Source organism: Frigoribacterium sp. ACAM 257, from assembly GCF_007954365.1.
Lineage (GTDB): Bacteria > Actinomycetota > Actinomycetes > Actinomycetales > Microbacteriaceae > Frigoribacterium.
Map to the genome: position 1 here is coordinate 57,252 of NZ_VOLO01000002.1, position 55,903 is coordinate 113,154.

General features: G+C 73.3%; 54 protein-coding genes and 4 tRNA genes (2 of these 58 only partly in view). 30 read left to right on the forward strand and 28 right to left on the reverse strand.

Going from position 1 to position 55,903, the window contains the following annotated elements; genetic code table 11:
- The 3 genes in view from ES689_RS06580 to ES689_RS06590 are tightly spaced (at most 7 nt apart) and all read right to left on the reverse strand, a layout consistent with a single transcriptional unit that may run on beyond the window.
- Positions 1 to 809, reverse strand: partial view of a PP2C family serine/threonine-protein phosphatase gene (locus tag ES689_RS06580; protein ID WP_146902127.1) — the 5' portion only. It extends 436 nt beyond the left edge of the window; only the first 809 of its 1,245 coding nucleotides appear in the window; the start codon lies at positions 807 to 809; its stop codon lies beyond the left edge, outside the window.
- Between the two features lie 7 nt (positions 810 to 816).
- Positions 817 to 1,359 (reverse strand): FHA domain-containing protein, encoded by a 543-nt coding sequence (locus tag ES689_RS06585; protein ID WP_146903528.1) that lies wholly within the window; start codon positions 1,357 to 1,359, stop codon positions 817 to 819.
- Positions 1,353 to 2,066 (reverse strand): DUF3662 and FHA domain-containing protein, encoded by a 714-nt coding sequence (locus ES689_RS06590; protein ID WP_146902130.1) that lies wholly within the window; start codon positions 2,064 to 2,066, stop codon positions 1,353 to 1,355. Before ES689_RS06590 ends, ES689_RS06585 begins: the two co-directional genes overlap by 7 nt.
- 122 nt (positions 2,067 to 2,188) lie before the next feature.
- Here ES689_RS06590 and ES689_RS06595 point away from each other — a divergent pair.
- Positions 2,189 to 2,272 (forward strand) — tRNA-Leu (locus tag ES689_RS06595).
- Positions 2,273 to 2,462: 190 nt separating this feature from the next.
- Here ES689_RS06595 and ES689_RS06600 read toward each other — a convergent pair.
- Positions 2,463 to 3,146, reverse strand: coding sequence for an SOS response-associated peptidase (locus ES689_RS06600; protein ID WP_146902133.1), 684 nt, complete (start codon positions 3,144 to 3,146; stop codon positions 2,463 to 2,465).
- 164 nt (positions 3,147 to 3,310) lie between these two features.
- On the opposite strand from ES689_RS06600, the gene ES689_RS06605 reads away from it, so the two are divergent.
- Positions 3,311 to 3,847, forward strand: coding sequence for a universal stress protein (locus ES689_RS06605; protein WP_191330263.1), 537 nt, complete (start codon positions 3,311 to 3,313; stop codon positions 3,845 to 3,847).
- 36 nt (positions 3,848 to 3,883) lie between these two features.
- Here ES689_RS06605 and ES689_RS06610 read toward each other — a convergent pair whose 3' ends face one another.
- Complete coding sequence (locus tag ES689_RS06610; protein ID WP_146902139.1) at positions 3,884 to 4,798, reverse strand: cation diffusion facilitator family transporter; 915 nt, start codon at positions 4,796 to 4,798, stop codon at positions 3,884 to 3,886.
- 174 nt (positions 4,799 to 4,972) lie between these two features.
- Between ES689_RS06610 and ES689_RS06615 the strand changes: the two genes are divergently transcribed.
- On the forward strand, positions 4,973 to 5,860 hold the full coding sequence (locus tag ES689_RS06615; protein ID WP_146902142.1) for an SDR family oxidoreductase: 888 nt from the start codon (positions 4,973 to 4,975) through the stop codon (positions 5,858 to 5,860).
- Between the two features lie 15 nt (positions 5,861 to 5,875).
- Here ES689_RS06615 and ES689_RS06620 read toward each other — a convergent pair whose 3' ends face one another.
- From ES689_RS06620 to nucS, 3 genes are read right to left on the reverse strand one after another with little or no spacing between them, the layout of a single operon-like run.
- A complete protein-coding gene (locus tag ES689_RS06620; RefSeq protein WP_146902145.1) occupies positions 5,876 to 7,153 on the reverse strand; it encodes a CynX/NimT family MFS transporter in 1,278 nt (425 codons plus the stop codon).
- Entirely contained in the window at positions 7,150 to 7,839 is a 690-nt protein-coding gene (locus ES689_RS06625) for an HAD hydrolase-like protein (protein WP_146902148.1), read from the reverse strand. Before ES689_RS06625 ends, ES689_RS06620 begins: the two co-directional genes overlap by 4 nt.
- Positions 7,840 to 7,898: 59 nt before the next feature.
- A complete protein-coding gene (gene nucS, locus ES689_RS06630; protein WP_146902151.1) occupies positions 7,899 to 8,594 on the reverse strand; it encodes an endonuclease NucS in 696 nt (231 codons plus the stop codon).
- A 129-nt stretch (positions 8,595 to 8,723) separates the two neighbouring features.
- On the opposite strand from nucS, the gene ES689_RS06635 reads away from it, so the two are divergent.
- A complete protein-coding gene (locus ES689_RS06635; protein WP_146902154.1) occupies positions 8,724 to 9,473 on the forward strand; it encodes a GntR family transcriptional regulator in 750 nt (249 codons plus the stop codon).
- A 178-nt stretch (positions 9,474 to 9,651) separates the two neighbouring features.
- Complete coding sequence (locus tag ES689_RS06640) at positions 9,652 to 10,719, forward strand: LacI family DNA-binding transcriptional regulator (protein ID WP_146902157.1); 1,068 nt, start codon at positions 9,652 to 9,654, stop codon at positions 10,717 to 10,719.
- 33 nt (positions 10,720 to 10,752) lie between these two features.
- Here ES689_RS06640 and ES689_RS06645 read toward each other — a convergent pair whose 3' ends face one another.
- Both ES689_RS06645 and ES689_RS06650 read right to left on the reverse strand, forming a co-directional pair.
- Positions 10,753 to 12,078 (reverse strand): MATE family efflux transporter, encoded by a 1,326-nt coding sequence (locus ES689_RS06645; RefSeq protein ID WP_223269451.1) that lies wholly within the window; start codon positions 12,076 to 12,078, stop codon positions 10,753 to 10,755.
- 2 nt (positions 12,079 to 12,080) lie between these two features.
- The gene (locus ES689_RS06650; RefSeq protein WP_146902160.1) at positions 12,081 to 13,346 is read right to left on the reverse strand and encodes a uracil-xanthine permease family protein; all 1,266 of its coding nucleotides are present in this window, start codon (positions 13,344 to 13,346) and stop codon (positions 12,081 to 12,083) included.
- A 128-nt stretch (positions 13,347 to 13,474) separates the two neighbouring features.
- Between ES689_RS06650 and ES689_RS06655 the strand changes: the two genes are divergently transcribed.
- Positions 13,475 to 15,439 (forward strand): M13 family metallopeptidase, encoded by a 1,965-nt coding sequence (locus ES689_RS06655; protein ID WP_146902163.1) that lies wholly within the window; start codon positions 13,475 to 13,477, stop codon positions 15,437 to 15,439.
- A gap of 2 nt (positions 15,440 to 15,441) precedes the next feature.
- On the forward strand, positions 15,442 to 16,377 hold the full coding sequence (locus tag ES689_RS06660) for a serine hydrolase (protein WP_146902166.1): 936 nt from the start codon (positions 15,442 to 15,444) through the stop codon (positions 16,375 to 16,377).
- Positions 16,378 to 16,626: 249 nt separating this feature from the next.
- On the opposite strand, the gene ES689_RS06670 is transcribed toward ES689_RS06660, so the two are convergent.
- Both ES689_RS06670 and ES689_RS06675 read right to left on the reverse strand, forming a co-directional pair.
- Positions 16,627 to 17,034 carry an NUDIX domain-containing protein gene (locus ES689_RS06670; RefSeq protein WP_146902172.1) on the reverse strand — a complete coding sequence of 136 codons (408 nt, stop codon included), beginning with the start codon at positions 17,032 to 17,034 and terminating at the stop codon, positions 16,627 to 16,629.
- A gap of 267 nt (positions 17,035 to 17,301) precedes the next feature.
- Positions 17,302 to 18,594 (reverse strand): glutamyl-tRNA reductase, encoded by a 1,293-nt coding sequence (locus tag ES689_RS06675; protein WP_146902175.1) that lies wholly within the window; start codon positions 18,592 to 18,594, stop codon positions 17,302 to 17,304.
- Between the two features lie 177 nt (positions 18,595 to 18,771).
- Here ES689_RS06675 and ES689_RS06680 point away from each other — a divergent pair, with 177 nt between their 5' ends.
- The 12 genes from ES689_RS06680 to hemL all read left to right on the forward strand — a co-directional run bounded on the left by ES689_RS06680 (position 18,772) and on the right by hemL (position 29,773).
- Positions 18,772 to 19,827, forward strand: a complete 1,056-nt coding sequence (locus ES689_RS06680; protein WP_146902178.1) for an NADP-dependent oxidoreductase — start codon at positions 18,772 to 18,774, stop codon at positions 19,825 to 19,827.
- A gap of 60 nt (positions 19,828 to 19,887) precedes the next feature.
- Positions 19,888 to 20,952 carry a uroporphyrinogen decarboxylase gene (gene hemE / locus ES689_RS06685; protein WP_146902181.1) on the forward strand — a complete coding sequence of 355 codons (1,065 nt, stop codon included), beginning with the start codon at positions 19,888 to 19,890 and terminating at the stop codon, positions 20,950 to 20,952.
- 13 nt (positions 20,953 to 20,965) lie between these two features.
- Positions 20,966 to 22,327: an NAD(P)/FAD-dependent oxidoreductase gene (locus ES689_RS06690; RefSeq protein ID WP_223269452.1), complete on the forward strand. Its 1,362-nt coding sequence runs from the start codon at positions 20,966 to 20,968 to the stop codon at positions 22,325 to 22,327.
- Positions 22,328 to 22,444: 117 nt separating this feature from the next.
- Positions 22,445 to 22,696, forward strand: coding sequence for a hypothetical protein (locus ES689_RS06695; protein ID WP_123547434.1), 252 nt, complete (start codon positions 22,445 to 22,447; stop codon positions 22,694 to 22,696).
- The gene (locus ES689_RS06700; protein WP_223269453.1) at positions 22,693 to 23,142 is read left to right on the forward strand and encodes a phage holin family protein; all 450 of its coding nucleotides are present in this window, start codon (positions 22,693 to 22,695) and stop codon (positions 23,140 to 23,142) included. Before ES689_RS06695 ends, ES689_RS06700 begins: the two co-directional genes overlap by 4 nt.
- A 71-nt stretch (positions 23,143 to 23,213) precedes the next feature.
- Positions 23,214 to 23,480 (forward strand): DUF3618 domain-containing protein, encoded by a 267-nt coding sequence (locus ES689_RS06705; protein ID WP_191330265.1) that lies wholly within the window; start codon positions 23,214 to 23,216, stop codon positions 23,478 to 23,480.
- A 140-nt stretch (positions 23,481 to 23,620) separates the two neighbouring features.
- A complete protein-coding gene (gene hemQ / locus ES689_RS06710) occupies positions 23,621 to 24,343 on the forward strand; it encodes a hydrogen peroxide-dependent heme synthase (RefSeq protein WP_146902187.1) in 723 nt (240 codons plus the stop codon).
- Positions 24,340 to 25,563 (forward strand): ferrochelatase, encoded by a 1,224-nt coding sequence (locus tag ES689_RS06715; protein ID WP_123547437.1) that lies wholly within the window; start codon positions 24,340 to 24,342, stop codon positions 25,561 to 25,563. Before hemQ ends, ES689_RS06715 begins: the two co-directional genes overlap by 4 nt.
- A gap of 4 nt (positions 25,564 to 25,567) precedes the next feature.
- Complete coding sequence (gene hemC, locus ES689_RS06720) at positions 25,568 to 26,551, forward strand: hydroxymethylbilane synthase (RefSeq protein ID WP_146902190.1); 984 nt, start codon at positions 25,568 to 25,570, stop codon at positions 26,549 to 26,551.
- The gene (locus tag ES689_RS06725; RefSeq protein ID WP_146902193.1) at positions 26,548 to 27,345 is read left to right on the forward strand and encodes a uroporphyrinogen-III synthase; all 798 of its coding nucleotides are present in this window, start codon (positions 26,548 to 26,550) and stop codon (positions 27,343 to 27,345) included. The genes hemC and ES689_RS06725 overlap by 4 nt, the downstream gene beginning before the upstream one ends.
- Before the next feature lie 92 nt (positions 27,346 to 27,437).
- The gene (hemB, locus tag ES689_RS06730) at positions 27,438 to 28,427 is read left to right on the forward strand and encodes a porphobilinogen synthase (RefSeq protein WP_133739101.1); all 990 of its coding nucleotides are present in this window, start codon (positions 27,438 to 27,440) and stop codon (positions 28,425 to 28,427) included.
- A complete protein-coding gene (hemL, locus tag ES689_RS06735) occupies positions 28,427 to 29,773 on the forward strand; it encodes a glutamate-1-semialdehyde 2,1-aminomutase (protein WP_146902196.1) in 1,347 nt (448 codons plus the stop codon). The genes hemB and hemL overlap by 1 nt, the downstream gene beginning before the upstream one ends.
- Positions 29,774 to 29,939: 166 nt before the next feature.
- On the opposite strand, the gene ES689_RS06740 is transcribed toward hemL, so the two are convergent.
- From ES689_RS06740 to ES689_RS06765, 6 genes are all read right to left on the reverse strand, one after another.
- A complete protein-coding gene (locus tag ES689_RS06740; RefSeq protein WP_223269454.1) occupies positions 29,940 to 30,716 on the reverse strand; it encodes an ABC transporter ATP-binding protein in 777 nt (258 codons plus the stop codon).
- Positions 30,717 to 30,841: 125 nt separating this feature from the next.
- Entirely contained in the window at positions 30,842 to 31,531 is a 690-nt protein-coding gene (locus tag ES689_RS15840; RefSeq protein WP_223269455.1) for a GntR family transcriptional regulator, read from the reverse strand.
- Between the two features lie 219 nt (positions 31,532 to 31,750).
- A complete protein-coding gene (locus ES689_RS06750) occupies positions 31,751 to 32,722 on the reverse strand; it encodes an MDR family oxidoreductase (protein ID WP_146902202.1) in 972 nt (323 codons plus the stop codon).
- 68 nt (positions 32,723 to 32,790) lie between these two features.
- Entirely contained in the window at positions 32,791 to 34,212 is a 1,422-nt protein-coding gene (locus ES689_RS06755; RefSeq protein ID WP_146902204.1) for an SPFH domain-containing protein, read from the reverse strand.
- Positions 34,213 to 34,273: 61 nt separating this feature from the next.
- Positions 34,274 to 34,765 carry an NfeD family protein gene (locus tag ES689_RS06760; protein ID WP_146902207.1) on the reverse strand — a complete coding sequence of 164 codons (492 nt, stop codon included), beginning with the start codon at positions 34,763 to 34,765 and terminating at the stop codon, positions 34,274 to 34,276.
- A 99-nt stretch (positions 34,766 to 34,864) separates the two neighbouring features.
- Positions 34,865 to 35,890 (reverse strand): 6-phosphofructokinase, encoded by a 1,026-nt coding sequence (locus ES689_RS06765; protein ID WP_146902210.1) that lies wholly within the window; start codon positions 35,888 to 35,890, stop codon positions 34,865 to 34,867.
- An 86-nt stretch (positions 35,891 to 35,976) separates the two neighbouring features.
- On the opposite strand from ES689_RS06765, the gene ES689_RS06770 reads away from it, so the two are divergent.
- Positions 35,977 to 36,600, forward strand: coding sequence for a hypothetical protein (locus ES689_RS06770; protein WP_146902213.1), 624 nt, complete (start codon positions 35,977 to 35,979; stop codon positions 36,598 to 36,600).
- Between the two features lie 62 nt (positions 36,601 to 36,662).
- On the opposite strand, the gene ES689_RS06775 is transcribed toward ES689_RS06770, so the two are convergent.
- Positions 36,663 to 37,148: a pyridoxamine 5'-phosphate oxidase family protein gene (locus tag ES689_RS06775; protein ID WP_146902216.1), complete on the reverse strand. Its 486-nt coding sequence runs from the start codon at positions 37,146 to 37,148 to the stop codon at positions 36,663 to 36,665.
- Positions 37,145 to 38,065 carry a rhodanese-related sulfurtransferase gene (locus ES689_RS06780; RefSeq protein ID WP_146902219.1) on the reverse strand — a complete coding sequence of 307 codons (921 nt, stop codon included), beginning with the start codon at positions 38,063 to 38,065 and terminating at the stop codon, positions 37,145 to 37,147. The genes ES689_RS06775 and ES689_RS06780 overlap by 4 nt, the downstream gene beginning before the upstream one ends.
- Before the next feature lie 84 nt (positions 38,066 to 38,149).
- Here ES689_RS06780 and ES689_RS06785 point away from each other — a divergent pair, with 84 nt between their 5' ends.
- Entirely contained in the window at positions 38,150 to 38,866 is a 717-nt protein-coding gene (locus tag ES689_RS06785; protein WP_191330268.1) for a GntR family transcriptional regulator, read from the forward strand.
- Positions 38,854 to 39,678 carry a GntR family transcriptional regulator gene (locus ES689_RS06790; RefSeq protein ID WP_223269456.1) on the forward strand — a complete coding sequence of 275 codons (825 nt, stop codon included), beginning with the start codon at positions 38,854 to 38,856 and terminating at the stop codon, positions 39,676 to 39,678. Before ES689_RS06785 ends, ES689_RS06790 begins: the two co-directional genes overlap by 13 nt.
- 114 nt (positions 39,679 to 39,792) lie before the next feature.
- On the opposite strand, the gene ES689_RS06795 is transcribed toward ES689_RS06790, so the two are convergent.
- Complete coding sequence (locus ES689_RS06795; protein WP_146902225.1) at positions 39,793 to 40,488, reverse strand: GntR family transcriptional regulator; 696 nt, start codon at positions 40,486 to 40,488, stop codon at positions 39,793 to 39,795.
- Between the two features lie 84 nt (positions 40,489 to 40,572).
- On the opposite strand from ES689_RS06795, the gene ES689_RS06800 reads away from it, so the two are divergent.
- On the forward strand, positions 40,573 to 41,517 hold the full coding sequence (locus tag ES689_RS06800; protein WP_146903543.1) for a DNA-3-methyladenine glycosylase: 945 nt from the start codon (positions 40,573 to 40,575) through the stop codon (positions 41,515 to 41,517).
- 26 nt (positions 41,518 to 41,543) lie between these two features.
- Here ES689_RS06800 and ES689_RS06805 read toward each other — a convergent pair whose 3' ends face one another.
- Positions 41,544 to 42,068, reverse strand: a complete 525-nt coding sequence (locus tag ES689_RS06805) for a MarR family winged helix-turn-helix transcriptional regulator (protein ID WP_146902228.1) — start codon at positions 42,066 to 42,068, stop codon at positions 41,544 to 41,546.
- Between the two features lie 41 nt (positions 42,069 to 42,109).
- Here ES689_RS06805 and ES689_RS06810 point away from each other — a divergent pair, with 41 nt between their 5' ends.
- Positions 42,110 to 45,745: a proline dehydrogenase family protein gene (locus ES689_RS06810; protein WP_146902231.1), complete on the forward strand. Its 3,636-nt coding sequence runs from the start codon at positions 42,110 to 42,112 to the stop codon at positions 45,743 to 45,745.
- 335 nt (positions 45,746 to 46,080) lie between these two features.
- Here the strand turns inward: ES689_RS06810 and ES689_RS06815 are convergent, their stop codons facing one another.
- Positions 46,081 to 46,518: an Lrp/AsnC family transcriptional regulator gene (locus tag ES689_RS06815; RefSeq protein WP_146902234.1), complete on the reverse strand. Its 438-nt coding sequence runs from the start codon at positions 46,516 to 46,518 to the stop codon at positions 46,081 to 46,083.
- Between the two features lie 188 nt (positions 46,519 to 46,706).
- Between ES689_RS06815 and ddaH the strand changes: the two genes are divergently transcribed.
- A complete protein-coding gene (gene ddaH, locus ES689_RS06820; protein WP_223269509.1) occupies positions 46,707 to 47,498 on the forward strand; it encodes a dimethylargininase in 792 nt (263 codons plus the stop codon).
- The gene (rocD, locus tag ES689_RS06825) at positions 47,495 to 48,772 is read left to right on the forward strand and encodes an ornithine--oxo-acid transaminase (protein WP_146902241.1); all 1,278 of its coding nucleotides are present in this window, start codon (positions 47,495 to 47,497) and stop codon (positions 48,770 to 48,772) included. Before ddaH ends, rocD begins: the two co-directional genes overlap by 4 nt.
- Before the next feature lie 25 nt (positions 48,773 to 48,797).
- Here the strand turns inward: rocD and ES689_RS06830 are convergent, their stop codons facing one another.
- The 4 genes from ES689_RS06830 to ES689_RS06845 all read right to left on the reverse strand — a co-directional run bounded on the left by ES689_RS06830 (position 48,798) and on the right by ES689_RS06845 (position 50,960).
- Complete coding sequence (locus ES689_RS06830) at positions 48,798 to 50,321, reverse strand: glycosyltransferase family 39 protein (RefSeq protein WP_146902244.1); 1,524 nt, start codon at positions 50,319 to 50,321, stop codon at positions 48,798 to 48,800.
- Positions 50,322 to 50,556: 235 nt separating this feature from the next.
- Positions 50,557 to 50,629: transfer RNA gene (locus tag ES689_RS06835), tRNA-Phe, on the reverse strand.
- A gap of 64 nt (positions 50,630 to 50,693) precedes the next feature.
- Positions 50,694 to 50,770: transfer RNA gene (locus ES689_RS06840), tRNA-Asp, on the reverse strand.
- A gap of 117 nt (positions 50,771 to 50,887) precedes the next feature.
- Positions 50,888 to 50,960 (reverse strand) — tRNA-Glu (locus tag ES689_RS06845).
- Positions 50,961 to 51,224: 264 nt separating this feature from the next.
- Between ES689_RS06845 and ES689_RS06850 the strand changes: the two genes are divergently transcribed.
- Entirely contained in the window at positions 51,225 to 52,517 is a 1,293-nt protein-coding gene (locus tag ES689_RS06850) for a M23 family metallopeptidase (protein ID WP_146902247.1), read from the forward strand.
- 243 nt (positions 52,518 to 52,760) lie between these two features.
- On the opposite strand, the gene ppa is transcribed toward ES689_RS06850, so the two are convergent.
- Positions 52,761 to 53,252, reverse strand: a complete 492-nt coding sequence (gene ppa / locus ES689_RS06855) for an inorganic diphosphatase (RefSeq protein ID WP_056057947.1) — start codon at positions 53,250 to 53,252, stop codon at positions 52,761 to 52,763.
- Between the two features lie 69 nt (positions 53,253 to 53,321).
- Here ppa and tilS point away from each other — a divergent pair, with 69 nt between their 5' ends.
- The 3 genes from tilS to ftsH all read left to right on the forward strand — a co-directional run.
- Positions 53,322 to 54,314: a tRNA lysidine(34) synthetase TilS gene (gene tilS / locus ES689_RS06860; protein WP_146902250.1), complete on the forward strand. Its 993-nt coding sequence runs from the start codon at positions 53,322 to 53,324 to the stop codon at positions 54,312 to 54,314.
- Between the two features lie 44 nt (positions 54,315 to 54,358).
- The gene (hpt, locus tag ES689_RS06865; protein WP_123547461.1) at positions 54,359 to 54,910 is read left to right on the forward strand and encodes a hypoxanthine phosphoribosyltransferase; all 552 of its coding nucleotides are present in this window, start codon (positions 54,359 to 54,361) and stop codon (positions 54,908 to 54,910) included.
- 425 nt (positions 54,911 to 55,335) lie between these two features.
- Positions 55,336 to 55,903 carry the beginning of an ATP-dependent zinc metalloprotease FtsH gene (gene ftsH, locus ES689_RS06870; RefSeq protein ID WP_146902253.1) on the forward strand. 1,427 nt of this gene lie beyond the right edge of the window, so only the first 568 of its 1,995 coding nucleotides appear in the window; its start codon is at positions 55,336 to 55,338; its stop codon lies beyond the right edge, outside the window.

Here is a 55,903-nt window from a genome sequence, read left to right on the forward strand (position 1 = left end):
AGCGACTTGCGCCCCGTCTCGCCCTCGAAGGTGAGCGGCGCCGAGGCCGAGCCGACCGTGACCGGGGGCTCGACGGCGGAGTCGCCCGTGTCGTCGACGTCGACGACCACGACGGTCACGTTGTCGGGGGCTCCGTGGTCGAGGGTCTCCTTGACGAGGCGGCGCGTGGTCTGGTCCGCGTCGAGGCCTGCGGCGAGTGCCTTCTTGATCCGGTCCTCGGCGAGGTAGCTGCTGAGCCCGTCGGAGCAGATCAGCCAGCGGTCGCCCGGCTGGGTGCCGATGATGGCCGTGTCGATCTCGGGGGCGGCGTCGACGTCGCCCAGGACGCGCATCAGGACGCTCCTGCGGGGGTGGACCGCCGCCTCCTCGGCCGTGATCCGGCCGCTGTCGACGAGGCGCTGGACGAAGGTGTGGTCGGCGGTGATCTGGCTCAGCTCCCCGTCGCGCCACAGGTAGATGCGCGAGTCGCCGATGTGGGCGATCGTCATGCTGTCGCCGACCCGGAGCAGCGCGCTCACGGTCGTTCCCATGCCCGTGAGCTCCTGGTGCTCGAACACCGTCTCGGCGAGCAGCTGGTTCGCCGCGATCAGCGACGACTGGAGCGCGAACTCGGCGTCGCCCGGCGACGTGTACTGCTTGTCGGTCTCGCGGATGCGGCGGATGGCGATCGCCGAGGCGACGTCGCCGCCGGCGTGGCCGCCCATGCCGTCGGCGACCACGAACAGCTGCTGACCGGCGTAGCCGCTGTCCTGGTTGTTGGACCGGATCTTGCCCACGTTGGACAGGGCGGCACTCTTGGGCGTCGTCATGGGGCGGTTACCGTCGCAGCTCGAAGCTCGTCTGCCCGATCGTCACCGTGGCGCCCGTGGGCACCGGAGTGGGGACGGTGACCCGCTCGTCCGCGAGGAACGTCCCGTTCGTGGAGTCCAGGTCCTGCACGACCCAGCGTCCGTTCCAGAGCATGAGGCGGGCGTGGTGCGTCGAGGTGTAGTCGTCGCGGATGACCAGGTTGCTCTCCTGTGAGCGCCCGATGGTGAGGGGCCCGTCGCCGAGCGGCATCTCGAGGCCGGCCTTCGCGCCCTTCGTGATGACGAGGCGCGTCGCGGCGCCGTCGCCGGCGCCCGAGGGGGCGGCGGGCGGGCGCTGCTGCGCAGGGACGGGCGTCGCCACGGGCCGGGGCGCAGGAGGCGCGGCAGCCGCCGACGAGGCTCGTCCCGGCTGCTGGTCGGTCGGCATCTTGCGCGCCCGCTGCCCGAAGAGATCGGAGCGCAGGGCGAAGACGACGGCGAAGACGAAGAGCCACAGCACGGCCAGGAAGGCGAAGCGCAGGGCGAAGAGCGTCAGCTCACTGGTCACCAGGATCCCCCTCGGACGTCGGGCCCGGCGAAGGGGTCGGGCGTCGCAGACTGGGGGAGCACCCGGAACACGATACGCGTACGGCCGATCTCGATGACCGAGTCCGGCTGCAGCGCCGCCTTCGAGAGGGGCGCGCCGTTCAGCTTCGAGCCGTTCGTCGAGCCCAGGTCGCGGGCCTGTGCGCGCTGGCCGTCCCACAAGATCTCGACGTGCCTGCGGCTGGTGCCCGTGTCCTGCACGGTGATGTCGGCGTCGCTGCCGCGGCCGATCACGGTGCGCTGACCGGTGATCGCGTGGCGCGTGCCGTCGACGTCGACGAAGGGGCGCCACTTCACGTCGCCCTGCACGTTCCGCGAGTCGACGGCCAGGATGCCGAGGCTCAGCGCCTCGTCCGCTCGGAGCTGGACGCGGAGGGGACCCGCGAACTGGTACCCCTGAGCCGTCGCGTGCCGTTGCGTGAGCTGGGTCAGCTCGTCGATCAGCGCCCGCCCCACGGAGGCCATCGCCTCGTGGTCGGTCGGGGACAGCCGGACCAGGAGCTCGTTCGGCACGAGGATGCGGTCACGGGAGACCACCGCGGCCTTCGTGTCGAGCTCGCGGCGCAGCGCGCTCGTGATCTCGAGGGGCTGCACGCTCGATCGGAACGTCTTGGCGAACGCGCCGTTCACGGCGCGCTCCAGCCCGCGTTCGAAGTTGTCGAGCAGTCCCATGGGTCTCCAGGTTCGGGGGTCGCTGGTCGCCCGATCTTAGCCGGACGGCGTGCAGGGCCCCCGCAGGTGCTCTGACGAGGTGCTCTGACGAGGTGCTGGGACATGATAATGTTCTCGAGTTCGCGCGAGTGGCGGAATTGGCAGACGCGCTGGCTTCAGGTGCCAGTGCTCGAAAGGGCGTGGGGGTTCAAGTCCCCCCTCGCGCACGAACGAAAATGGCTCACCCCTACGGGTGAGCCATTTCCTTTGTGTTCGTCTGGCTGCGCCGCCGCCCCTGCGGCGCAGCGTCGAAAGGCCCTCCTCTGGAGGGCCTTTTTCATTCGCGGCGTCTTCTGTCGCGCCGCCGCCCCTGCGGCGCGACGTCGCGAAGATGGCTCGCCCCTGCGGTGCCGCGGGTCAGACGACCGGGGCGATCAGGTGGGGGCCGGTGTTCCGCACCGAGCCGACGTCGCGCGTGACCTCGTGGTGCACGAGGTCGTGGGCCACCTCGAAGGAGGTGCGGTCGAGCAGCGCGAGCAGCTCGCCCGTGTCGAGGTGGTCGCCCAGCCAGTCGTCGTAGGCGTCAGGCGTGAGGCAGGACGGCATCCGGTCGTGGACCTCGCCGGGCGCGACGTGCGCGTCGCGGGTGATGATCGACATCGAGAGCACCCAGCGGGCCGGGTCGTCCTCCTCCTTCGCAGGGTCTGGCCACGCGCTCATCACGCCCGCCATCGCGAGGCCGGCGTCCGGCTGGTGCACGAAGTGCGGCTGCTTGCCGGTCTCGGTGACGACCCACTCGTAGTAGCCCAGCGCCGGGACGACGCAGCGTGCCTGCGCGAACGGCCGGCGGAACATGCCGCTCGTCGCCACCGTCTCGACGCGCGCGTTGATCGGCTGCGGCCTCTTCTTCAGGTCGGGGTACCACGACGGGGTCAGCCCCCAGCGTGCCTGCGCGAGCTCTCGCTCGCCGTGGCGAGTCCGCACCACGGGGACGGTCGTCGTCGGGGCGACGTTGAAGTCGTCCGGCAGGGGACCGAGGCCGGCGAGCAGGTCGGGCATCAGGTCGGACGTCGCCTTCGCGATGACGTAGCGGCCGCACATGGGCCCAGTCTGCTCCCGTCGGGGCGGGGGCGGAAGGGGCTCGGACCGAGGTCGAACACTCGGGTCGCCCGGGTCGCCAGACGGTTCCCCTCGGGGCCTCGTCCATGGTTCACTGTGGCCACGCGCGGCGGCGCCGCCGCTCGGGAGCAGGAGAGGTGGTCGCCGTGGCTCGCTCAGGAGAGGTCGCCGACGCGGCGGAGGAGCTGCGCGGCTGGGTGGTCGTGGGCGTCGTCCCCGGCACCGCCGAGACCGTCGTCGCCAGGGCGGCGGAGTTCGCGCGCCGGTTCGGCACCGGGCTCGCCTGCGTGGCCGTCGAGCCCGACCGGATGGCCTTCGCCGAGAGCATCGACGGCACCGTTCTCTCGTACCCGATAGCCCCGGAGGACTGGGCAGACGAGATCGCGTTCGAGCCCGAGCTGCGCGAGCGCCTGCTCACGGTGCTCGTGGACCACGCCGGGCCGGTCGCCTTCGTGGCCCTCACCGGCGACCCGGCGACCGGCCTCTCGTCGTTCGCCGGCACCGTCGACGCGCCGATGATCGTGGTGGGCAGCCGGGAGCCGGGGCTCCGCGGGAGCCTCCGCGAGTTCTTCGCCGGCTCCGTGGCGCTGCACCTCAGCCACCGCCAGGCGCGCCCTGTGGTCGTGGTGCCGCTCGCACCCGTGTCGCGCGCACAGGCGCTGCCGTGGGAGGACGAGCTGTAGGGCGCCTCCTCGTCTCGTCGTCGGGTCGCCGGACGCTCAGTCGTGGGTGGCGCGCTCGTGCTCGGCGTGGTCGGCCGGCTCGAGCTGGAACGTGGCGTGCTCGACCTCGAAGTGCGAGGCGAGGCACTTGTCGAGGGCGTCGAGGGTCTCGTCGACGCGCATGTCGCAGAAGACGTCGCGCTCGACGACGACGTGCGCCGAGAACACGGTCGCCCCGCTGGTGATCTGCCAGGCGTGCACGTCGTGGGCGGACACCACCCCGGCCGTCTCGGTGATGTGCGCGCGCACGGCCGCGAGGTCGATGTCGCCCGGCGCCGAGCCGAACAGCACGCGCACGGCCTCGCGCAGCAGCGACCACGCCCGGGGGACGATCATGGCCGCGATGATCAGCGAGCCGACCGAGTCGGCCTGGTCGAAGCCCGTGGTCAGCACGACGATCGACGCGACGACGACCGCGGCGGACCCGAGCAGGTCGCCGAGCACCTCGAGGTAGGCACCGCGCATGTTGATCGAGTGGGAGGCGCCGCCGCGCAGCACGAGCAGCGCCACGACGTTGGTCGCCCCGCCGACGAGGCCGACGACGAGCATCGGCACGCCGAGCACCTCGAGGTGGCTCGGGTCGAGCAGCCGGGACACGGCGGCGACGGCCACCGAGAGCGAGACGGCGACGAGCACCAGCCCGTTGATCAGCGCCGCGAAGACCTCGGCCCGCCGGTAGCCGTACGTCTGACGGCCGCTCGCGGGGCGCGCGGCGACGATGGTCGCCAGCAGGGCGATGACGAGGCCGGCGAGGTCGGAGGCCATGTGCCCGGAGTCGGCCAGGAGGGCGAGGGAGCCGGAGAGGGCCGCCCCGACGAGCTGCGCGACGAGGCCGAGGGCGACGACGCCGATCGCGAGGCGCAGACGGCGACCGTCGGCGGCCATGTGGCCGTGCGCGTGGTCGTGGCCCATGCGTCGCTCCTCACGTCACCCGGTCGGCCCGCCGGGTGCTGGCCGTCGTCGACCCTACCGGCGGCGACCGACGCCCGACAGGTGCGCGGGCCAGTCGATGACGAGGATCGTTCCCGACTGGGCGCGGCCGCTCCGGAGGGGAACAGAGGAGGCGCCCCGGTCGTTGGCAGCGTCATGACCGACACCGTCTCCGCCTCCGTCCGCCGCACCTCCTCGTCGGGGCCGCTCGTCGGCGTGACCGGCGCGACCGGGGCCGTCGGCGGCCGCGTCGCCGCCGCGCTCGCCGAGGCAGGCGTCCGGCAGCGCCTGCTCGTCCGCGACGCCGCCAGGGCGCCGCAGCTCGCGGGCGCCGAGGTGGCGGAGGCGACGTACGGGGACCACGGGGCCTCCGTGGCGGCGCTGCGCGGCGTCGACGTGCTCTTCATGGTGTCGGCTGCGGAGGCACCCGACCGCAGGGCCCAGCACCTCGACTTCGTGGCGGCCGCCGCGGAGGCGGGCGTGGGACACGTCGTCTACACGTCGTTCCAGGGCGCGGCTCCCGACGCCGTCTTCACCCTCGCCCGCGACCACTGGGCCACCGAGGAGGCGCTGCGCGCGTCGGGCATGCAGGTCACCCTGCTCCGTGACTCCTTCTACCTCGACGTGCTGCCCGAGTTCGCGGACGAGCAGGGCGTGCTGCGCGGGCCCGCCGGGTCGGGGCGCGTGGCCGCGGTCGCGCGCGCGGACGTGGCGGACGTGGTGACGGCCGTCCTGACGGACCCGTCGGCGCACGCCGGAGCGACCTACGAGCTGACCGGCTCGGAGGCGGTCTCGCTCGACGACGCGGCCACGCGCCTGGCCGCCGTGCTCGGCCGTCCGTTCTCGTTCGTCGACGAGACCCTCGACGAGGCGTACGCGTCACGGCAGCGCTGGCAGCCCGAGCCGTGGCAGGCCGACGCGTGGGTCAGCACCTACACGTCGATCGCGTCGGGCGAGGTGTCCGGCGTCACGACCGCCGTGCGCGACCTCACCGGCCACGACCCGCTGACCATCGAGACCCTGTTCGGGCCTCGCGGCGCCTGACCTTCTGCCGCCGGCTCAGCTCACGCGACGCGCGGACAAGACGCCGCTGACGCCGAGCACGAGCACCGACACGAAGATGCCCACCATGGGCAGCTCCCACCCGCCGGAGGCGTCGTGCAGCCCGCCGATCGCCAGCGGGCCGAGCGAGGCGATGGCGTAGCCGCCGCCCTGCACGAGGGCGGAGAGCCGGCGAGCGTCGTCGCCGTTCGAGGCCATCCGGACGATCACGATGAAGATGATCGTGATGCCGCCGCCCTGGGCCGCGCCGCCGAAGATCGACCAGACCAGCCAGTGCTCGGGCGCGAAGAACAGGCCGAGCGGCATCGCCGTCCAGAGCACACCGATCAGCGCGATCACCGCCGAGGGACGCCAGCGGAGAGCGAGCAGGGGCACGCCGAGAGCTCCGACGACCGCCATGATCTGGAACACCGACGAGCTCGCGCCGGCGGCCTCGCGGGTCAGGCCGATCTCGTCGCCGAGCAGCGTGGGCATCCACGCGGTGAGCCCGTAGTAGGCGAAGGCCTGGCCGGCGAAGGCGAGCGTGAGGCCCCAGGTGGTCCAGCGCCGCAGCAGCGGCCGTCGCCGCGCCTCCGCGTCGGCCTCGTGGGCTGCGGTCTCGACCACGTCGATGCCGCCGGTGATGACGTCGGCCGTGGAGGCGCCTCCTGCGTCGACCGCACCGGCTGCGGTGCGTGACCCCACGCCGAGCGCGACCCGCGGACCGACGGCGACGGCCCACACGGCCACCGCCAGCACGGCGAGCAGCCCCCAGCCGACCAGCGCGGCAGGCCAGCCGACGACCGAGGCGATCGGGGCGGTCGCCAGCGACGTGATCATCGACCCGACGTTGAGCGCCGACGTGTAGATGCCCGTGACGAAGCCCGCTCGCTCGGGCGTGTAGTCGCGCCGGATGATGACCGGCAGCACGACGTTGCCGACGGTGATGGCGATGCCGATCACGATCGTGCCGACGTAGAGCCAGGACGAGGTGCCGAGGGCGCGCAGCACGGTGCCGAGCAGGACCCCGGCGAGGCCGATGCTGACGGCGCGCTCGGCGCCGACCTTGACGATCAGGCTCGACGCGAGCGGGCTCGCCAGGGCGAAGCAGAGCACCGGGATGCTGGTCAGCAGACCCGCGACGACGGCGGTGAGGCCCAGGTCGCTGCTCATCTGGCCGAGCACGGGCGCCGTGGCGACGATCGGCCCGCGCAGGTTGAGCGCGATGAGGACGATCGCGAGGGTGAGCAGCCAGGCGGCGGGCGAGCGGACCGCGGCCGAGCCGGCCTGCCTCACGCCGCGCCGCGCAGGGGCGCCGTGACGAGATCGACGCCGAGCAGGTCGGCCACCTCGCGCACGGTCGACGCGACGGCGACGGCGCCGACGTGCTCGGCGGGCTCGCCGTAGCCCCAGGTAACGAGGATGGTCGGCACGTCGTGCTCGGCCGCGCCCTCGACGTCGTGGTGGCGGTCGCCGATGAGCACCGGGCGCGACACGTCGGCGCCGCGCTCGCGCAGGCGGCGGAGGGCCTCGGCGACGACGTCGGCCTTCGTGTTGCGCACCTCGTCGTCGGACGCCCCGGTGATCAGGTCGAGGTACTGCACGAGGTCGTGTGCCTCGAGGATCTTGGTGGCCGGCGTCTCGGGCTTCGAGGTCGCGGTCGACGTGGGCAGCCCGGCTGCCTGCACGCTGGCCAGCAGGTCGCGGACCCCGGGGAAGATCTCGCCCTCGAGCGCGCCGTTCGCGAGGTAGTGGGCGCGGTAGGTGCGCATGGCCTCGGCCAGGCGATCGCCGGTGAGGCCGAGGCGCACCTCGAAGCTCTGCGGCAGGGGCGGGCCGACCCACGCCATCAGCTCGGACTGCTCCGGCACGGGCAGGCCGAGCGAGGCGATGGTGTGGGCGAGGCTGGCCGTGATCGCCGGCGCCGAGTCGGCGATCGTGCCGTCGAGGTCGAACAGGACGGCCGTGTAGGAGGGAGTCATCGGCCCCAGCTTACGAGCGGCCGCCGACGTCGTCGCGCTCGGTCCGGCGGCCGGCGCCGCTAGAACAGCCGCGAGTGCGAGTCGTCGAGCCCGCGCATCGCGTCGTAGTCGAGCAGCAGCGTACGGATGCCGCGGTCGTGCGCGAGGGTGCGGGCCTGCGGCTTGATCTCCTGCGCGGCGAAGACGCCGGTGACGGGGGCCAGGTGCGGGTCGCGGTTCATCAGCTCGAGGTAGCGGGTGAGCTGCTCGACCCCGTCGATGTCGCCCCGTCGCTTCAGCTCGACGGCGACGGCGGCGCCCGAGGCGTCCCTGGCGAGGATGTCGACCGGGCCGATCGCCGTCATGTACTCGCGGCGGACGAGCACGTGCCCCTCGCCCAGCAGGTCGATCTGCTCGGCCAGCAGCTTCTGCAGGTCGGCCTCGACGCCGTCCTTGGTGAGCCCGGGGTCGACGCCCATCTCGTGCGACGAGTCGTGCAGCACCTCGTGGATCGACACGACGAGGATGTCGGCCGTCTTCGCCTGCGTGACCTTCCAGAGCTCGACGACCCCCGCCTCCTGCTGGTCGGCGTCGGGCTCGAGCACGCTCAGCGTGCACGGCGGGCTCATCCAGTTCAGCGGCTTGTAGCTGCCGCCGTCGGAGTGCACGAGCAGGCTGCCGTCGCTCTTGACCATGAGCAGGCGGGTGGCGAGGGGGAGGTGGGCGCTGAGCCGGCCGGCGTAGTCGACCGAGCAGCGGGCAATGACGAGACGCACCCGACGATCCTAGGCCGGGGGAGACGCGGGCCGGTCCGCCAGGTCTCGTCGGATATCTTGACAAGATTGAATATCTGAAATACTTTCGTGATGTCCGGATGTGCCGGGTGACCACGAGGGGACGAGACCATGACCGACACGACACAGGCCCGGACGACCAGTACCGGCACTCCCGCCGCGAGCTCGTCGTCTTCCTCTTCTTCCTCTCCTTCCTCTCCCGCCTGTCGGCGATGCTCCTCGGCTCCGCGCCGGGCCGCGCGCCCCGAGGCGGACGAGGTCGTCGAGCTGCTGCTCGTGGACGTGGCCGTCGGCCGGTGGATGCCGGGCGACGAGATCGACGTGTCCGTCGCCGCCGCGGAGCACGAGGTCTCCGAGTCGGTCGTCCGTCTCGCCCTGCACGACCTCCGTCGGGCGGGCCTCGTCAGCACGAACCCGTTCACGGGCGGGTCGGTGGTCGTCTGGCACCGACGTCACAACGAGGTGCTGATGCGCCGTCTCGTCGGCGTGACCGCCGTGGTCGCGGGGCGGCGTCCGAGCCTCGAGGACCTGCCCGAGCCGGCCCCCGCCTCCCCGGCGGTCGCGCACCGAGGCCTGGTGCTGCCTCCCGACCTCGCACAGCTGCTCGACCTCGTCCGGCTCGTCACGCTGACCCTGCCCCCGGCGAGCCGGCGTCAGGTGCTCGCCGAGATCGTCACGCCGTTGTCCGCCCTGGGCAGCACGACGGCCATGCGGGTCCACGGCGTCGTCCCTGCCATCTCGGCCGACGTGCGCGGCGTCATCGTCGACTTGATCGAGGTCGCGGCGCACTACGGCGAGTGGGACGAGGTGCCCGTGCTCATGGCCGACTACGCCGTGGCGCTCGGAGCCGACGAGCGCTGACGTTCTCTTCTCCTCATTCAGGAAGACGAGTCCTGAGCTGCGCGAGGAGAGGTGGGCGAGTCCTGAGCCGTGCACGGATCAGGAACGCGAGACAGTCAGTTCCTGAGTCGCTGAGACGCAGGAGGCGATCGTCGCGGCCCAGCCGCGGTCTCGATGCCGTCGGCTAGGCTGCGGCACCATGAGCCGGGCAGAGGGCGACGTCGCCGTGAGGCCGACCCTCGCCGCGGTCGCGCGGGCGGCAGGGGTCAGCGCGAGCACCGCCTCCTTGGCCTTCAGCGGTGCCGGCCCCGTCTCGGACGAGACGCGCAGCCGGGTGCTGTCCGTCGCCGCCGACCTCGGCTACGGAGGGCCCGACCCCCGCGCGCGCTCGCTGCGCCGCGGCCGCTCGGGCATCGTCGGCGCCGTGCTCGAGGACACCCTGAGCAACGCATTCCGCGATCCGATCAACGTCGCCATGCTCGACGGCATCGCCGACGTCACGGGCCCCGCCGACAACAGCCTGCTGCTGCTCACCGAGAGCGAGGGCGAGCACACCCGCCTGCTCGACGCGCCGGTCGACGCGCTCGTGCTCTTCGGCTGCAGCACGCGCCTCGACGCGTCGGTGTCGACGGTGCGTCGTCGCGGCATCCCTCTGGTGTCGATCGAGGCGCCGCCGATGGAGGGAGTGCTCGACATCGGCGAGGACAACGTGGGCGCGTCCCGGCTGCTGGCGCAGCACCTCCACGACCTGGGCCACCGTCGCGTCGCCGTCGTCGCGCTCGAGCTCGGCCCCGGCCGCGAGACCGGCGAGATCACCGACGCGAGGGTCGCGGCGGGCACGACCTGGCCGGCGCTCGAGCGGCTGCGCGGCACGCGCCTGGTCTACCCCGACGTCGGCGGGCTGGTCACGCGCGGCAGCTGGACGTCCGAAGGGCACCGGGCCGGCAGGCAGCTGCTCGACGTGCCCGCGGCCGAGCGCCCGACGGCGATCATCGCCCAGAGCGACCTGCTGGCCTCGGGCGTCATCGCCGCCGCGGCCGATCTCGGGCTCTCGGTGCCCGGCGACCTCAGCGTCGTGGGCTACGACGGGGTCCGGCTCGACGACCCCCGGGCCGCCGACCTCACCACGGTGGTGCAGCCCGCCGTCGAGAAGGGCCGTGCGGCCGGTCGCGCGGTGCTCGCCCTGCTGGCCGGCGAGGCCGCGACGGGCACGACGTTCACGAGCGTGTTCCGACCTGGCTCGACGACGGCGCCGCCGCACGCCTGACCGCGTCTGACCGCGCCTGCTCGGCCCGACGGCTCAGCCTGCGCCGACGACCATCCACCTGTCGGTGCGGGCGCGCAGGCCGAGCGTGACCGCGCGGGCGCCGATGTAGCCGAGGCCGAAGGTGAGCCACAGAGCGACCGCGCCGGCCGTGCCGGGGCCGACCCGCGCCTCCACCGGGAGCAGCAGCGCGAGGTAGACCAGCACGCTGACGACGCTCGCGATCGCGAGGTATCGGGCGTCGCCGGCGCCCAGCAGCACCCCGTCGAGCACGAAGACGAAGCCGGCCAGCGGGATGCCGACGGCCATCGCGACGACCACCGAGGGCAGCAGCGCGCGCACCCCCTCGTCACTGCTGAAGACGGGCGCGAGCACCGGGGCGAGCACGGCGAGCAGGGCGCCGAGCAGCACCCCTCCGCCGACGCCGAACAGCAAGAGGCGCCGGGTGATCGCCCGCACGCGCTCGCGGTCGCCCTGGCCGAGCGCGTGCCCGACCATCGCCTGCCCCGCGATCGCGAGGGCGTCCAGGGCGAACGCGAGCGTGCTGAAGAGCGTCAGCGCGATCTGGACAACGGCCAGGCCGGCGACCCCCGAGGAGGCGGCGGCCACGACGGTCGCGACGAGCGCGGCCCGCAGACCCGCGTTCCGCACCAGCAGCCAGGCGCCCGAGCGCGCGGTCCGGCCCACCCCGGCGAGACCGGGACGCAGGTCGGCGCCGACCTCGCGCGCGGCCCGGACGGCGATGACGACGTAGACGGCGGCCATGCCCCACTGCGCGACGACGGTCCCCGCGGCGGAGCCCGCGATGCCCCAGCCGAAGCCGTAGAGGAACAGCGCGTTGAGGGCGGCGTTGGCGGCGAACCCCACGCCGGCGACGACGAGCGGCGTGCGGGTGTCCTGCAGGCCGCGGAGCAGCCCCGTCGCGGCGATGACGACGAGCATGCCCGGCAGGCCGATCAGCGAGACGGAGAGGTACGTCGTCGCAGCCTGGGCGACGTCGCCGTCGACCCCGAAGAGGCCGACGAGCGGTTCGGCGACGAACGCCCCCGCCACGGCGATCACGACTCCGACGAACAGGGCGAACCACACGCCGTCGACGCCGGCGCGGACGGCCCCGCGGCGGTCGCCGGCACCCAGGCGTCGCGCGACGGTCGGCGTCGTGGCGTACGCGAGGAAGATCAGCAGGCCGAGCGCCGTCTGCAGGACGACGCTCGCGACCCCCAGCCCGGCGAGCGGGACGGAGCCGAGGTGCCCGACGAGGGCCGTGTCGGTGAGCAGGAAGAGCGGCTCGGCCACGAGCGCTCCCAGCGCGGGCACGGCCAGGCGCAGGATCTCTCGGTCGAGCGGCGACCGGAGGCGCACGTCTAGTCGGTGCCGCGGAGCCGGCCCACCACGGTCATCACGTGGTAGACGACGATCGCGGCGACCGTGCCGAGGATGATGCCCCCGAAGCTCGCGCCGCCGAGCGCGAGGGTGAAGTCCGCGATGCCCATGATCAGGGCGACGCCGGCCGTGAGCTGGTTCTTCGGGCGGCTGAAGTCGACCTTGTTCTCGACCCAGATGCGGATGCCGATCACGCCGATCAGGCCGTACAGCGCGGTGGTCACGCCGCCCAGCACCCCCGGCGGGATGGTGAAGATGACGGCACCGATCTTGGGCGACAGGCCGAGCAGGATCGCGACGATGCCGGCGACCCAGTAGGCGGCGGTCGAGAACACGCGGGTGGCGCTCATCACGCCGATGTTCTCGCCGTAGGTCGTCGTGGCCGAGCCGCCCCCGAGCCCGGCGAGCACCGTGCTGAGGCCGTCGGCGAAGAGCGCGCGACCGGTGAGCGGGTCGAGGTCGCGCTTGGTCAGCTGGCCGACGCCCTTCACGTGGCCGACGTTCTCGGCGATGAGCGCGAGCACCACGGGCAGGAACCCGAGGTAGATCGGCAGCTGCGCGAGGTCGATCGCCGGGGCGGTGAAGGTCGGCAGGCCGACCCAGGCGGCGTCGCCCACGGCACTGAAGTCGACCTCGTCGAGCAGCACCGCGGCGACATAGCCGACGACGACGCCGACGAAGATCGACAGGCGACCGAGCAGGCCCTTGAACAGCACGGCGCTGAGCACGACGGCGGCGAGCGTGATGACGGCGGTGAGCGGCGCCTGCGCGAAGTTGTCACGGGCGGCGGGCGCCAGGTTGAAGCCGATCAGGGCGACGATGGCGCCGCTGACGACCGGGGGGAGCAGGGCGTTGATCCAGCGGGTGCCGGCGAGGTGGACGACGACGCCGACGATCGCCAGCAGGGCACCGACGATGACGATGCCGCTGAGCGCGAGCGGGATGCCGCCCACGTCGGTCGCCGCCCCGATCGGCGCGAGGAACGCGAACGACGAGCCGAGGTAGCTCGGCAGCTTGTTCTTCGTGATGATCAGGAACAGCAGCGTGCCGATGCCCGAGAACAGCAGGGTCGTGCTGGGCGGGAAGCCCGTGATGATCGGCACGAGGAACGTCGCGCCGAACATGGCGACGACGTGCTGGCCACCCAGGCCGATGGTGCGCGGCCAGGTGAGCCGCTCCTCCGGGGCGACGATCTCGGTGGAGTCGACCGTCTTGCCGTCGCCGTGCAGTGCCCAGGGGAGTGCCATGGGCAGAACTGTAGCGGCGCGCTGTTTCCTGCTCGTTTCCTGCTCCGCCCCTGTGGATGAGCAGGGCGCTCTGCACAGGCTCCGCCGTGTCGAGCGCGGCGTCGGGGGGCCCGCCTAGGCTGGCGAGCATGACGACCGACGCGCTGTCCTCCGGCATCACCACCGACGAGCTCGACCCTGCGGTGCGCCCGCAGGACGACCTGTTCCGCCACGTCAACGGGCGGTGGATCGAGCGGACCGAGATCCCCGACGACAAGGCGCGCTACGGCTCCTTCTACCTCCTGGCCGAGGAGGCGGAGGCGGCGGTCCGCGACATCGTGCACGAGTCGCAGTCGGCCGAGCCGGGCACCGAGGCACGCAAGGTCGGCGACCTCTTCACCAGCTTCACCGACGAAGACCGGGTGGAGGCGCTCGGTGCCGAGCCGCTCCGCCCGCTCCTCGAGACGGTCGCCTCCGTCGACGACGTGCCCGGGCTGCTCCGCCTCGTCGGCGCCTTCGAGAAGCAGGGCGTCTCGAGCTTCGTCCAGCTCTTCGTCGACAACGACCCGGGAGACCCCACCCGGTACGTCGTGCAGGTCGAGCAGGGCGGCCTGGGGCTGCCCGACGAGTCGTACTACCGCGAGGAGAAGAGCGAGGCGATCCGCACCTCCTACGTGGCCTTCGTCTCGCGCATGCTGGGGCTCGCGGGCCTTGACGACGCCGACGAGCGGGCCTCGCGCGTGATGCAGCTCGAGACCGCCATCGCGTCGCACCACTGGGACAACGTCGCCACCCGCGACAGCGACGCGACCTACAACCTGCTGCCGTGGTCCGAGGCCGCCGCGCTCGCCGAGGGCGTCGACCTCGACGTCTGGCGCGACGCCGTGGGTGCGCCCGCCGGCGTCTTCGACGAGGTCGTCGTGCGCGAGCCGTCGTTCGTGACGGGCCTGGCCGGCCTGATGACCGACGACCGCCTCCCGGCCTGGCAGGACTGGCTTCGCTGGCAGGTCGTCCGCTCCTTCGCCGCCTACCTCTCGTCGGCCTTCGTCGAGGCGAACTTCGACTTCTACGGGCGGACGCTGACGGGCACGCCGGTGCAGCGGGCCCGCTGGAAGCGGGGCGTCTCGCTGGTCGAGGGCGCCATGGGCGAGGCCGTCGGCCGCATCTACGTCGAGCGCCACTTCGCACCCGAGGCGAAGGAGTCGATGGACGTCCTGGTCGAGAACCTCGTCGAGGCCTACCGCCGCAGCATCGCCGACCTGTCGTGGATGACCGACGAGACGCGCGCGCGTGCTCTCGACAAGCTCGAGAAGTTCACGCCCAAGATCGGTTTCCCCGTGAAGTGGCGCGACTACTCGGCCCTCGAGGTCGACCCCGGCGACCTCGTCGGCAACGTCCGAGCCTCGGCCGCCGTCGGCTTCGACCGCGAGCTGGGCAAGATCGGCCAGCCGATCGACCGCGACGAGTGGTTCATGACGCCGCAGACCATCAACGCGTACTACAACCCGGGCTTCAACGAGATCGTGTTCCCCGCGGCCATCCTGCAGTTCCCGTTCTTCGACGCGAGCCGCGACGCCGCGGCGAACTACGGTGCCATCGGCGCTGTCATCGGGCACGAGATCGGCCACGGCTTCGACGACCAGGGCTCGAAGTACGACGGCGACGGCAAGCTCACCGACTGGTGGACGCCGGCGGACCGCGAGGCCTTCGAGCGCCTCACGACCTCGTTGATCTCGCAGTACGACGCTCTCGCCCCGGCACAGGTGCCCGAGCACCACGTCAACGGTGCGCTCACGATCGGCGAGAATATCGGCGACCTCGGCGGGCTGTCCATCGCCTACGACGCGTACCTGATCTCGCTCGACGGCGCTGAGGCGCCGGTGATCGACGGGATGACGGGGGCGCAGCGCTTCTTCCTCAGTTGGGCGCAGGCCTGGCAGATCAAGCTCCGCGACGAGGAGGCGGTCCGCCTGCTGTCGATCGACCCGCACTCGCCCAACGAGTTCCGCTGCAACCAGATCGTGCGCAACATCGACGACTTCTACGAGGCGTTCGAGCTGACGGAGTCCGACGCGCTCTGGCTCCCCGCCGAGCAGCGCGTCACGATCTGGTAGCCGTGTCGCCCGAGGGGGCCCGGCCCGGCCCGGGCGGCCGGCACAGCAGCCGGTCGGACGAGGCGGCGGAGGCGGGCCGCCACGCGCCGCCCTCTCCGCGGGCGGGGCTCGGCGCCGCGCTGAGGGCGCTGGGCGACCTCGCGGCCGAGGGCGTGCAGGTCTCCGCCACGGTCCACGACCTCGACGACGGCGACGAGCTGCTTGCCGTCGACGACCGGGTCGTGCTGCCCGTCGCCCAGCTGGGTGCCGTGCTGCTCCTGATCGAGGTCAGTGCGCAGATCGAGTCGGGGCGGCTCGGGGCCCTCGACGAGCTCGAGCGCATCGCCGGTCCTGGCAGCCGGGCAGCCCTCGGGGGCGGTGGAGTCTGGTCCTACCTGCAACGCCGCCGGCTGGCCGTCACCGACGCCGCGGCACTCGTCGGGGCGCTGCGCGACCCTGCCGCCGTCAACGCGCTGCTCGGCAGGGTCGGGCTCGACGCGGTGCGGGCCAGGGCCGACGACCTCGGCCTGCGCCAGACCGCCCTGCTCGACGAGATCCGGTCCGAGCGCGGTCCCGACGACGCGCCTGCCCCCTCCGTCGGCTCGACCCGGGAACTCGCTCAGCTCACCGCCCTGCTCGCCCAGGGGCAGGTCGTCGGCTCGGCGGTCAGCAGCCGGGTGCTCGGCTGGCTGTCGCTCGGCGTCGACCTGTCGTTCGTCGCGGCGCCCTTCGGCCTCGACCCCGTCTCGCACCGGCGGACCGACCACGACCTGCAGCTCGTCAACGCCGTCGGCAGCGACCGCGGTGTGCGGTCCGAGCTCGGGGTGCTGCGTGGACCGCGGGGCGGGGTGGCCTACGCCGTCACGGTGGCGTTCGACGACCTCACCCTCGAGCACCGTCTCCGGGTGCTCGCCGCGGCCCGCACGGTCGGCGCCGACCTGCTGGCCCGCGTCCGCTAGCGCGCGTTCCGCCCCGCCCCGCTCGAGTCGCTCGGCTCCCGCAGGTGTCGACCCGCACATGCCGACCCGCAGGTGCCGACCGTCGTACCGTCGCGGGTCCTGCAACACAGGGAATTCCCGTTGTCGGAGGACTCTGGGTCGGGTTCTGCAGGAGCACCAGGAGCAGCAGCAGGAGTAACAGCAGCAGGAGCAGCAGGGCAGGCAGGAGCACGAGAGCAGGCAGGAGCCGCAGGCAGCGGCGGCTGAGGGTCAGTCGACGAGATCCAGCTCGACCGCGAGACGCAGCGTCTCGACGCCCGCGGGCGGGCACCGGTCCGAGTCGGCCGACGTGACCCAGTGCAGCGCGCCGATCTCGCCCGACGGCGACGGCTCGGCACCGGCGTCCGTCGGGGCCGCGGACCAGAGGCGCATGTGGACCTCACGGCCCTCGGGCTCGCCGTGCGCCTGGGTCCTGACCGTGCCCAGCTCGCGCAGGGACGCACGGTCGAGCGCGAGGCCCACCTCCTCGAGGGTCTCGCGGACGAGGGCGTCCTCGCCGGTCTCGCCCGCCTCCTGCTTGCCGCCGGGGAGGTAGAGCACGTCGCGTCCGCGAGCGGTGACCATGAGGAGGCGCCGGTCGCGCACCAGCACGAGGGCACTGACGACGATCGGGTCCATCACCCCATCCTGCGGCATCGCGGGGCGGCGCTGGCGATACGGCGCAGCAGGGCGGACGGCGTCGCGCACGTCGTGCGGCACGCGTCTGTGATGTCGGCGGGTTCCCGTAGCCCGCGGCGGGTCAGCGGGGACCCGCCGCCGGGCACGGGAACCCGCCGAGAGGCACAGCGACCCGCCGACTTGCCGTTCGCCCGGCAGGCACGAGACCGCGTGGCGCGCGGGAGGAACGGAGACGGGGAGTGAGCAGAGCGGCGCGGCGCGGGCGCGTCAGCCCACGTCGCGGTGGCGGAGCCGCTCGTCGTCGGCAGGGCGCAGCACGGCGGGATCGACGGCGGAGGCGCGGGTGTCCGTCAGGCCGAACAGCGACTCGAGGCCGTCGCGGAACTCCTCGCCGCGCCCCTCGCGGGCGAGCTCGCGGGCCCGGACCGACGGGGTGTGCAGCAGCACGCCGGCGAGGTGCCGCAGCGCCGACTCCGTGCGCTCGGACGAGTCGCCGCGCGACCGCGCACGCTCGATCTCGGCGTCGAGCAGGTCGAAGACGTGGCGGCGGAGCGCGACGACGGCCGGCGTCAGCGACTGCTCGGCGGCGACGGCGTGGAACTCGGCGGCGGCGCTCGAGACGAGCGCGCGGGCGTCGTCAGCGGCCGTCAGCTCGGCGAGGGGAGCGTGCAGGCTGATCGTCTCGAGGTCGAGCAGCTCGACGCCGGGCACCCGGGCGACGAGCGGGTCGACGTTGCGCGGCAGGCCGAGGTCGATCACGAGGCGGCGCGACGCGTCGACCACCTCGGGCACGACGACCGGCTCCGTGGTCGAGGTGCAGGTGATCAGCACGTCGCTCCACGAGATGGCCTCGGCGAGGTCGTCGAAGGGGCGCAGGTCGTGCTTGAGCCCGAACCAGGAGGCGCGGCCCGACGCCGAGAACACGGCGAGGTCGCCGGCGCCCCGGTCGCGCAGCGCGGCGACGGTGGTGGCGGCGTACTGGCCGGTGCCGACGATGAGCACGCGGGCCTGGGACCAGTCGGTCACCCGTGAGGAGGCGAGCTCGAGGGCCAGGCGCACGAGCGAGCGGCCGGCGCCGCCGACGTTGGTGCGGTTCTTGATGCCGCGGGAGGTCTGCGAGGCCTTCTGGAAGAGTCGCTCGAGGTCACGCGACGTCGTGCCGCGGGTGCGGGCGGCCTCGAGGGCCCGGCGGACCTGGCCCGAGATCTCGTCCTCGCCGATGACGACCGACTCGAGGCCCGAGCTCACGGCGAACAGGTGCTCGACGACCTCGTCGCCGGTGATGACCCGCACGTTCTCGCGCATCTCGTCGGCCTCGATGCCGCTGGCCTCGCTCATGGTGCTGATGGTGGCCTCGACTGCGACGGAGGCGGCGGCCGTGAGGGGCTCCTCCACGTCGACGTAGGCCTCGAACCGGTTGCAGGTCGCGAGCACGACGGCCCCGCCCACGAAGTCGTTCGCGTCGACCAGGGTGCTCGCCGCGGAGGGTGCGCCGATGCTCAACTTCTCGAGGAGGTCGAAGCTGGCGTTCCGGTGGGACGCCGTGAGGCAGATGAGCACCCGTCGATGATAACTCTCATGCGCCGGTCGAACCCGGGGGTTGCCTCGATGTCGAGGCTGTGCACAGCCGATCCGTGCACAGGCTGCACGTTCCGCAGCGCGCGTTCAGGAGGTGCCTGTCAGCCTGGCAGACGGCCTCGCATCACCGGGGCCCCGCACGACCAGAGGAGCACCACCATGACCGAAGGCACCACCAGCAGCATCGGCAGCACCAGCGCCGACAGCAGCAGCACCAGCACCCAGTGGCAGCTCGTCGCCCGTCCGCACGGCGAGCCGACCACCGACGACGTCCGCGAGGTCGAGGTCGAGCTGCCCGCGCTCGCGGCGGGCGAGGTGCGCGTGGCCAACGAGTACCTCTCGGTCGACCCGTACATGCGTGGCCGGATGAACGACGTGAAGTCGTACGTGCCGCCCTTCGCCCTCGGCGAGACGATGACCGGCGGCGCGATCGGCCGGGTCGTCGAGTCGGCCTCCGACGACCTGCCCGTCGGCACGGTGGTGCAGCACGACCTGGGCTGGCGCGACGTCGCGCAGGGCGCCTCCTCGTCGTTCCGGGCCGTCGAGCCGGCGCCCGGCGTCGAGCTCTCGGCCTACCTCGGCGTGCTGGGCCTCACCGGCCTCACCGCGTACGTCGGCCTCACCGAGATCGCGGGCATCCGCGAGGGCGACGTCGTCTTCGTCTCGGGCGCCGCGGGCGCGGTCGGCACGATGGTCGGCCAGATCGCCCGCCTGAAGGGCGCCTCCCGCGTGATCGGCAGCGCCGGCAGCGCAGAGAAGGTCGAGCTGCTCACCTCGAAGTACGGCTTCGACGCGGCCTTCAACTACAAGGACGGCGACGTCGCCGAGCTGCTGGCCGACGCGGCGCCCGACGGCATCGACCTCTACTTCGACAACGTGGGAGGCGACCACCTGTCGGCCGCGCTGGGCGCCTTCAAGGACGGCGGCCGGGCAGCCCTCTGCGGCTCGATCGCCGGATACAACGCGACGGGCGCGCCCGTCGGCATCACCGGCACGACGAACATCGTGACGCGCGGACTGATGCTCAAGGGCTTCACGCTCGGCAACTACCGTCACGTCGCTCCCGCGTTCCAGGCCGAGATGGGCCCGTGGCTGGCGGCCGGCGAGGTCGTGCACGACGAGACCGTCGTCGAGGGCATCCACTCGGCCTTCGACGCGTTCACCGGCCTGATGCGCGGCGAGAACGTCGGCAAGATGGTGGTCAAGGTCGGCTGACCCGGGGTCCACGAGGGCGTCCCCGGCACTGCCGGGGGCGTCCAGCGGCCGGGTGGGACAATGGGGCACGTGACCCTGCCCGACACGCACCCGCTCCTCTTCGGCCGCACCGCCTCCTCGTCCCTCGTCCGTGCCCTGCGCGGCGACCGGCCCGAGGTGCTGCCCGTCTGGTTCATGCGCCAGGCCGGTCGTTCGCTGCCCGAGTACCGCGCCCTGCGCGTCGGCACCGCGATGCTCGACGCCTGCCTCGACCCGGCGCTGTCGAGCGAGATCACGCTGCAGCCCGTCCGCCGCCACGGCGTCGACGCCGGCATCTTCTTCAGCGACATCGTCGTGCCGATCAAGCTCGCGGGGGTCGGCGTCGACATCGTCGCCGGGCGCGGTCCCGTGCTCGACCAGCCGATCCGCACGCCCGACGACGTCGCCGCGCTGCGGCCCCTCGAGCAGGAGGCGCTGGCCCCGATCGCCGAGGGAGTCGCCCGCACCGTGGCCGAGCTGGGCGACACCCCCCTGATCGGTTTCGCTGGCGCCCCCTTCACGCTCGCGGCCTACCTCGTCGAGGGCGGTCCGTCGAAGGACCACATCCGCGCCCGCGCCCTGATGCACAGCGACCCCGAGACCTGGCAGGCCCTGCTCGGCTGGGCCGCCGACGTGACCGGGGCGTTCCTCCGGGCGCAGGTGCTCGCCGGGGCCAGCGCCGCGCAGCTCTTCGACTCGTGGGTCGGCAGCCTCTCGCTCTCCGACTACGAGCAGCACGTCGCGCCGTTCTCGGCCCGGGCGCTGTCGCACGTCGCCGATCTCGACGTGCCCACCATCCACTTCGGCGTCGGCAGCGGCGAGGTCCTGAGCGCCATGCACGGCGTCGGGGTGGACGCCGTCGGGGTCGACTGGCGCATCCCCCTGGACGAGGCCTCGCGACGACTCGGCGGCGGCGTTCCCGTGCAGGGCAACATCGACCCGGCGATGCTGCAGGCGCCGTGGCCGGTGCTCGAGGCTCACGTCCGCGACGTCGTCCGGCGGGGCCGTGCCGCCCCCGCGCACGTCCTCAACCTCGGCCACGGGGTCGGCCCCGACACCGACCCCGACGTGCTGACCCGCATCGTCGCGCTGGCCCACAGCCTGTAGGAGGCGCGCGACCGTGACCGAGACGACCCGCTCCTCCGGGGCGGTCGCGCAGCGTGCCCTCGTGGTGGGCGGCGGCGTCGCCGGCCTGGTCGTCGCGCGCGACCTCGCCGCGGCCGGGGTCGCCGTCACGCTCGTCGAGGCCTCGGACCGGCTCGGCGGCGAGGTCGGCCGTCACGTCGTCGGCGGACTGCCGCTCGATGCCGGTGCCGAGAGCTTCGCGACCCGTGGCGGGACGGTGCAGACCTACCTCGACGAGCTGGGGCTCGGCGGCGACGTCGTGCTGCCCGACCCTCGCGGGGCCTGGGTGCAGCACGGAGCCGGCGAGGCCTTCCCCCTGCCGCGCACGGGCCTGCTCGGCATCCCCGGCGACCTGACGGCCGACGACGTCGTCGCGGTCGTCGGCGCGGCCGGCACCGCGGAGGCCGCGCGGCTCGACGCGGCGCCGGGCGAGGTGGGCGCCGACGAGACCTCGGTCGGCGGCCTCGTCCGCGTCCGCATGGGCGACGCCGTGCTCGACCGGCTCGTCACCCCGATCATCGGCGGGGTCCACTCCGTCCACCCCGACCTGCTCTCCGTCGACCGGGTGGCCCCCGGCCTCCGGCCGGCGCTGCGGCGGGAGGGCTCGCTGGCCGCGGCCGTCCTCAGCGTGCGCGCGCTCGCGCCGGCAGGCTCCGCGGTCGCCGGGCTGCGCGGGGGCATGGCCAGCCTGGCGGAGGCGCTGGTCGCCGAGCTCGACCGCCTCGGCGTCGAGGTGCGCCTGGGCGCCCACGTGGCAGTGCTCGACGCCGGCTCGGTGACGCTGACCGGCGACGCCCCGGCGACCTCCCCGGAGCGGCTCGAGGCCGACATCGTCGTGCTCGCCGTCGGCGACGGTGCGGGACGCGTGCTCGGCGGCCGGCCGGCGCACGCGGCGGGCCTCATCACGCTGGCGACGCTCGTGCTCCGCGACGAGCGGCTCGACGCCGCGCCCCGCGGCACCGGGGTGCTCGTGGCACCAGGAGCCGACGGCGTCCGGGCCAAGGCGCTCACGCACGCGACGGCGAAGTGGCCCTGGCTCGCCGAGCGGGCGGGCGGCCGGCACGTGCTCCGGCTCAGCTACGACTCCCCGGTCGTCACCGCGGCGACGACCGACGACGAGCTGCGCTCCACGGCGCTCGCCGACGCGTCGGTGCTGCTCGGGATGTCGCTCGACCCCGCCACGGTCGAGGACGCGGCGCGCGTCGAGTGGTCCGCGCCCCTCCCGCAGGAGGCGGTGGGCGCCTCCTCGTCGCTGCCCGACGGCGTCGTCCGCGTCGGCGGTGCCGTGGCGGGCCGGGGGCTCGCCGCCGTGATCGCCCACGCGCGTCGCGTCGCCTCCGACCTCCTCGCCCGCTGACCGTCCCTCGCGCAGCGGCCGAGCGCGGGCGCGTCCGGGCGGCAGCGGGCAGCACCGGGCTACATTGGGACAGCGCGCCGGGCACCGGTCCGCGCCCCCACACATGAATGGAGCGACATGCGAGGCAAACTGATCTTCGTCGCCGGAGCAGCCGTCGGATTCGTGCTGGGCGCTCGCGCCGGCCACGAGCGCTACGAGCAGATCGCGGCGAACTCGTCGAAGCTGTGGAACAGCCGCGCCGTGCAGCGGCAGGTCGTCAAGGCCGAGGACTTCGCCGGCGCCAAGGCCGCCGACGCGGTCGACGCGGTCGTCAACGGCGTGAAGACGGTGGCCGTCAAGGCCGTCGGAGGCGGGAAGAAGAAGAAGTGACCGACTCCACCCGGAGCGACAAGGTCCGACGCGGTTCGAAGTCGCGGTCCTTCTTCGCCCTGGTCCAGGACGTCCCGAGCCTGGTCACCGACCTCGTCAAGGGCGAGCTCGCCCTGCTCAAGTACGAGATCATCGGCACGCTCAAGGCCTTCGGCATCGGCGCGGGCTTCCTCGTCGGCGCCCTCGTCTTCGTCTTCGCGATGCTCGGGGTGCTGCTCACGGGCATCGTGCTGCTCATCGCCATCTGGCTGCCCGGCTGGCTGTCGGCGCTGATCGTGGCGTTCGTCCTCCTCCTCGTCGCCGCCCTGTTGGCGTTCCTCGGCTACAGGAGCATCAAGAAGGGCCTGCCGGCCGTCCCGGAGAAGACGATCGCGAGCCTCAAGCGCGACCTCAAGGCCGTGAAGGGCGTCGGGACCATCCCGGGGCACGACGTCACCGAGTTCTGAGCCGCACCCTCCGCACCCTCCCCGCGAGCCTCGCTCGACCCCTCCTCCCGCCCGCACCGATCGGAGACCCCGTGAGCGACAGCACCGCCAAGAACGACGCCAGCAGCGACAAGGCCGACGGCAGCGACATCCAGGCCCACATCGACCGCACCCGTGCCGAGCTGGCCGCCACGCTCAACGAGCTGGAGGACAAGCTCAACGTGCCCAAGCAGCTGGGCATCGCGGGGCACAAGGCGAAGTCGTCGTTCTCGCGCGACCCGCTGCCCTGGGTCGCGGGCGCCGGCGTGGCTGCCCTGGCCCTCGTCGGCGTCGTCGTCGCGTCGGTCCGGTCGCGCTGACCGGCGGACCCGGCCGGTCGTGCTGACCGGCGGACCCGGCCGGACGTGCTGACCGGCGGCCTGCGTCGGCCGGCCCGAGATCGCTCGACGACGGCCCAACCTGGTTGGGCTCCCAGCCCGCACAGGTGGAGAATGGCCGCATGAGTCACAGCGCCGACTCGGCGGTCCCCGAGCTGCCGACGTCCGATTCCCCGCCCGCCGAGCGCCTCGGGTACACCCTCTGGGCAGTGCTCCGTCGTGACCCGCAGAACCCGTACGCCCCCGAGCAGGAGGACGTGGCGCAGCTCGACGAGCTCGTCGAGACGCTCGCCGACGAGGGCGTCGTCGTCCGTGGCTTCTACGACGTGAGCGCGCTCCGGGCAGACGCCGACGTGATGATCTGGCTGCACGGCGAGGTCCCCGAGGCGATCCAGTCGGCGTACCGCCGCCTCCTGCGCACCGACGTCCTCGGCGGCCTGCTGCCGACCTGGAACGCCATGGGCATGCACCGCGACGCCGAGTTCTCGCGGAACCACAGCCCGGCGTTCATGCGCGGCAAGGACCCTGAGGCGTGGCTGACCGTCTACCCCTTCGTCCGCAGCTACGAGTGGTACCTGCTGCCCGAGGCCGAGCGCCGTCAGATGCTCGCCGATCACGGCAAGCAGGGCTCGGAGCACCGCGCCGTGCTCACCAACACGGTGGCCAGCTTCTCCCTCGGCGACTACGAGTGGATCCTGGCCCTCGAGGCTCCCGAGCTCGTGCAGCTCGTCGACCTCATGCGCGACCTCCGATACACCGAGGCTCGCCGCCACGTCCGCGAAGAGATCCCGTTCTACACGGGCCGTCGCATCACCACCACCGAGATCATCGAGGTCCTGTCGTGACCGACACCACCGGCATCACCAACGGCCAGCTCGTCCGGGCTGCCACCCCCGCCGCCGCGCAGGGGCCGGAGCACGTCAGCGTGCCCACCGACTACGACGCGATCCTCCTCGCCGGCTTCGGCGGACCCGAGGGCCAGGACGACGTCATCCCGTTCCTCCGCAACGTCACCCGCGGCCGCGGCATCCCCGAGGAACGCCTGGAGGAGGTGGCGACGCACTACCGGCACTTCGGCGGCGTCAGCCCCATCAACGAGCACAACCGCGAGCTGAAGGCCGCCCTCGAGGGCGAGCTGTCGCGGCGCGGCATCGACCTGCCCGTCATCTGGGGCAACCGCAACTGGGACCCGTACATGGCCGACGCCGTGCGCGAGGCCGACGAGCGCGGCTTCACCAAGCTCATCGCGGTCGCGACCAGCGCCTACTCGTCGTACAGCTCGTGCCGCCAGTACCGCGAGGACTTCGCCATGGCGCTCGAGGCGACCGGGCTCGAGGGCAAGGTCATGATCGACAAGGTGCGTCAGTTCTTCGACCACCCCGGCTTCGTCCAGCCCTTCATCGACGGCGTCCGCGAGGGCCTCGAGAAGGCCCGGGCCGAGAACGCCGACCTCGACCTCGCGACCGAGGTGCAGGTGCTCTTCGCGACGCACTCGATCCCGTCGACCGACGCCGCCCGCAGCGGTCCCGAGGCGCGCGGCTTCGACGACGAGGGCGCGTACGCCGCCCAGCACAAGGCCGTCGCCGAGGTCGTCATGGCCGCGGCCGAGGCCGGTCTGGGCCTCGACCTGCCCGCCGGCGGCGGCACGACCGTCCCCTGGCAGCTCGTGTACCAGTCGCGCAGCGGACCGCCCTCGATGCCGTGGCTCGAGCCCGACATCAACGACGCCATCGACGACCTCGCGGGCGGACCGACGCGGGCCGTCGTCATCGTGCCGCTCGGCTTCGTGAGCGACCACATGGAGGTCATGTGGGACCTCGACGAGGAGGCGCTCGAGACCAGCGAGAAGAACGGCTTCTGGGCCACGCGCACCCCCACCCCCGGCATCGACCCGAACTACGTCACGGGACTCGTCGACCTCGTCCTCGAGCGCGTCGAGGGGACGCCCGTCGACGACCGGCCGCACCTCACCGACATAGGGCCCTGGTACGACGTGTGCCGACCGGGCTGCTGCGAGAACGTGCGCCTCGGGTTCAAGCCCGCCGTCTCGGGATTGGTGCCGTAGGAGCGTGGCGACACTCCGAGTAGGCACCAGGGCCAGCGCGCTCGCCGTGGCCCAGTCGACGACGGTCGCCGAGCGGCTCGCGGCCGCGACGGGCCACGAGGTCGAGCTCGTACGCGTGCACACCGAGGGCGACCGCACGCAGGCGACGGGCGAGTCGCTCTCGCTCGGCGGCACGGGCGTGTTCGCGAGCGCGCTGCGCGAGGCGCTGCTCGCCGACGAGTGCGACGTGCTGGTGCACTCCCTCAAGGACCTGCCCACCGCCTCCCACCCTGGTCTGCACATCGGGGCGATCCCGGGTCGGGCCGACGCCCGCGACGCGCTCTGCGCCCGTGACGGCCTCACCCTCGAGACGCTGCCGCAGGGCGCGAAGGTCGGCACCGGCTCGCCGCGTCGAGTCGCCCAGCTGCTCGCCCGCCGTCCCGACCTCGAGGTCGTGCCCATCAGGGGCAACGTCGACACCCGCCTCCGTCGCCTCGAGGACGACTTGGACGCCGTCGTGCTCGCCGCCGCCGGCCTGGGCCGCCTCGGCCGCTCGACCTCGGTGACCGACCTGCTCGGCCTCGGCCCGTGGCCGAGCGCCCCCGGGCAGGGAGCGCTCGCGGTCGAGGTGCGCGAAGGCGACCCGAGCGACGAGCTTGCCCGCGGCCTGCGGGCGATCGAGCACGTCGAGACGCGTCTCGTCGTGACCGCCGAGCGCGAGGTCCTCGCCGGGCTCGAGGCCGGCTGCTCGGCGCCCATCGGCGCGACCGCCGTCGTCGACGCCGGCCTGCTGCTGCTCAGCGCCACGGTCTACAGCCCCGACGGCTCGCGCCGCATCAGCTCGTCGCACGCGGTGTCGCTCGAGGAGGGGCCCGTCACGGCCCAGCTCGCCGACGTCCACGAGGTGGCCGGCCGCGTCGTCGACGAGCTGCTCGAGCTCGGCGCGGCCGAGCTCGCGCCGATCGGCGGGGGCCCCTCGGGCGGAGACCCCCTGGGGAGCGCCTCGTGACCGCGGTCAAGCCGCTCAAGGGCGTGCGCGTCCTCGTGCCTCGCGGCGGCAAGTGGGGCGACGGCGTCTCCGCGTCCCTCCGCGCGTACGGCGCGGCGCCGGTCATCGCCCCGCTCATCAACTTCGCGCCCGCCGAGACGCCCGAGCTGCTCGCGGCGGCGCTGGCACGCCTGCAGGCCGGCGTCTACGAGTGGCTCGTCGTCACCAGCGCGACGACCGTCGACGTGCTCGTCGGCAACGGGATCCGGCCCATCCCCGCGACGCGCATCGCGGCCGTCGGAGAGACGACCGCCGCAGCCCTGACGCTCGCCGGCTACCACGTCGACTTCGTCCCCGAGGGCGACAACTCCGCCCGCGGCCTCGTCAAGGAGTGGCCGTCGGAGCTCGTCGCCGGGCGCGTGCTCGTGCCCCAGTCCGACATCGCCGAGCCGACCCTGGTCGCCGGCCTGTCCGCCCGGGGCTTCGACGCCGAGTTCGTCTCGGCGTACCGCACCGTCGGCGTGCCCGTCACCGACGACGTGGTGCGCGACGTCGCCTCCGGCGACATCAGCGTGCTGCTCGTCACGTCGGGCAGCGTCGCACGGCAGATCGCCGCCCAGCTGGCGCCCCTGCCCGAGAGCACGGTCGTCGCCTGCATCGGCCCGCGTACGGCGTTCGACGCCCGCGCGGCAGGGCTGCCCGTCCACCTCATCGCCGAGACCCGCTCCGCCGCCGCCCTGGTGGAGGCGGTGGTCGAGAACGCCGTCGCGGGCGGCTCGGCCGACCCCGACGACGCGTACGGAGGGGGACGCTGACGCGACCCTCCCGCGGTGCCCGCACCGCGCCTCCTCGGCTCGACCGTGCCGGGGCCCCCCCATCGACGACCATCGACGACCCGAGAAGGACCATGTCCCAGTTCCCTCGCGTGCGGCCCCGCCGGCTGCGCGCCACCCCTGCCCTCCGCCGCCTGACCGCCGAGACGCGCCTGCACCCCGCCGACCTGGTGCTGCCGATGTTCGTCCGCGAGGGCATCGACGAGCCCGTGGCGATCAGCTCGATGCCGGGCGTCGTGCACCACAGCCTGTCGAGCCTGCCCCGTGCGGTCGAGGAGGCGGCCGCGGCCGGGGTGGGAGGCGTCATGCTGTTCGGCGTGCCGCTCGAGAAGGACGCGGTCGGGTCGGGCGCCACCGACCCCGAGGGGATCCTCAACGTCGGCACGCGGGTGGCGGTCGACGCGGCGCAGGGCGCCCTCGTCGTGCAGACCGACCTCTGCCTCGACGAGTTCACGGACCACGGTCACTGCGGCGTGCTCGCCGCCGACGGCTCGGTCGACAACGACGCGACGCTGGTCCGCTACGACGAGATGGCCGTGGTGCAGGCCGAGGCCGGCTCGCAGCTGATCGGCATGAGCGGCATGATGGACGGCCAGATCGGCTCGGCCCGCGAGGCCCTCGACGACGCCGGCTTCGGCGGCACCGCGCTGCTGGCCTACGCGGCCAAGTACGCCTCGGCCTTCTACGGCCCCTTCCGCGAGGCGGTCCAGTCGACGCTCGTCGGCGACCGCCGCACCTACCAGCAGGACGCGGCCAACGGTCGCGAGGGCATCCGCGAGGTCGAGCTCGACATCGCCGAGGGCGCGGACATCGTCATGGTGAAGCCCGCCATGAGCTACCTCGACGTGCTCGCCGAGACGGCCGCGATGAGCCCGGTGCCCGTCTGGGCGTACCAGATCAGCGGCGAGTACTCGATGATGCACGCCGCCGCCGCGAACGGCTGGATCGACCTCGACGCCGCCTCGTACGAGAGCGTGCTGTCGATCAAGCGCGCCGGGGCCGACGCGATCCTCACCTACTGGGCCACCGAGCTGGCCACCCGCCTGCGCAAGGGAGACATCTGATGGGCGACCACGCCAACGAGCACTTCTTCACCAGGGCCAAGCAGTCGATCCCGGGCGGGGTGAACTCCCCGGTGCGCGCCTACGGCAGCGTCGGCGGCACGCCCCGGTTCCTGGTGGGGGCGAAGGGCCCGCACGTGACCGACGCCGAGGGGCGCGAGTACGTCGACCTGGTGGCCTCGTGGGGCCCCGCGATCCTGGGGCACGCGCACCCTGAGGTGGTGCGCGCGGTGCAGGAGGCGGCGGCCCGCGGCCTGTCGTTCGGTGCGTCGACACCCGCCGAGACCGAGCTCGCGGAGCTGGTGCGCGAGCGCGTGGCCGTCGGCGACGCCCGCCCGATCGGCAAGATCCGCATGGTGTCGACCGGCACCGAGGCGACGATGACGGCGATCCGTCTCGCTCGTGGCTACACCGGTCGCGACCTGCTCGTGAAGTTCGCCGGGCACTACCACGGCCACTCCGACTCGCTCCTCGCCGAGGCCGGGTCGGGCGTCGCCACCCTCTCGATGCCCGGCTCGGCCGGCATCACCGCCGAGACCGCGGCCCAGACGCTGGTGCTGCCCTACAACGACCTCGAGGCCGTCCGCGCCGTGTTCGACGAGCACGGCCCGCGCATCGCGGCGGTCATCGTGGAGGCGGCGGCCGCCAACATGGGAGTGGTCGCGCCCGACCGCGGCTTCAACCGCAGCCTGTCCGAGATCACCAGCCGCCACGGCGCGCTGCTGATCGTCGACGAGGTGCTCACGGGCTTCCGCGTCGGCCCGGCCGGCTGGTGGGGCCTCGAGGCGTCGAAGGTGGTGCCCGACGGGGCCGGCTGGCAGCCCGACCTCGTGACGTTCGGCAAGGTCATCGGCGGCGGCATGCCCCTCGCGGCGCTCGGCGGCCGCGCCGAGGTGATGGACTTCCTGGCCCCGACCGGCCCGGTCTACCAGGCGGGCACCCTGAGCGGGAACCCCGTCGCGGTCGCCGCGGGAATCGCGACCCTGCGCCTGGCGACGCCCGAGGTGTACGCCCGGCTCGACACCGTCGCCGACACGCTGTCCCGCGAGGTCTCGGCGGCCCTGTCGGCCGAGGGAGTGGAGCACAGCGTCCAGCACGCCGGCTCGCTGTTCTCGTTCGCCTTCGCGGCGACTCCGCCGCGGAACTACGACGACGTGCGGGCGCAGCAGACCTGGCGCTACCCCGCGTTCTTCCACTCGATGCTCGACTCGGGGGTGGCACTGCCTCCCTCCGTCTACGAGGCGTGGTTCGTCACCGCCGCGCACGACGACGCGACCGTGTCGCGGATCCTCGAGGCCGTGCCCGCCGCGGCGCGTGCGGCCGCTGCCGCGACGCCCCCCGGGGCGTAGCCGCGCCCCGGCACCCGCGTGTCGGCACCCGCACCCCGGCTGGCGCGTCTCGGCTGTCGCTGTCGCATCACGTTCCGAGCATCGCGTCTCGTCGCGGCGGGACGTGACGCCCGGAACGTGATGCGACACGGGCGTCGCGGCGGGGCCTGCGGCGTGGGGCCGCCGCTCAGCGGCGCCGGGTGCGGGCCAGCCAGCGACCGTCGACGCGGTCGATCGCGAGCGGGTGGCCGAACGCCGCCGAGACCAGTTCGGACGTCAACACCGACTCGGCCGTGCCCGACGCCGTCACGCGCCCGTCGCGCAGGAGGAGCGCGTGGGTCGTGCTCGCCGGCAAGTCCTCGAGGTGGTGGGTGACGGTCACGGACGCCGTCCCGGGGTGCTCGCGACGGAGGGCGTCGACGGTGTCGAGCAGGTGCTCACGGGCGGCGACGTCGAGGCCCGTGGCGGGCTCGTCGAGCAGCAGCAGTGCCGGCTCGGGGAGCAGCGCGCGGGCGATGAGCGCCCGACCGCGCTCGCCCTGGGAGAGGACGCTCCAACGGCTGTCCCGCCGCGCCTCCAGCCCGACGGAGGCGGTCAGGCGGTCGGCACGCGCCTCCTGTCGGGCACTCGGCGACCACCGCGGGCCGGGGTCGCTGCTGCCCGTCGCGCCGGTCAGGACGACCTCCCGGACGCTGTTGTCGCCCAGCATGCGGTGACGCGGGTCGACGTGGCCGACAGAGGTGCGCAGCTCGCGGAGGTCGACCCGGCCCAGGCGACGGCCCAGCACGTCGACCGTCCCCGCGGTCGGGTGGCCCTGGGCCCCGCAGAGCGTCAGCAGGGTGGTCTTGCCGGCGCCGTTGGGGCCGAGCAGGGCCCAGTGCTCGCCGGCCCGGATCGTCAGCGACACGTCCCGGAGCAGGTCACGGCCCTGCCGGGAGACCCGCACGGCTCGGACGTCGAGCACCACGGCACGGTCGCGGGCCGGAGCAGGGGCAGGAGCCGGAGCAAGGGCTGCAGCAGGGCCGGGAGCTCCCTGCCCCCCGCCCTCGAGGCCGGGACCGCCGGCGCCGGGTACCGGCGCCGGCGCCGTCACGCCCGGTAGATCCCGGCTTCGCGGACGGCGTCGAACCAGCCCTGGAGACGCCCTGGCTGCAGGCGGACCGCCTCCGCCGCGGCTGCGGCGTCGCCGTCGCGGACCGCGTCGCGGAGCGCCTCCGTGAACGCGAGCGCCTGGGCGTGGTCGAAGACGCCGTTGGCGACGGGACGCTGGGCGAGCATGGCGAGGCGGGGGGCGTTGTTCGCCCAGAGGCGCGACAGCGACGAGCTGCCGGCCCTCTCGAGGAGCAGGTCGTTCACCTTCTTCAGCTCGAGGATGTCCTCGGCGCCGCCGGAGGCGAAGGTCGCCGCGCGGGCGTCGAGCACCCGCAGGACTTCGTCGCGCTCGGCGTCGGACAGCTTCGGCAGGCCACGCTCGACGAGCATCGCCCACACGGCGTAGCCGATGTCGATAGTGTCGACGAACTCGTCGTGGGTGGGGTCGACGATGCGGGTGTAGCGGTTGGCCTCGACGTCGACGAGGGCCTGGTCGGCGAGCTTGGCGATCGCCTCCCTCACGGGAGTACGGGAGACGCCGAGCCAGGCGACCAGCTGTTCGTCGTTCAGGCGCTCGCCGAACTCGAGCGTGCCGTCGATGATCGCGGCGAACATCTTGTCGTAGACGACGTCACGCAGCAGGCGGCGAGGTGCGGGCGGCTGGTCAGTCAGCTGGGGGATCGGCATCCGGGTTGCTCCATGTCGAGAGAGGGGCTGGTCGCGGGGCTCCCTGCGCCGGTCGCGATCTGCCGTGTGTGCGGTGCGTGCATCGGGCATCCGATACATCAAGTGATCATAACGCGGTGCCGTCGACGCGGTCCTGAACGACGCGGCTGCCGCCCGGTCCGGGTCCCTGCCCCGGGCCGAGGCCCGGTCCCTGTCCCGGTCCTGTCGCGGGCCCGACCGTCAGCCGCGGACGTCGACGACGATCCGCCCGCGCACCGAGCCCGCGACGATCCGCGGCCCGTGGTCGACCACGTCGGCCAGCGAGATCTCCGTCGTGAGCTCGTCGAGCAGTCCGAGGTCGAGGTCGGCGGCGAGGCGCGTCCAGGCCTCACGACGCAGCTCGACGGGCGCGTCGACCGAGTTGACGCCCACCAACGAGATCCCTCGCAGGATGAACGGCAGCACCGTCGTGGGCAGGTCGCTGCCCTGCGCCAGCCCGCACGCGGTGACCGTGCCGCCCCAGGCGGTCCGTGCGAGGACGTTCGCGAGGGTGTGGCTGCCGACGGAGTCGACGGCGCCGGCCCAGCGGGGCGACTGCACAGGTCGACCCGGCTGGTCGAGCTCGCCCCGGTCGACGACCGTCGTCGCGCCGAGACGCGTGAGGTAGTCGTGTTGTTCGTCCGCCCGCCCCGAGGAGGCGGTGACCGAGTACCCGAGACCACTCAGCAGGGCGATCGACACCGACCCCACGCCGCCGGCGGCGCCGGTCACGACCACGTCGCCGTCGCCGGGGCGCACGTCCCGCTCGAGGCGGAGGACGCTCAGCATCGCGGTGAAGCCCGCGGTGCCCACGGCGGCGGCCTGCCGGGGCGACATCCCCTCCGGCACGCGGACGAGCGACGCGGCGTCGACGACGGCCTGCTCCGCGTAGCCGCCGTGGCGGCTCTCGCCCGCGCCGGCGCCGTTCAGCAGCACCAGGTCGCCGGGTGACCAGTCGGCGGACGACGACTCGGCGACGCTGCCCACGAGGTCGATGCCGGGCACCAGCGGACTCGTCCGAACGATCCCGGGATCGCCCGACAGGGCCATGCCGTCCTTGTAGTTCAGGCTCGACCAGGCGACGTCGACGACGACGTCTCCCTGCCCGAGGAAGGCCCGGTCGACCTGCTGCAGGGCAGCAGGTCGACCCTTCTCGACGACGACGGCACGCATGCCGACACGCTACGCGGCCCCCGTGCGCGCGGGCCCGCTCGCTGCGGGGGCCTGCGTTCTCGCGTGCCCTACGGCTGGTCGACCGGCGTCGTCGTGCGCGGAGCCGCGGCCCCGGAGGCGCCCGACTGGGCGCCGAGGAAGCCGCCCAGCGCGCCGACGAGGTCGAGCCCGGTGGTCGCCTTCACGACGTCCTGCAGCTGGGTCATGTTGTTCGCGACGGACTTGGTCAGCTGGTTGGCGCCGTCGGTGGAGACCACCGTCAGGGCGTCGATGTTGCCCATCGGCGCGGCCATCTCCCGAGCGATCTCGGGCAGGCGAGAGATGACCTGCGACGCCAGGGCAGCCTGGCCGAACTTGCCCTGGGCCTCGGCCAGCGCGTCGACCGCCTCGGCCTCGGCGAGGCCCTTCGCGCGGATCGCGGCGGCCTCGGCGCGGCCGGCGGCCTCGACGGCGGCGGCCTCGTTCTCGGCGGCGGCACGGGCCGCGTCGGCGAGCTGGGTGCGTCGGAAGGCCTCCGCCTCGACGGCGGCGTTCGCGGCGTCGCGCTCGGCCTCGGCGTTCTGCACCGACGCGTACGCGGCGGCCTCGGCGGGCTGGCGCACGTCGATGTTCAGGCGCTCCTGGTTGACCTTCGCCTGCTCGGCGACGGCGATGCTCTCCTGCTCGGCGACCAGCTTGTCCTGGGTGGCGCGGGCCAGCTCGCCGGCGGCCGAGGCCTCGGCGTTGGCGCGGTCGGTCTCGGCCTTGATCTGCGCCTGGCGCACGTCGAGCTGCAGCTGGCGCTCGGCCGTCTGCTGCGTGTTGCCGATGCGGGCCAGGGCCGCGATGCGCTCCGCCTCCGCCTCGGCGACGTCGGCGTTCTGCTTGGCGACCGCCGCCTCCGCGCGCCCCCGGTCGGCGAGGTAGGTGCTGCCCGGCGTCTCGATCTCGCGGATGTTCATCGTCTCGATCTGCAGGCCGAGCTCGGCGAGCTCGCCCTTCGTCTCGTTCACCGCGTCCGCGGCGAGGCGGGAGAAGTTCTTGACGAGGTCGTCGACGGGCTGGCCGCCGATCAGGCCGCGGATCGATCCCTCGAGCGACTGCTGCACGATCACGGGCAGCTGCTGCTGCTGCAGCAGGTAGCGCTGGGCCGCACGGCGGACGCCGTCCTCGGTGCCGGTGACCTTGAAGTTCACGGTGGCCTTGACGGCGGTGCGGATGTAGTTGGCGTCGATCGCCTGCACCTCGACCGGGGTCTGGTACTGCTCGAGCGAGAGCGTGAAGCCCTCCTGGAAGATCGGCCAGACGAACGTGCGACCGCCGATGATGACCTTCTGGGGGCTCGAGATGCCGCCGCCCTCGGAGCGCTCGGCGCCGCGGCCGACGACGATCAGGGCCTCGTTCGGCGGGACGCGACGCACTCGGCTCGCGACGAACGACAGCAGGGCGAGCACGATGACGACGGCGACGACGACCGCGACGACGCTGGTGTTTCCGGTGATGAAGTCCACAGGGCTTCCTTCCAAGGGGCGGGGTGGTGCGGGGCTGGTGCAGGGGCGGTGCTGGTGCTGGTCAGGGGAGCGTGGGCGCCTCGGGCTCGACGGGCTCGACCTGCACGCGGGGTCCTGCCTCGGCGACGACCCGCACGCGGACGCCGCGGGCGATGGGGGCCTCGCTGTAGGCGAGGCGCCGCTCGAGCTCGCGGACGTCGTCGAGGCGCACCTCGCCGCCGCCCGGCGTGGTCGCCTCGGTCGTGGTGCCGGTGAAGCCCACGGGAGACCAGTGGCCCCCGCTCTCGCGCCGGGTGACCCGTCGCACGAAGAGCTGCACGAGGACGAGCGCGGCGGCGGCGACCACGACGGCGAGCACGTAGGTCCACACCGTGTCGAGACCGGCCTGGGTGGTCACGACCCCGGCCAGCCCGAAGATCGAGAGGGCCGCGCCCAGCGCGACGCCCGAGACGAGGCCGTCGCCGACGTCGAACAGGTCGAGCAGGTCGCCGACGACGATGCTGGCGAGGAGGACGACGAGCCCGACCGCCCCCACGACGATGAACGTGATCATGCGTCGAGACTGTCAGGTCCCGGGCCGCCGTGCATCGCCTGCGCGACGGAGTGCGGGCGCGGGGCCGGGCCGGGCCGTGGGGGAGGGACGACCGACGCCCTAGCCGAAGAGGATGGCGGCCTCGTCGTAGCGGTGCTGCGGCACGGTCTTGAGGCTGTCCAGCGCCTCCTCGAACGAGACGTGCACGATGTCCGTGCCGCGCAGCGCGACCATGCGCCCCCAGCGGCCCTCGACCACCGAGTCGCTGGCCGCCATGCCGAGGCGGGTCGCGAGCACGCGGTCGTAGGAGGTGGGGGTGCCGCCGCGCTGGATGTGGCCCAGGGTGGTCGCGCGCGTCTCGATGCCGGTGCGCTCCTCGATGATCGGGGCCAGCGCCTCCCCGATGCCGCCGAGGCGGGGGCGGCCGAACGCGTCGAGGCCGCGCTCGGAGTGCGCGTCGCTCTCGTGGTCGGGCACGAACCCCTCGGCGACGACGACGAGCGGCGCACGCCCGCGGTCGTAGGCCGACTGCACCCACGCGACGATCTGGTCCATGCTCGTCGCCTGCTCGGGGATGAGGATGGCGTGCGCTCCGGCGGCCATGCCCGAGTGGAGGGCGATCCACCCGACGTGCCGGCCCATGACCTCGGCCACCATGCAGCGGCTGTGCGAGTCGCCGGTGGTGCGCAGGCGGTCCATGGCGTCGGTCGCGATCTGCACGGCCGTGTCGAAGCCGAAGGTGTAGTCGGTGGCGCCGAGGTCGTTGTCGACGGTCTTGGGCACTCCGACGATCTTCAGGCCGGCGTCGGTCAGGCGCTTGGCGGCGGCGAGCGTGCCCTCGCCTCCGATAGCCATGATGGCGTCGATGCCGAAGCGCTCGAGGTTCTCGGTGATGCGCTCGACCCCGCCCGCGCCCTCGAAGGGGTTGGTGCGGCTCGTGCCGAGGATCGTGCCGCCCTGCTTGGCGATGCCCTGGATCTCCTTGCGCGCGAGGGGCATCACGTCGCCTTCGACGACGCCCCGCCAGCCGTCCCGGAACCCGACGAACTCCTGGCCGTGGATCTGCGTGCCCTTGAGCACCGCCCCCCGGATGACCGCGTTCAGTCCGGGGCAGTCGCCGCCGCTGGTGAGGATCCCTATCCGCATCGTGTCGCTCCGTCGCATGTCGGGCCCGGAGTCGGGCCGAGGTGCGTCCCATCATGGCCCACGGAGGCGGGGACTACCCTCGACGCATGACCGATCAGCCCGCGCCGCGGCCCCCGTCGCCGTGGGCGCGGTTCGCGCGGCCGGTGCCGGGCGAGCAGCGCGGACGGGCCGTCGTGGGGCCGCCCCCGCCCCTGAACGAGGAGGCGCGGGCGAGCCGCGAGACCGCTGCGGCCTCCGGGGCGGCCTGGCCCCCGCCGTCGGCCCCGGCCTCGTCCGACGAGGCGACCCTCTGGGCTCCGCAGCCGTCCGGCGCGCCGACCCGCGCCTCCTGGTCTCCGCCTCCGCCGCACGCCCCGGGGGGGCAGGGCTCGTACTTCACGTCGTTCGACGACGACGACTTCTGGGCTGACCAGCCCCGTCGGGACGACGACCCGGGTCGCGGCCTCGCGATCGCCTCCGTCGTCTTCGGCGTCTTCGCCGCGCCCCTCGGGCTCGTGTTCGGGATCGTCTCGGCGAGGAGGTCACGACGGGCAGGCCGGACTCCGACCCTGGCCCTCGTGGGCATGGTCGTCTCGGGCGTGGTGATCGTCGCGAGCCTCGTCGGGGGCATCTCCGCGCTCGACTACGCGGCACGGCTCTCGTCGACCTGCGCCCAGCTCGGGCCGGGCGACTACGCCGACGCGGACGGGCGCACGGTCACCTGTCGGTGACGATGCGCCCGTCGGGTGCAGCAGTCCGCAGCAGTCCGCAGCAGTCCCCAGCGGGCCGCGGCCTAGAGCTGCACGGTGCCCGTGTCGGCGACGTTCCTCGGGTGGCCCCCGGTCAGCGCCGCCTTCGCGTACTTCAGCAGCGTGACGGCCTTCGGCTCGTTGCTGACCCAGTACTCGGCGGTGTCGACGTCGACCTCGATCAGGGCGACGGTCGGGTCGTCGCGCCCCTCGTCGAACCACGCCTCGGCACCGGCCGTCCAGAACTCGTCGATCAGCGCGGGGTCCTTCGTCACCGACGCGTCGCCGGCGAGGGAGAGCCAGCCCTTGCCGGTCTCGACGGCGACGTTGACCTGGGAGTGGGCCTTGATGTCGTCGACCTTGGGGGAGGGGTCGCGGGTGAAGAAGTACACCTTGCCGTCGAAGTCGCGGTCGACGATGGCGAGGGGCCGGCTCACGAGGCGTCCGTGGCCGCTGCGGGTGGTCAGGATGCCGATGCGCCCGGCGTCGAGCACCTCGGCGACGCGGGAGATGTCGTTGGTCTCAGTCATGCAGGTGACGGTACGCCGGAGGTGCGGAGAGGGGGCCGGTCGCCGGAGGCGCGGTGCGCGTCGCAGAGGACGACGTCGCGGTCCGCGCACGAGGCGCACACGACCAGCTGCTCGCGGCACTGGAGGTCGGAGCAGTTCTGCATGCGGCTGGTCCCCTCGCCGCAGGTCGCGCAGCGCCCGACGACGGCGGCGTGGTCGCTGAACCTGACCGAGCCGCGACGGTCGAAGACGTAGAGCGAGCCCTCCCACAGGCCGTCGTCGCCGAAGCGCTCGCCGTAGCGGGCGACCCCGCCGTCGAGCTGGTGCACCCGTCCGAACCCCCGGGACACCATCAGCGAGCTGAGCACCTCGCAGCGCACGCCGCCCGTGCAGTAGGTGACGATCGTCCGTTCCTTGAGGTGGTCCCACCGCCCGCTGTCGAGCTCGGCGACGAACTCGCGGGTCGTCGACACGTCGGGCACCACCGCGTCGCGGCACCGGCCGATGCGCGCCTCGAACTCGTTGCGGCCGTCGAGGAACACGACGTCCTCGCGCGCCACGAGCTCGTGCAGCTCGTCGGGCGAGAGCCGGGCGCCCCCTCCGACGACGCCCGACTCGTCGACCTCGAGCTCGTCGACCGCGCCGAAGGTCACGATCTCGTCGCGCACCTTGACCGAGAGCCGCGGGAAGTCGTCGGCCCCGCCGTCGCTCCACTTCACGTCGAGGTCGCTGAAGGCCCGGTAGTCCTTCGTCTTGCGCACCCAGCGCCGCAGCTGCTCGACGTCCCCGCCGAGGGTCCCGTTGACCCCGTGCGGCGAGAGCAGCACGCGACCCCTCAGCCCCAGCGACTCGGCGAGGTCGCGCTGCCAGAGGCGCAGAGCGTCGGGATCGGCCAACGGCGCGAACGCGTAGAACAGGACGATCTTCGACACGGGCACCGGACGAGCGTAGACGACGCCCTTCCCCGCAGTGCATCTATGCACTAACGTCGACATCTGGTACATCACACACGAGGAGGCGCTGTGCCCGTTCCGCACGACCGCCAGACCGTCATCGCTCGTCGCCTGCACAAGGACGACGTGCACGAGACGCTGCTCGCCGCGATCGTCGCCGGTGTCCTGCCCGAGGGCAGCCGTCTGCGCGACTCCGACCTCGAATCGTGGCTGGGCGTCTCGCGCACGCCGATCAGGGCGGCCCTGGTGCGGCTCGAGCACATCGGCCTCGTCGAGGCCGTGCCGCAGTGCTGGACGAGGGTCGCCGTCGCCCGCCCCGACGTGGTGCCTGCCCTCGTCGTCGCGCTCTGCGCGCTGTGGCGCGACCTCGTCGTCGAGGGGCAGGGCGCGCTCGCGCCCGAGGCGGCGGGCGGGGTGCGCAGGGCCCTCGCTCGGTGCGCGGCGCCCCTCGACGCGTACCGCGCCGACCCGGCCCCTGACGCTGACCGGTGTCGTGCCCTCGTCGACCAGGTCTTCGCGTGCGTCGCCCTCCTCCGGGGCGGCGACGTTCCCGACGTCGTGCGGGGCGCCCTCGACGGTCTCGAGTCGCGCCTGCGCCACCAGGCCGCCCTGCTCGGTCGTCACCTCGACGCCGACCTGGTGGGGGCCGTCCTCGACGAAGCAGACGCGGCGGTCGCGGCGGGCGACGCGCTGCGACTTCGCGGCGCCGTCGACGAGCTGGCCCGGCGTACGGCCAGCCGCTGCTCCGGCCCCACGCCGGCGAGCGACCCGTGGTGGCGATCGTGACCGGGGCCGTGTTGGTCGACGAGACGGTGCTCGCCGACGAGGCCGTGCTCGCCGACGAGGCCGTGCCCGCCGACGTGGCCGTGCTCGCCCACGAGGCCGTGATGGTCGACCGGGCTGTGGTGGTCGACCGGGGGGTGGTGGTCGACGAGGCGGTGACCGGTGACCGGGGCCACCTCCGCCAGCGACGGCTGCTCAGCGACGACGTCTTCCGTGCGCTGCGCGACGCGGTGCTGGAGGGCGTCCTCGAGCCGGGCGAGCGTCTGCGCGACGACGAGCTGGTGCGGTGGCTCGGGGTCTCCCGGACGCCGATCCGCAATGCGCTCGACCGTCTTCGGAGCGCCGGACTGGTCGACCTCGCCGCGAACCGCTGGACTCGCGTGCGAGATCCGGACTGCTCGACGCTCGGCGGCAGTGCGTCGGTGGTGGCCGCGCTGCACCGCGCCGCGGCCGTCATCGCCTTCCCGCGGCTCGACGACCCGGCGGTGGACGTCGTCGCTGCCGGTCTGAGATCCGCGCGGCCCGTGGTGCGGCGCGGCGCAGCGGGCCCCGCGTCGATCGAGGTGCTGCGGTGCGTCGCCGTCGCCGTGGGCGGCGTGGCCGCGCTCGCGCCCGTCGGGGTGCTGGCCGCGTCGTTCGCCGAGGCGGAGCTGCGCCTCGCTCACGAACTGCGGTCGCGACGGTGCGTCGTCGATCTCTCCGCGTGGGACGACTTCGACGCCTCTGCCGGGCGCGCCCTCGCTGCTCGGGACGGCGGGGCGTGGGGTGACGCGGTCGGGCAGTTGCTGCATCGGGTCGCCGCGACGGGGCGGTGACGCCCGCCCGGTGGCGGTCTCGTGAGTGCCGGTCCCGGGTGTGCCGGTCGTGTGTGTGCCGGTCCCGCGGGCGTCGGTCTCGCGGCGCCGCGACCGTCGACCGGCAGGTGCCCGTCAGGACCGTGCGCGGGTCTCGATCCACAGGTCGGGAGTCCGTGACGCCGCGGACGGGACGACCTCGATGGCGTCACGCAGCGACGCTCGACGAAACAGGCGGACGAGTGCGTCGGCCGTTCGGGGCCAGTCACGGTCGTCGAGGGCCGTGCGCAGATCGGCGAGCAGCCCGACGAGGGCCGGACGCGTCCAGTCGATCGAGAGGTGGCGGCAGAGGAACGCAGCCCGGATGTCGAGCGGCTCGGCAGCCCGGCGCACGAGAGGGTTGCGGGCCAGTTCGAGGAACCCCGCGGTGGCCTGCACGAGGCCGAGGCAGGTGGGGCCCTCGTCGAGCACGGCCAGGGTTCGCTCGGCGAGGGCCTCTGCGCTCGCCGAGCCGCTCCGCGCGAGTGACCGGACGGCCTCGGCGTGCAGGACGCCGATCAGCTCGAGCGTGTCGAGCAGGTCGAGATCGTCGGCCGTCGCCACGCGGGTGTAGCGGTTCGCCTCGATCTTCACGAGGTCGTGTGACGAGAGACGGGCCAGGGCTTCTTTGACGGGTGTCTTCGACACTCCGAGCCAGGTGGCGAGGTCGTCCTCGAAGAGGCGCTCGCCGGGGGTCAGCGTGCCGTCGACGATGGCGTCGCGGATGGTCTCGAACGTGAGGTCGCGGAGCAGTCGACGAGGATGGCGGGCAGGAAAGACCGGCACGGGCATGGCTCCTCCAATGTGAGGTACACAAAATATCATACGAACACGCTCGCCAGGGATGACGATGGTCAGGGTTAAGATCTGCGGGTGATCCCCGAGGCGTCCGCCGACGCTGCCCTGCTCCGCCCGGTCGAGACCGTGTACCGGCCGGACGAGCCCGTCGACGTCCGCGCGACGCTGCGGACGCTCGCGCGCGGGGCCGGCGACCCGGCCTGGCGGGCCGAGGGCGACCGGATCTGGCTCGCCGTCCGCACGCCTGCCGGTGCCGGCACCCTCTGCCTCGTCGGCGGACGCTCCGGGGTGCAGGCCTCTGCCTGGGGGCCCGGGGCAGGGTGGCTGATCGAGGGCGTGCCCGAGTTGCTGGGCCACGGCGACGACTGGAGCGAGCTCGACGTGTCGGGCAACACGTTCCTGCGTGACGCGCTGCACCGGTCGCGGGGACTGCGTCTCACCCGCACGCGCCAGGTGGTGCAGGTGCTCGTGCCCGCCGTGCTCGAGCAGAAAGTGACGAGCACGGAGGCGTGGCGGGCCTGGCGACAGCTCGTGCGGGCCCACGGCGACCCGGCACCCGGACCGGCCCCCGCGGGGATGGTCGTTCCCCCCTCGGCCGAGACGTGGCGCCGCGTGCCGAGCTGGGAGTGGCACCGGGCGGGGGTCGGGCCGCAGCGGTCCGCGACCGTCATGCGCGTCTGTGCCGTCGCCTCCTCGTTGGAGCGCGTGGTGGGGCTGGGCCGGGGCGGGCCGGAGGCCGAGGCCCGGCTGCGCTCGGTCCCGGGGGTGGGCGTGTGGACGTCGGCCGAGACGACGCAGCGCGCACTGGGCGACGCCGACTCGCCGAGCGTCGGCGACTACCACCTGCCTGCCCTCGTGGGGTGGGCCCTCATCGGCCGGCCCGTCGACGACGACGGCATGCTGGAGCTGCTCGAGCCGTGGCGCGGACACCGCGAGCGGGTCGTCCGGCTCATCTCGGCGAGCGGGTTCGCGAAGCCGAGGTTCGGCCCTCGGATGACCATCCAGGACCACCGCCGGCACTGAGCCGCGCCCGTGGCGCGAGGCCGAGCCTAGGAGGCGCGGGCCACCACGTCGCGGTCGTCCGGCGACCCGGCCTGGTCGGGCGAGGCGGCCTTGTCGGGCGAGGCGTCGTCGCCGATGGCCTCGAGCACGCGCCGGGAGAACGACTCGAGGGTCGAGGCGTCGTCGTGCAGCGCCGCGACGAAGTAGCGGCGGATCGCGGCCGTGTGGCCCCGGGTCGCCGAGAGCATGGCCCTGCGGCCGTCAGCCGTGAGCTCGACCCAGGTGCCCCGGGCGTCCGAAGCACAGTCGGTGCGGCGCACCAGGCCGCGCTTCTCCATGCGCGTGACCTGGTGGCTGACCCTGCTCTTCTCCCAGCCGATCTGCTCGGCGATGTCGCGCACCCGGAGCCTGCGGTCGTCGCTGCGGCCGAGGCCCACTAGGATCTCGTACTCGGGGGCCGAGACGCCCGAGTCGTCGTGCAGCCTGAGCTCGAGGGCACGGTCGAGCCGCCGGCGCATCGAGTAGAAGGCGTCCCAGGCGGCCCACTCGTCGTCGGAGAGTCGCTCGGCCATTCGCCCAGTGTAGGGACGGGGGTCCGGCCTATCCTCGACCCATGTCCGATGTGCGCGCCGCCGATCTCACCTCCCAGGTCGTCGACACGGTGCGACGGTGGCTGGTCGTCGCGTCCTCGGTCCCCGCCGACGCCGCCGCCGAGCGCTTCGCGGCGTTGCTCCGCGACCCTGACGGTCTCGCCTTCGCTGTCGCCTTCGCCGATCGCGTCGTGCGTCCGGAGGACCCGGCGGTGGCCGCGCGCCAGCTCGACCGCCTGAGCCGGGACATGCCCGCCTCGCTGCCGTGGCAGCTCAAGGCCGCGGTCGCGGCGGGCGGCGGCTTCGGCCCGTTGGCGCCGCGCACGGTCGTGCCCGTCGCGCGCAGGGCCCTGCGACGACTCGTCCAGCACCTCGTCGTCGAGGCGGCCCCCGACAAGCTCGGCCCGGCCCTCGCGGCCGCAGCCGACGGCGCCCGCCTCGACCTCGTCCCGCTCGGCGAGCCCGTGCTCGGCGAGGCGGCGGCCCGCCGCAGGGTCGACGCCACGCGCGCGCTGCTCGAGCGCGACGACGTCCACCATGTGTCCGTGCCCGTGGCCTCCGTCGTCGGCACGGGCGCGGCCTGGGGCGCCGACGAGCGGGCCGCCGCCGCGGTCGAGGCGCTCACGCCCCTCTACGAGCTCGCGCTCGCCTCCGACCCCCCGAAGACGATCGACCTCGAGGTCGACGAGCACCGTCACCTCGATCTCGCCATCGACGTCTTCACCCAGCTGCTCGACCAGCCACAGCTCGCCGACCTCGAGGCCGGCATCGAGATCCAGGCCCACGTGCCCGACGCCCTGGCGTCCCTGCAGCTGCTGACCGACTGGGCGCGCGGACGCGTCGCCCGCGGCGGTGCCCCGATCCGCGTCCGGCTGACCGTGGGCGGCGTCGCGCTCGAGGCCGTCGACGCCGCGCTGCACGACTGGCCGGTCGCGACCCATACGTCCACGGCCGAGGCGCACGCGGCGCTGCTCCGGGTGCTCGACCACGCCCTCCGCCCCGTGTCGGCCGAGTTCGCCCACCTCGGGCTCGTCACTGCCGATCCGTTCGTCGTCGCCCACGCGTGGACCCTCGCGAAGCGGCGAGAGGTGACCCAGCACCTCACCGTCGAGATGCCCCTCGGCACGTCGAGGGGGCTCCTCCGGGCGGTGCGGGCCGAGGTCGGCGACCTCGTGGTGCGGGCCCCGATCGTGCAGCAGGGCGACCTCGAGGCCGCCGCCGACCACGTCGTCCGGCGTCTCGCGGAGGTCGCCGCGCCGGGTTCTCCCCTCGCCGCCGCTGCCGACCTCGCGCCTGAGGGAGCCGCGTTCGACCAGGAGGCGGCCCGCTACCGCGAGGCGGTCGCCGATGCCGAGGCGGCCGGCGACGACGACGTGCCGCCGCCGGTTCGCCGTCAGGACCGCTCGCGGCCCCACCTGGCCGTCGCCGACCTCGACCTCGACGGCTCGTCCTCGTTCCGCAACGAGCCCGACACCGATCCCGGGCTCGAGGGCAACCGCGCGTGGGCCCGACGCGTGCTCGCGGCCTCGCGACGCTCGGACGCCGGGCTCGACACGATCGAGGCCGCGCAGGTCGACGGCGACGACGGCGCCGCGCTCGTCGACGAGCTCGTGACCGACGCCGCCCAGGCCGGTGCAGCGTGGGGCAGGGAGGCGCCCGCGACGCGCGCCGAGCTGCTCGAGCTCGCCGCGGACGGCGTCGCGCGTCAGCGAGCCGCCCTGGTCGAGGTGCTCGTCAGCGAGACCGGCTCCGTGCTCGACGGCGCCGATCCCCAGGTCAGCGCGACGGTCGACTCGGCGCGGCACCACGCCGGCCTCGCCCGCGGCGAGGTGAGCGTCCTCGGCGCCCGGCACGCGCCTCCTCGGCTGACGGTCGTCGTGCCGTCCTGGCGCGCCCCCCTCGTGTCGGCGGCAGAGCCCGTGCTCGCCGCGCTCGCCGCGGGCAGCGCCGTCCTGCTCTGCCCGGCGCGTGAGTCGCGCCGCACCGCGGCCGTCCTGGCCGAGGTGCTGTGGGGCGCGGGGGTGCCGCGCGCGCTGCTCGTCCTGGCCGACCTCGAGCTCGACTCCGAGGCCGGCCGCCGACTCGTGGGGCACCCTGCCGTCGACCGGGTGCGGCTGACGGGCTCGCTCGCGCAGGCCCGGCAGCTGCGGTCGTGGCGGCCGGAGCTCGACCTCGTCGCCGACGTGCCCGTCGCCGCCGTCGCCGTCGTGACCCCGAGCGCGGACGCCGACCTCGCCGCGGCCGACCTGGTCGCGGGTGCCTTCCGCTTCGCCGGCCAGGCCCCGTCGGCCTCGCGGACGGCCGTGCTCGTCGGCTCGGCTGCCCAGGGCGAGCGCCTCCGTCGTCAGCTCGTCGACGCGGCGGCGAGCCTGCGCACCGGCTGGCCGGACGAGGCGACGACGCAGGTCGGCCCGCTGATCGACCCGGCCGAGGGTGCCGTCCTCGAGGCCCTCACCGTCCTGGCCCCGGGCGAGAGCTGGCTCGTCGAGCCCCGGCAGCTCGACGACGACGGGGGCCTCTGGTCGCCGGGCGTCAAGAGGGGCGTCACCCCCGAGGCCGCAGCGCGGACGGCTGCCGCGGCGGCTCCCGTGCTCTGCCTGGTCGAGGTGGCCGACCTCGACACGGCGATCGACCTGCAAGAGAAGCTCAGCGCGGGTGGCTCGGCCGCCCTGCACAGCCTCGACGTCGACGAGGTCGACACGTGGCTGCGCCGCGTCCGGGCAGGCACGCTCGTGGTCGGACGACCCACGTCGCCGATGGTCGTCCGTCGTCGGCCGGCTGCCGCGTGGGGGCGCTCCGTCGTGGGGCCCGCCGTCGCGGCGGGGGGTCCCGACGGCCTGCTCGCCCAGGGATCGTGGCGGCGGCTGTCGCGCGACCCCCACCCGTCGCTGCGCCTCACCGGCGTTCCCGACGTGGTCGTGCCCGTGATCGAGGCAGCCAGGTCGTCCCTCTCGTTCGAGCAGTTCGACCGGGTCCGGACGGGCGCGGTCGGCGACGAGCGCGCCTGGCAGGCCCACGTCGGCGTGGCACACGACGCCTCCGCCCTGGGCGTCGAGCGCAACGTCCTGCGCTATCGGCCACGGCCCGTCCTCCTCCGCCTCTCGTCCGACGCCGACCTCTCCGACCTCGTGCGGCTCCTCGTGGCCGCCGCCCGCGTGCGCGCCCCGATCACGGTCAGCTCGGCGGTTCCCGTCCCGGCGTCGCTCGTCCAGCTGCTGCACTCGCCGGCGTCGCCGATGCCGGTCGGCGCCGTGGTCGTCGAGAGCGACCAGGCGTTCCTGGCCCGCGCCTCCGCCGGTCTGCTGCAGGCCCGCGAGGCCGGCCACGAACTGGACGACCTCAGCCTGCTGGCCCGCGCGACGGGGTCGCGCGACCCGGCGGCGGTCACGGAGGCCGACGCCGACGGCGACACCGAGGCCCCCGAGCCCGACGGCGACGCGGTCGCCGAGTACCGAGACCTGCACGTCCGGCTCATCGGCGGCGACCCGCGGGCCCTGGCCCGCGCGGTCGGCGGCAGCGTCGACGTGGTGGTGCACGGCGGCGACGTGACCGACGAGGGCCGGGTCGAGCTGCTGACGTTCGTGCGCGAGCAGAGCGTGACGGTCACGACCCACCGTTCGGGGCTCGTCGACGCCGAGCTGCGCGACCTGCGGATCTGAGCCAGCCGCACGTCCGGGCTGTTCTCGAGGGGGGCTGCCGAGTCGCGGGCCCGAGCGGTCTGCGGGCCTGAGCGGTCTGCGGGCCTGAGCGGCCCTCTCGCGTCCCGTCCCCTGCGCACCCCTCCGTGATTTGAGAGTGATCCGCGCCGTCGAGGGCGGACTGCCCCGTCGGCCGGCTCTCAGATTTTCGATCCCTCTCGCTCTGCCCTGCTCGTGCCCGCCCCCCGCATATGCCGACCTGTGAGGCCGCCCGGCGCTCCTGATACCTGGTTCTCGCACCATCGGCGAGCCTGCGGTCGGCATGTGCGGAGCGGCCCGCGATCCGGTGCCGCGACTCAGGGCGTGCGGCGGCTGATCAGCTTCGACAGCACGATGGCGCTGCGGGTGTGGTCGACGTTCGGGGCGTTGCGCACGCGCTCGAGCGCCTCCTCGAGCGACGGGATGTCCCGGCTGCGCATGTGCACGATGGCGTCGGCGCTGCCCGTGACGGTGCCGGCGTCGACGACCTCGGGCACCGTGCTGAGGATGCGCTGCAGCTCGGCCGGCGAGACCGTGCCCCGGCAGAAGAGCTCGACGAACGCCTCGGTGCCCAGCCCCTCGACGGCAGGGTCGACCTGGACGGTGAAGCCCTTGATGACGCCGTCGGCGACCAGACGGTCGACACGGCGCTTGACGGCCGAGGCGCTGAGGCCCACCGACGACCCGATGTCGCCGTAGCCCGCGCGGGCGTTCTGCCGCAGCAGATCGATGATGCCGTAGTCGAGGTTGTCCACATCGGGCAGCCTACGCTATTTTCTTGCGCAAAAGGTCTGCGTTGCGCAAGATCATTGCGTCGAGCGCACCCAATATGCGCGTTGTAGGTGTGACACTGAACTCCGTGAGCATCGCCGCCGAGACCGTCCAGCCTTCTCCCGAAGCCCCGCAGCCGCCGACCAGACGTGCGTCGCACCGCAGCGTGCTGATGTGCCGGCCCGAGCACTTCACGGTCAGCTACCGCATCAACCCCTGGATGGACCCGCAGGTGCCGACCGACACCTCGCGCGCCGTCGCGCAGTGGCAGACACTCTACGAGACCTACCTCGGGCTCGGCTTCGACGTGCAGCTGATCGACCCGCTGCCCGGCCTGCCCGACATGGTCTACTCGGCCAACGGCGGCTTCGTGCTCGACGGCAAGGCGTACGGCGCCAGCTTCACCTACCCCGAGCGCCAGCCCGAGGGCCCCGCCTACATGGACTGGTTCGCCGACGCCGGCTTCGACGTGGTCGTGCCCGAGGAGGTCAACGAGGGCGAGGGCGACTTCCTCCTCGTCGGCGACGTCGTGCTCGCCGGGACCGGCTTCCGCAGCGCGTCCGACTCGCACGCCGAGGTCGCCGGGGTCTTCGGCCGGGAGGTCGTAGGCCTCACCCTGGTCGACCCGAGCTTCTACCACCTGGACACGGCGATCGCGGTGCTCGACCCGGAGCCCGTGGACGGCGTGCACAACATCGCCTACCTCGAGAGCGCCTTCGACGAGCCGTCGCTCGCCGTGCTGCGCGAGCGGTTCCCCGACGCCGTGCTCGTGAGCCAGGAAGACGCCTCGATCCTCGGGCTCAACTCGTACAGCGACGGCTACAACGTCGTGATCGCCGCGGCCGCCACCGGCTTCGAGCGCCAGCTGCGCGAGCGCGGCTACAACCCGATCGGCGTCGACCTGTCCGAGCTGCTGCTCGGCGGGGGCGGCGTGAAGTGCTGCACCCTGGAGCTGCGACGATGACGACCGACACGACCCGCACCTCCTCGGCCACCGCCACCGCCTCCTCGGCCTCGGGCACGGCCGCCGCCACCACCGCCGCGATCGCGGTCGAGGACGCCTCGCTGGCGCACAACTACCACCCTCTGCCCGTCGTGGTGTCGACGGCCGAGGGCGCCTGGGTCACCGACGTCGAGGGGCGCCGGTACCTCGACTGCCTGGCGGCCTACTCGGCCGTCAACTTCGGACACGGCCACCCGACGCTCGTCGCGGCGGCCCGGGAGCAGCTCGACCGAGTCACCCTGACGAGCCGGGCGTTCCACAACGACCAGCTAGGCCCGTTCGCCGCCGAGCTCGCCGCCCTGCTCGGCAAGCAGATGGTCCTGCCGATGAACACGGGCGCCGAGGCGGTCGAGTCGGGCATCAAGGTCGCGCGTGCCTGGGGCTACCGCGTCAAGGGCGTGCGGCCCGGCGCCGCGAAGATCGTGGTCGCGGCGGGCAACTTCCACGGGCGCACGACGACCATCATCAGCTTCTCCGACGACGAGGAGGCGCGGGCCGACTTCGGTCCGTACACCCCCGGATTCGTGACGGTGCCCTACGGCGACCCCGCCGCGCTCGAGGCCGCGATCGACGACGACACCGTCGCCGTGCTGATCGAGCCGATCCAGGGCGAGGCCGGCGTGGTCGTGCCGCCGGAGTCCTACCTGCCCGAGGTGCGCCGCATCACCCGCGAGCGGAACGTGCTGTTCATCGCCGACGAGATCCAGTCGGGACTCGGGCGCACCGGCGCCACCGTCAGCTGCGACCTCGTCGACGTCGTGCCCGACCTGTACCTGCTGGGCAAGGCCCTCGGCGGCGGCATCGTCCCCGTCAGCGCCGTGGTCGGCGACCGCGACGTGCTCGGGGTGCTGAGGCCGGGCGAGCACGGGTCCACGTTCGGCGGCAACCCGCTCGCCGCCGCCGTCGGCCTCGCGGTGGTGCGGATGCTCGCGACCGGCGAGTGGCAGGAGCGCGCGACGCGACTCGGCACGCGCCTCCGTGACGGCCTCGAGGCCCTCGTCGGCTCGGGGGTCGTGACCGTCCGCGGGGCCGGCCTCTGGATGGGGATCGACATCGACCCCGCCGTCGGCACCGGCCGCGAGGTCTGCGAGGAGCTGATGCGCCGCGGTGTGCTCGCCAAGGACACGCACGGCTCGACCATCCGGCTCGCGCCGCCGATCGTGATCACCGAGGAGGAGGTCGACGAGCTCGTGTCGACCCTCGGCTCGGTGCTGGGCGACCTGCGCCGGGGCTGAGCGGGCGCCTTCGGGCGCCGGCACGTCAGCCGCGGCCGGTGGGCGTCACGAAGAGGTAGACGACGCTGCGCTCGGTGCGGTGCTCCTGGGCGTTGGTGAAGCCGAGCCCGCCGAGCGTGCGCCGGTCGGCGTCGTCGAGGGCGTCGGTCTGGAGGCGGGCGATCCAGAGGCGCTCGACGCCGTCCAGCCGCTCGCGGAGCACGACGGCGTCGTCGGCGTCCTCGAGGTCGAGGGTGGCGTCCGTGAAGAGCCCCTCGGAGATGCCGCTGCCGACGAACGCGAGGTCGTCCAGCTCGTCGAACCGGTCGGGGTACGCGTAGAGGGCCTGTCGCGGCCTCGTCGAGACGGTGCCGGTGGCGTCGAGCAGGAACGCGTCGCCGGGTCGTGCCTGGCTCTCGATGTACGTCGAGAGCTGGGCGAGGTCCGCGCCGCCGCCCTTGCCCGCCGGCAGGCGCTGGGCCACCCAGGTCGGGGCGGAGGCCACGACGAGCAGGGCGATGAGGGCGATGCTGATCCACCGGCGACGGAACCCGGTGATCGCGACGGCGAGCAGCAGGGCCATGCCGGGCGACGACCACGTGACGATCCGCGCCTGGTACACGGGCGACAGCACCACGCCGAGGACGAGCAGGAGGCCAGCGGGGAGCGCCGTCCAGAGCGCCCCGAGCAGCACGACGCTCCCGGGGGTGCGCGATCGGTCGCGGAGGCGCGTGCCGAGCAGGATCAGCAGCACGACGGCGATCGCGGCCCACGCCACGGACGTGGCGAACCAGGGCTCGACGAGCACGCTGTACCAGGTGATGTCGGAGCCGGTCGACGGATCGTCGGCCGAGAGCAGCCTCGTGCGCTCGGACAGCACGGTGCCGATCACGGGCGCCGAGACGAGCAGGGCCGACCCGGTCGAGATCGACCAGCCGAGGAGGCGGTGGCGGGCTCCCCGACGCCGGCGCTGGGCCGGTGCCAGCACGAGGAACACCCCGTGCACGACGACGATCAGCCCGATCGGGACGAACGTGACGATCGCGCCGGCGAGGGCGGCCCCGTAGCCGATCCACCACCTCCGCTGGTGCCGGCGCGACGCGACCAGCACGAGGACGGTGAGCCAGACGGCGACGGCGGCGGTCAGCGCGTACGGGCGTGCCTCGGTCGCCTCGAGCGTGAGGCGGGGCAGGACCGCGGAGATGCCCGCGGCGAGCAGCGCCGTGCGGCGGTCGGTGAGCATCCGCGTGAGGACGAGCACGCCGGCCGCGACGACGCCGACCGCGACCGAGCTCGGCAGCCGGGTGACGAGCGTGCTCTCGCCGAGAAGGCCCGTCCAGAAGTGCATGAAGACGTAGTAGGCGCCGTGCACGAGGTCGCGCTGGTCGAGGAACGCGAGCAGGTCGGGCAGGGGGAGGCGCGCGGCCTGCAGGGTGGTGGCCTCGTCGCTCCAGTAGGAGGGGACCCAGGCGGCGGCGAGCCCGACGACCAGCGCGGCGACGCCGGCCAGCAGCGGGTCGAGCCAGCGGCTGCGGGAGGGGACGACGGCCGGGTCGTGGCCGATGCTCACGCGGCCCCTGCCGAGGTCGGGCCGTCGAGTGTGGCTGGACGCGACATCGATCCGTGGACCTTTCGATTGTCAGTCGGTGCGGCGGAGGAGTGCGTGCTGTCGGGCGGCTGTGTGAAGCGTATCGCCCCGGCGGTCTCGACGGCTGGGCCACGGCGGTGTGGACGCTGTCGACGACCGCGGCGCCGCACGCGCGTCCACGCAAGAAGCCCCCGGCTTCACCGGGGGCTTCAGGATGTGGCTGGACGCGGCGTCGATCCGCGGACCTTTCGATTTTCAGTCGAACGCTCTACCAACTGAGCTACCCAGCCGTGGGGACCAACTCGTGGAGCTGACCCCGGGGAGGAACGTGCCCTCCAGACGAGTGACTCGCCTTGGCGACCCTGACCGGACTTGAACCGGCGACCTCCGCCGTGACAGGGCGGCGCGCTAACCAACTGCGCTACAGGGCCAAACTGGTGTTGCTGGTGTTGCTTCGTGCTGATGATACGTCGTGTCAGAGACACTGCCTTGAAAGACACTACCCGGACCTGGTCCGAAGGAGAAACCGGAGCTTCTCGGTCGAGCCGTGACCCCAACGGGATTCGAACCCGTGCTGCCGCCGTGAAAGGGCGGTGTCCTAGGCCACTAAACGATGGGGCCGAGTGATCCACGAGGAACCACAGGCAACCGAGGAGCAAGCATACAGATCGGGGGCGTTCCGCGCAAAACGGTCTCGACGAGTGTCCTGGCGGCGCCCGAGCGACACGACTCGCCGCCGGGCACGACCTGCTGGCGGGTCGGCACGGGGCCGTCTACCTTCGACCTGTACTCCACAGTTCGTCGGTCGCCAGATCGACGGGCCGATGGGACGGCTCGGGCCTCCCGGGCGAGCTCGACCTCGTGCACGACGAAATCGGAACCTCGATGACCTCCAGCCGCACCCTCCGCCACCGCGCCTCCTCGGCCCTCGCCGTGCCCCGCCGCCCGCGTGCCGCCCGGCTCGCCGCCGCCCTCGCGGCCGTGGCCCTGCTCGCGGCGGTCGGCGTCGCCTCGCCGCTGGCGGCCCACGCGGCGGACTACCCGTCGTGGGCCGACGTGCAGGCCGCGCGCGGCGACACGGCGGCGAAGCAGGGCGAGATCGACACGCTCCAGGCCCTGCTCACCCAGCTCGACGCCGATCTCGACGCCAAGAACGAGGACGCCCGTCAGAAGGGCGACGTGCTCCAGAAGGCACAGACTGCCTACGACGACGCCCAGTTCCGCACCGCGCAGCTGCAGGCCCAGGCCGACGACGCCGCGAAGGTCGCCGCAGCCAGCGAGGAGCGGGCCGGTCAGCTCGCGGCACAGCTAGGACGGTCGGGCGGCAACGACGGCATCAGCAGCAGCCTCATCGCCGACCCGGGCGACGCGGGCCAGCTGCTCTACAAGCTCGGCGCGATGAGCAAGCTCACCGAGCAGGCCGACGGCATCTACTCGCAGGCCACCCAGGACCGCAACACGGCACAGTCGCTCAGCGACCAGGCCGCGGTCGCCGCCGCCGCCCTCGAGGAGCTCGCCGACGAGGCCCGCGTGGCCCTCGCCGCCGCCAACGAGGCAGCGCAGGCCGCCGCCGACGCACTCGCCGAGCAGGAGGACAACAAGACCCGGCTGGAGGCGCAGCTCGCGATCCTGGCCCAGGACCTGCAGACCACCGAGGCCGAGTTCCAGAAGGGCGAGGAGGAGCGGAAGGCACGCGAGGCCGCCGCGGCCGCCGAGGCTGCCAAGTACGGCAGCCCGACCAACGGCACCCCCGCCGGCGTGATCTCCGGCGCGGGCTGGACCCGCCCCTCCGGCGGCAACGTCGTCAGCGGGTTCGGCATGCGCGTCAACCCGGTCACCCACGTCTACGTGCTGCACGCCGGCACCGACCTGGCCGCTGCCTGCGGCACGCCGATCTTCGCCGCGACGGCGGGCACGGTCAGCTACGCGGGGTGGATGGGCGGCTACGGCAACTTCGTCCAGATCGACCACGGCGGCGGCGTGAGCACCGGCTACGGCCACCAGGTCAACGGCGGCATCATGGTGTCCGTGGGCCAGCGCGTCGAGGTCGGCCAGCGCATCGGCACGGTCGGCTCGACCGGCAACTCGACCGGCTGCCACCTGCACTTCGAGACCCGCCAGGGCGGCGTCGCGGCCGACCCGGTGCCGTTCATGTCGGCGCGGGGCATCCGCCTCTAGCGGCGCTGCGTTCCGGTCCCGCTGCGCGTCCTCGCGTCCCGGCCCGCCCCTCCTGCTCCCGTCGTTCAGGAACCGCGCGGTCGGTTTTTCTGACTGGTGCATGGTTCAGGACCCCGCGTCCTCTCCTCGCGAAGATCAGGACTGACATTCCTGAATGAGGAGAAGACGAGGGCGGGTCGTGCGGACGACGAGGGCCCCGCGCAGGATCGCGCGGGGCCCTCGTCGTCGTGCAGGAGGCGCGGGTCAGTGGCCCTCGGCCGCCAGCTTCACGATGCCGGCCTCGACGATGGCCTCGGCCTCGGCCGCGTCGCCCCAGCCCTCGGTCTTGACCCACTTGCCGGGCTCGAGGTCCTTGTAGTGCTCGAAGAAGTGCTCGATCTCCTTGCGGAGGAACTCGGGCACGTCGGTGACGTCCTGGATGTGCTCCCAGCGCGGGTCCTTCGCGGGGACCGCGATGACCTTGGCGTCGCTGCCGCCGTCGTCGGTCATGTTGAAGACGCCGACGGGACGGACCTTGACGCCCACCCCGGGGAACAGCGGGTAGTCGAGCAGCACCAGCACGTCGACGGGGTCGCCGTCGAGGCCGAGCGTGTTCTCGAAGAACCCGTAGTCGGTCGGGTAGACGAAGCCGGTGAAGAGCACGCGGTCGAGGTAGACGCGCCCCGTCTCGTGGTCGACCTCGTACTTGTTGCGGCTTCCCTTGGGGATCTCGATCACGGCGTCGTACGCGGCCATGGGTGCTCCTGGTTCAGTCTCGGGGGCACGCCGACCAGGCCGGTCGGCGGCTGCCGGTAACGTTACAAGATGCCCGAGAGACCGCGCCTGACCCCTGCCGTCGCCGACGTCCGACGTGCCGTCCGCGCCTCCCTCGAGGGCCTCGCGACCGGCGACCTGGTGCTGGTGGCGCTGAGCGGCGGCGCCGACTCGCTCGCGCTCGCCGCGGCGACCGCGTTCGAGGCGCCCCGGGCAGGGCTCACCGCTGGTGCCGTCGTCGTCGACCACGGCCTGCAGCCGGGCTCGGCCGACGTGGCCGAGGCGGCTGCGGCCCGGGCCTCGGTCCTGGGGCTCGCCCCCGTCGTCGTCCGCAGGGTCGAGGTCGGCGCCGAGGGCGGCCCCGAGGCCGCTGCCCGCGACGCCCGCTACGCCGCGCTCGCGGCGGTCGCCGTCGAGACGGGAGCGGTCGCCGTGCTGCTCGGGCACACCCTCGACGACCAGGCCGAGACGGTGCTGCTCGGCCTCGCCCGCGGCAGCGGACCCACGAGCCTGCAGGGCATGGACGTCGTGTCGGGGCGGTGGCGACGGCCGCTGCTGGCGGTCCGGCGGGGGACGACCCGCGCCTCCTGCGCAGATCTCGGCCTCGAGCCGTGGGACGACCCGCACAACGACGACCCCGCGTACGCCAGGGTGCGGGTCCGCACGTCCGTGCTGCCCGTGCTGGAGCGCGAGCTCGGGCCCGGCGTCGCCGAGGCGCTCGTGCGCACCGCGGCGCAGCTGCGCGAGGACTCGGAGGCGCTCGACCACTTCGCCGAGGAGCAGGCGGAGGAGGTGGCCGACCACGCCGAGGCCGGCATCTCGCTCGACGTCCGGTCGCTGGCGGCGAACCCCGCGGCGCTGCGGCAGCGGCTGATCCGCCTGGCCGTCGAGAGCGAGTTCGCGCTGACGCTGAGCCGCGCCCAGACCCTCGAGGTCGCCCGGCTCGTCACCGACTGGCACGGCCAGGGGGCGGTGTCCCTGCCGGGCGTTACAGTTGTCCGCACCGGAGGCGCGCTGCACTTCGCCGCGACCGCCGCCTCCTGAGGCTCCGCCACGCCCTCCCCCTCACGACTGGAGAACGCCCGACCATGGAACTCAGCGACATCGAGAGCGACCTGACCAGCGTCCTGTACACCGAAGAGCAGATCCACGCCGCGATCGCCGAGGTCGCCCGTGCCGTCGAGGTCGACTACGCCGGCCGCGAGCCGCTGCTGGTGGGCGTGCTCAAGGGCGCCGTCATGGTCATGGCCGACTTCGCGCGCGAGCTCAAGCTCAACGCGCAGATGGACTGGATGGCCGTCTCGTCGTACGGCTCCGGCACCAAGTCGTCGGGCGTCGTCCGCATCCTGAAAGACCTCGACACCGACCTGCACGGTCGCGACGTCATCATCGTCGAGGACATCATCGACTCGGGCCTCACGCTCTCGTGGCTGCTCGAGAACCTCAAGAGCCGCGGTGCCGCCTCCGTCGAGATCTTCGCGCTGCTGCGCAAGCCCGAGGCCGCCAAGGTGCACGTCGACGTCAAGTACGTCGGCTTCGAGATCCCCAACGAGTTCGTCGTCGGCTACGGCCTCGACTTCGCCGAGAAGTACCGCAACCTGCGCGGGGTCGGGGTGCTCGCGCCCCACGTCTACAGCTGAGGTCTCCCCTCGGGGAGCATCGTCGTGTGTCCCGCAGCCCGCTCCCGCCCCCGTTCGCCGAGGCAGGGCGCTACCTCGGCAAGCCCGATCTGCGTGACCTCGACCACTTCCTCTCGATCGGGTACGAGGGAGACGAGCACCGGACCGACCCGCGGCGGTTCCGGCGTGACATCGCGCGGCGGGAGCGCGTCGCCCGCCGTCTGTCGGTCACCGCACGTGTCGAGTGGTCAGGTACTGTCCCCCGGACTGCCTCAGGGAGCACTTCGTGACCACTCGAGCCCCGGCAGCTGAGGCCGGTCCGCCACCCCAGTACGGGAGCGGGCAGCCCGCTATGAGCGAACACCCATGAGGCCCCTAGGCGGCCCGTTGTAGCCTTTCGCTCACGTTCTTCCTGCAGAAAGGTGTCGGGCGTCGCCCGTACTGACATGGACTTCAAGAAACTCTTCCGCGGACCGATCATCTACATCGTGATCGCGGTGATCGGCATCGGCATCGGCTGGAGCGTCATCAGCGCTTCTGGCACGACCCAGGTGTCGACGCAGGAGGGGCTCAAGGCCCTGAACGACGACAAGGTCTCGTCGGCCACGATCTTCAGCAACGAGCAGCGGGTCGACCTCGTCCTCAAGGACGGCGACGCGCAGCAGCAGTTCTACTACTCGACGCCTCGCGGCGACGAGGTCGTCACCGCGATCAACGACGCGAGCCTGAAGGACTTCGACGACACCGTCACGCAGACCAGCTGGTTCGTGTCGCTGCTGAGCGTCCTCCTGCCTTTCCTCATCATCGGCGTCATCTTCTGGTTCCTCCTGTCGTCCATGCAGGGAGGCGGCAGCAAGGTCATGCAGTTCGGCAAGTCCAAGGCGAAGCTCGCGTCGAAGGAGACGCCGCAGGTGATGTTCACCGACGTCGCCGGCGCGGACGAGGCCATCGAGGAGCTCGAGGAGATCAAGGAGTTCCTCAAGGAGCCCGCGAAGTTCCAGGCCGTGGGCGCCC

Bases quoted from the DNA above. Each gene is read 5' to 3' on its own strand.
- ES689_RS06590 (WP_146902130.1), bottom strand. From the start codon at position 2,066: ATGGGACTGCTCGACAACTTCGAACGCGGGCTGGAGCGCGCCGTGAAC.
- ES689_RS06600 (WP_146902133.1), bottom strand. From the start codon at position 3,146: ATGTGCGGCCGCTACGTCATCGCGAAGGCGACGTCCGACCTGATGCCC.
- ES689_RS06610 (WP_146902139.1), bottom strand. From the start codon at position 4,798: ATGGGCCACGACCACGCGCACGGCCACATGGCCGCCGACGGTCGCCGT.
- ES689_RS06615 (WP_146902142.1), top strand. From the start codon at position 4,973: ATGACCGACACCGTCTCCGCCTCCGTCCGCCGCACCTCCTCGTCGGGG.
- ES689_RS06625 (WP_146902148.1), bottom strand. From the start codon at position 7,839: ATGACTCCCTCCTACACGGCCGTCCTGTTCGACCTCGACGGCACGATC.
- ES689_RS06635 (WP_146902154.1), top strand. From the start codon at position 8,724: ATGACCGACACGACACAGGCCCGGACGACCAGTACCGGCACTCCCGCC.
- ES689_RS06640 (WP_146902157.1), top strand. From the start codon at position 9,652: ATGAGCCGGGCAGAGGGCGACGTCGCCGTGAGGCCGACCCTCGCCGCG.
- ES689_RS06650 (WP_146902160.1), bottom strand. From the start codon at position 13,346: ATGGCACTCCCCTGGGCACTGCACGGCGACGGCAAGACGGTCGACTCC.
- ES689_RS06655 (WP_146902163.1), top strand. From the start codon at position 13,475: ATGACGACCGACGCGCTGTCCTCCGGCATCACCACCGACGAGCTCGAC.
- ES689_RS06670 (WP_146902172.1), bottom strand. From the start codon at position 17,034: ATGGACCCGATCGTCGTCAGTGCCCTCGTGCTGGTGCGCGACCGGCGC.
- ES689_RS06680 (WP_146902178.1), top strand. From the start codon at position 18,772: ATGACCGAAGGCACCACCAGCAGCATCGGCAGCACCAGCGCCGACAGC.
- hemE (WP_146902181.1), top strand. From the start codon at position 19,888: ATGGGGCACGTGACCCTGCCCGACACGCACCCGCTCCTCTTCGGCCGC.
- ES689_RS06695 (WP_123547434.1), top strand. From the start codon at position 22,445: ATGCGAGGCAAACTGATCTTCGTCGCCGGAGCAGCCGTCGGATTCGTG.
- hemQ (WP_146902187.1), top strand. From the start codon at position 23,621: ATGAGTCACAGCGCCGACTCGGCGGTCCCCGAGCTGCCGACGTCCGAT.
- hemB (WP_133739101.1), top strand. From the start codon at position 27,438: ATGTCCCAGTTCCCTCGCGTGCGGCCCCGCCGGCTGCGCGCCACCCCT.
- hemL (WP_146902196.1), top strand. From the start codon at position 28,427: ATGGGCGACCACGCCAACGAGCACTTCTTCACCAGGGCCAAGCAGTCG.
- ES689_RS15840 (WP_223269455.1), bottom strand. From the start codon at position 31,531: ATGCCGATCCCCCAGCTGACTGACCAGCCGCCCGCACCTCGCCGCCTG.
- ES689_RS06750 (WP_146902202.1), bottom strand. From the start codon at position 32,722: ATGCGTGCCGTCGTCGTCGAGAAGGGTCGACCTGCTGCCCTGCAGCAG.
- ES689_RS06760 (WP_146902207.1), bottom strand. From the start codon at position 34,765: ATGATCACGTTCATCGTCGTGGGGGCGGTCGGGCTCGTCGTCCTCCTC.
- ES689_RS06765 (WP_146902210.1), bottom strand. From the start codon at position 35,890: ATGCGGATAGGGATCCTCACCAGCGGCGGCGACTGCCCCGGACTGAAC.
- ES689_RS06770 (WP_146902213.1), top strand. From the start codon at position 35,977: ATGACCGATCAGCCCGCGCCGCGGCCCCCGTCGCCGTGGGCGCGGTTC.
- ES689_RS06775 (WP_146902216.1), bottom strand. From the start codon at position 37,148: ATGACTGAGACCAACGACATCTCCCGCGTCGCCGAGGTGCTCGACGCC.
- ES689_RS06795 (WP_146902225.1), bottom strand. From the start codon at position 40,488: ATGCCCGTGCCGGTCTTTCCTGCCCGCCATCCTCGTCGACTGCTCCGC.
- ES689_RS06805 (WP_146902228.1), bottom strand. From the start codon at position 42,068: ATGGCCGAGCGACTCTCCGACGACGAGTGGGCCGCCTGGGACGCCTTC.
- ES689_RS06810 (WP_146902231.1), top strand. From the start codon at position 42,110: ATGTCCGATGTGCGCGCCGCCGATCTCACCTCCCAGGTCGTCGACACG.
- ddaH (WP_223269509.1), top strand. From the start codon at position 46,707: ATGTGCCGGCCCGAGCACTTCACGGTCAGCTACCGCATCAACCCCTGG.
- rocD (WP_146902241.1), top strand. From the start codon at position 47,495: ATGACGACCGACACGACCCGCACCTCCTCGGCCACCGCCACCGCCTCC.
- ES689_RS06850 (WP_146902247.1), top strand. From the start codon at position 51,225: ATGACCTCCAGCCGCACCCTCCGCCACCGCGCCTCCTCGGCCCTCGCC.
- ppa (WP_056057947.1), bottom strand. From the start codon at position 53,252: ATGGCCGCGTACGACGCCGTGATCGAGATCCCCAAGGGAAGCCGCAAC.
- tilS (WP_146902250.1), top strand. From the start codon at position 53,322: ATGCCCGAGAGACCGCGCCTGACCCCTGCCGTCGCCGACGTCCGACGT.
- hpt (WP_123547461.1), top strand. From the start codon at position 54,359: ATGGAACTCAGCGACATCGAGAGCGACCTGACCAGCGTCCTGTACACC.